This is a genomic window from Stieleria tagensis, from assembly GCF_024129865.1.
In the GTDB taxonomy this organism is placed as follows: domain Bacteria; phylum Planctomycetota; class Planctomycetia; order Pirellulales; family Pirellulaceae; genus Stieleria; species Stieleria tagensis.
Map to the genome: position 1 here is coordinate 1 of NZ_JAMYFE010000045.1, position 51,009 is coordinate 51,009.

At 56.4% G+C, this 51,009-nt stretch carries 40 protein-coding genes; 17 read left to right on the forward strand and 23 right to left on the reverse strand.

Annotated features, from left to right (window positions below; translation table 11 throughout):
• Positions 1 to 130: 130 nt before the first annotated feature.
• The 6 genes from NHH03_RS10795 to NHH03_RS10820 all read right to left on the reverse strand — a co-directional run bounded on the left by NHH03_RS10795 (position 131) and on the right by NHH03_RS10820 (position 7,440).
• Positions 131 to 1,786 carry a hypothetical protein gene (locus tag NHH03_RS10795; protein WP_253155974.1) on the reverse strand — a complete coding sequence of 552 codons (1,656 nt, stop codon included), beginning with the start codon at positions 1,784 to 1,786 and terminating at the stop codon, positions 131 to 133.
• Positions 1,787 to 2,554: a glycosyltransferase family 2 protein gene (locus NHH03_RS10800; protein WP_253155975.1), complete on the reverse strand. Its 768-nt coding sequence runs from the start codon at positions 2,552 to 2,554 to the stop codon at positions 1,787 to 1,789.
• 292 nt (positions 2,555 to 2,846) lie between these two features.
• On the reverse strand, positions 2,847 to 3,665 hold the full coding sequence (locus NHH03_RS10805) for a Nif3-like dinuclear metal center hexameric protein (RefSeq protein WP_253155976.1): 819 nt from the start codon (positions 3,663 to 3,665) through the stop codon (positions 2,847 to 2,849).
• A gap of 5 nt (positions 3,666 to 3,670) precedes the next feature.
• Positions 3,671 to 4,201: a translation initiation factor IF-3 gene (infC, locus tag NHH03_RS10810; RefSeq protein WP_253155977.1), complete on the reverse strand. Its 531-nt coding sequence runs from the start codon at positions 4,199 to 4,201 to the stop codon at positions 3,671 to 3,673.
• Positions 4,202 to 4,482: 281 nt separating this feature from the next.
• Entirely contained in the window at positions 4,483 to 4,773 is a 291-nt protein-coding gene (locus NHH03_RS10815; RefSeq protein ID WP_253155978.1) for an RNA-binding S4 domain-containing protein, read from the reverse strand.
• 75 nt (positions 4,774 to 4,848) lie between these two features.
• Entirely contained in the window at positions 4,849 to 7,440 is a 2,592-nt protein-coding gene (locus tag NHH03_RS10820; protein ID WP_253155979.1) for a hypothetical protein, read from the reverse strand.
• Positions 7,441 to 7,890: 450 nt separating this feature from the next.
• Between NHH03_RS10820 and NHH03_RS10825 the strand changes: the two genes are divergently transcribed.
• The 3 genes from NHH03_RS10825 to NHH03_RS10835 are packed head-to-tail and all read left to right on the forward strand — an operon-like array spanning position 7,891 to position 11,011.
• On the forward strand, positions 7,891 to 8,997 hold the full coding sequence (locus NHH03_RS10825) for a transporter (protein WP_253155980.1): 1,107 nt from the start codon (positions 7,891 to 7,893) through the stop codon (positions 8,995 to 8,997).
• Between the two features lie 36 nt (positions 8,998 to 9,033).
• Positions 9,034 to 10,104, forward strand: coding sequence for a tRNA dihydrouridine synthase DusB (gene dusB / locus NHH03_RS10830; RefSeq protein ID WP_253155981.1), 1,071 nt, complete (start codon positions 9,034 to 9,036; stop codon positions 10,102 to 10,104).
• A 10-nt stretch (positions 10,105 to 10,114) separates the two neighbouring features.
• Entirely contained in the window at positions 10,115 to 11,011 is an 897-nt protein-coding gene (locus tag NHH03_RS10835) for a DUF2092 domain-containing protein (protein ID WP_253155982.1), read from the forward strand.
• Positions 11,012 to 11,218: 207 nt separating this feature from the next.
• On the opposite strand, the gene NHH03_RS10840 is transcribed toward NHH03_RS10835, so the two are convergent.
• The 4 genes from NHH03_RS10840 to NHH03_RS10855 form a co-directional block, all read right to left on the reverse strand.
• Positions 11,219 to 13,912 (reverse strand): VWA domain-containing protein, encoded by a 2,694-nt coding sequence (locus NHH03_RS10840; protein WP_253155983.1) that lies wholly within the window; start codon positions 13,910 to 13,912, stop codon positions 11,219 to 11,221.
• Between the two features lie 35 nt (positions 13,913 to 13,947).
• Complete coding sequence (locus tag NHH03_RS10845; RefSeq protein WP_253155984.1) at positions 13,948 to 16,020, reverse strand: vWA domain-containing protein; 2,073 nt, start codon at positions 16,018 to 16,020, stop codon at positions 13,948 to 13,950.
• A gap of 3 nt (positions 16,021 to 16,023) precedes the next feature.
• Positions 16,024 to 16,929 carry a DUF58 domain-containing protein gene (locus NHH03_RS10850; RefSeq protein ID WP_253155985.1) on the reverse strand — a complete coding sequence of 302 codons (906 nt, stop codon included), beginning with the start codon at positions 16,927 to 16,929 and terminating at the stop codon, positions 16,024 to 16,026.
• Between the two features lie 62 nt (positions 16,930 to 16,991).
• Complete coding sequence (locus tag NHH03_RS10855) at positions 16,992 to 18,005, reverse strand: AAA family ATPase (protein WP_390895556.1); 1,014 nt, start codon at positions 18,003 to 18,005, stop codon at positions 16,992 to 16,994.
• Positions 18,006 to 18,226: 221 nt separating this feature from the next.
• On the opposite strand from NHH03_RS10855, the gene NHH03_RS10860 reads away from it, so the two are divergent.
• Together NHH03_RS10860 and NHH03_RS10865 are read left to right on the forward strand one after the other, a co-directional pair.
• Positions 18,227 to 19,183, forward strand: coding sequence for a threonine ammonia-lyase (locus NHH03_RS10860; protein ID WP_253155987.1), 957 nt, complete (start codon positions 18,227 to 18,229; stop codon positions 19,181 to 19,183).
• A gap of 12 nt (positions 19,184 to 19,195) precedes the next feature.
• Positions 19,196 to 19,657, forward strand: coding sequence for a DUF3859 domain-containing protein (locus NHH03_RS10865; RefSeq protein WP_253155988.1), 462 nt, complete (start codon positions 19,196 to 19,198; stop codon positions 19,655 to 19,657).
• An 11-nt stretch (positions 19,658 to 19,668) separates the two neighbouring features.
• On the opposite strand, the gene NHH03_RS10870 is transcribed toward NHH03_RS10865, so the two are convergent.
• From NHH03_RS10870 to NHH03_RS10890, 5 genes are all read right to left on the reverse strand, one after another.
• Positions 19,669 to 20,676 (reverse strand): ThuA domain-containing protein, encoded by a 1,008-nt coding sequence (locus NHH03_RS10870; RefSeq protein ID WP_253155989.1) that lies wholly within the window; start codon positions 20,674 to 20,676, stop codon positions 19,669 to 19,671.
• A 170-nt stretch (positions 20,677 to 20,846) separates the two neighbouring features.
• Positions 20,847 to 21,026, reverse strand: a complete 180-nt coding sequence (locus tag NHH03_RS10875) for a hypothetical protein (protein WP_253155990.1) — start codon at positions 21,024 to 21,026, stop codon at positions 20,847 to 20,849.
• 32 nt (positions 21,027 to 21,058) lie between these two features.
• The gene (locus NHH03_RS10880; RefSeq protein WP_253155991.1) at positions 21,059 to 22,303 is read right to left on the reverse strand and encodes a DUF1559 domain-containing protein; all 1,245 of its coding nucleotides are present in this window, start codon (positions 22,301 to 22,303) and stop codon (positions 21,059 to 21,061) included.
• A 187-nt stretch (positions 22,304 to 22,490) separates the two neighbouring features.
• Positions 22,491 to 23,267, reverse strand: coding sequence for a metallophosphoesterase family protein (locus NHH03_RS10885; protein WP_253155992.1), 777 nt, complete (start codon positions 23,265 to 23,267; stop codon positions 22,491 to 22,493).
• Positions 23,268 to 23,375: 108 nt separating this feature from the next.
• Positions 23,376 to 24,146: a metallophosphoesterase family protein gene (locus NHH03_RS10890; protein ID WP_253155993.1), complete on the reverse strand. Its 771-nt coding sequence runs from the start codon at positions 24,144 to 24,146 to the stop codon at positions 23,376 to 23,378.
• A gap of 155 nt (positions 24,147 to 24,301) precedes the next feature.
• Here NHH03_RS10890 and tsaB point away from each other — a divergent pair, with 155 nt between their 5' ends.
• A complete protein-coding gene (gene tsaB, locus NHH03_RS10895) occupies positions 24,302 to 25,024 on the forward strand; it encodes a tRNA (adenosine(37)-N6)-threonylcarbamoyltransferase complex dimerization subunit type 1 TsaB (RefSeq protein ID WP_253155994.1) in 723 nt (240 codons plus the stop codon).
• Between the two features lie 437 nt (positions 25,025 to 25,461).
• Here tsaB and NHH03_RS10900 read toward each other — a convergent pair whose 3' ends face one another.
• The 3 genes from NHH03_RS10900 to NHH03_RS10910 all read right to left on the reverse strand — a co-directional run bounded on the left by NHH03_RS10900 (position 25,462) and on the right by NHH03_RS10910 (position 28,010).
• Positions 25,462 to 26,139 (reverse strand): hypothetical protein, encoded by a 678-nt coding sequence (locus NHH03_RS10900; protein WP_315861446.1) that lies wholly within the window; start codon positions 26,137 to 26,139, stop codon positions 25,462 to 25,464.
• 56 nt (positions 26,140 to 26,195) lie between these two features.
• Entirely contained in the window at positions 26,196 to 27,440 is a 1,245-nt protein-coding gene (locus tag NHH03_RS10905) for a peptidylprolyl isomerase (RefSeq protein ID WP_253155995.1), read from the reverse strand.
• A 426-nt stretch (positions 27,441 to 27,866) separates the two neighbouring features.
• Positions 27,867 to 28,010: a hypothetical protein gene (locus tag NHH03_RS10910; protein WP_253155996.1), complete on the reverse strand. Its 144-nt coding sequence runs from the start codon at positions 28,008 to 28,010 to the stop codon at positions 27,867 to 27,869.
• A gap of 116 nt (positions 28,011 to 28,126) precedes the next feature.
• On the opposite strand from NHH03_RS10910, the gene NHH03_RS10915 reads away from it, so the two are divergent.
• Positions 28,127 to 30,358, forward strand: coding sequence for a dockerin type I domain-containing protein (locus NHH03_RS10915; RefSeq protein WP_253155997.1), 2,232 nt, complete (start codon positions 28,127 to 28,129; stop codon positions 30,356 to 30,358).
• Here the strand turns inward: NHH03_RS10915 and NHH03_RS10920 are convergent.
• Positions 30,355 to 32,247, reverse strand: coding sequence for an alkaline phosphatase D family protein (locus tag NHH03_RS10920; RefSeq protein ID WP_253155998.1), 1,893 nt, complete (start codon positions 32,245 to 32,247; stop codon positions 30,355 to 30,357). The two genes, NHH03_RS10915 and NHH03_RS10920, sit on opposite strands and share 4 nt — an antisense overlap.
• 47 nt (positions 32,248 to 32,294) lie before the next feature.
• Positions 32,295 to 32,993: a hypothetical protein gene (locus NHH03_RS10925; protein ID WP_253155999.1), complete on the reverse strand. Its 699-nt coding sequence runs from the start codon at positions 32,991 to 32,993 to the stop codon at positions 32,295 to 32,297.
• A 509-nt stretch (positions 32,994 to 33,502) separates the two neighbouring features.
• Here NHH03_RS10925 and NHH03_RS10930 point away from each other — a divergent pair.
• Positions 33,503 to 34,783, forward strand: coding sequence for a 6-phosphofructokinase (locus NHH03_RS10930; RefSeq protein WP_253156000.1), 1,281 nt, complete (start codon positions 33,503 to 33,505; stop codon positions 34,781 to 34,783).
• 1 nt (position 34,784) lies between these two features.
• Here the strand turns inward: NHH03_RS10930 and eboE are convergent, their stop codons facing one another.
• Entirely contained in the window at positions 34,785 to 35,969 is a 1,185-nt protein-coding gene (gene eboE, locus NHH03_RS10935) for a metabolite traffic protein EboE (protein WP_253156001.1), read from the reverse strand.
• Positions 35,970 to 36,245: 276 nt separating this feature from the next.
• Between eboE and NHH03_RS10940 the strand changes: the two genes are divergently transcribed.
• The 8 genes from NHH03_RS10940 to NHH03_RS10975 all read left to right on the forward strand — a co-directional run bounded on the left by NHH03_RS10940 (position 36,246) and on the right by NHH03_RS10975 (position 46,766).
• Positions 36,246 to 38,681, forward strand: a complete 2,436-nt coding sequence (locus tag NHH03_RS10940; protein ID WP_253156002.1) for a M1 family metallopeptidase — start codon at positions 36,246 to 36,248, stop codon at positions 38,679 to 38,681.
• A complete protein-coding gene (locus NHH03_RS10945; protein ID WP_253156003.1) occupies positions 38,678 to 39,214 on the forward strand; it encodes a DUF6702 family protein in 537 nt (178 codons plus the stop codon). The genes NHH03_RS10940 and NHH03_RS10945 overlap by 4 nt, the downstream gene beginning before the upstream one ends.
• 74 nt (positions 39,215 to 39,288) lie before the next feature.
• Positions 39,289 to 40,569, forward strand: a complete 1,281-nt coding sequence (locus NHH03_RS10950; protein WP_253156004.1) for a competence/damage-inducible protein A — start codon at positions 39,289 to 39,291, stop codon at positions 40,567 to 40,569.
• Positions 40,566 to 41,345, forward strand: a complete 780-nt coding sequence (locus NHH03_RS10955; RefSeq protein WP_253156005.1) for an RluA family pseudouridine synthase — start codon at positions 40,566 to 40,568, stop codon at positions 41,343 to 41,345. Before NHH03_RS10950 ends, NHH03_RS10955 begins: the two co-directional genes overlap by 4 nt.
• A gap of 33 nt (positions 41,346 to 41,378) precedes the next feature.
• Positions 41,379 to 41,873 carry a putative molybdenum carrier protein gene (locus NHH03_RS10960; RefSeq protein WP_253156006.1) on the forward strand — a complete coding sequence of 165 codons (495 nt, stop codon included), beginning with the start codon at positions 41,379 to 41,381 and terminating at the stop codon, positions 41,871 to 41,873.
• 119 nt (positions 41,874 to 41,992) lie between these two features.
• Complete coding sequence (locus tag NHH03_RS10965) at positions 41,993 to 44,170, forward strand: tetratricopeptide repeat protein (RefSeq protein ID WP_253156007.1); 2,178 nt, start codon at positions 41,993 to 41,995, stop codon at positions 44,168 to 44,170.
• Positions 44,171 to 44,195: 25 nt separating this feature from the next.
• Positions 44,196 to 45,359: a bifunctional diaminohydroxyphosphoribosylaminopyrimidine deaminase/5-amino-6-(5-phosphoribosylamino)uracil reductase RibD gene (ribD, locus tag NHH03_RS10970; RefSeq protein ID WP_253156008.1), complete on the forward strand. Its 1,164-nt coding sequence runs from the start codon at positions 44,196 to 44,198 to the stop codon at positions 45,357 to 45,359.
• A 450-nt stretch (positions 45,360 to 45,809) separates the two neighbouring features.
• On the forward strand, positions 45,810 to 46,766 hold the full coding sequence (locus tag NHH03_RS10975) for a hypothetical protein (RefSeq protein WP_253156009.1): 957 nt from the start codon (positions 45,810 to 45,812) through the stop codon (positions 46,764 to 46,766).
• A 201-nt stretch (positions 46,767 to 46,967) separates the two neighbouring features.
• On the opposite strand, the gene NHH03_RS10980 is transcribed toward NHH03_RS10975, so the two are convergent.
• Both NHH03_RS10980 and NHH03_RS10985 read right to left on the reverse strand, forming a co-directional pair.
• Positions 46,968 to 48,749, reverse strand: a complete 1,782-nt coding sequence (locus NHH03_RS10980) for an AAA family ATPase (protein WP_253156010.1) — start codon at positions 48,747 to 48,749, stop codon at positions 46,968 to 46,970.
• A gap of 127 nt (positions 48,750 to 48,876) precedes the next feature.
• Positions 48,877 to 49,521: an MOSC domain-containing protein gene (locus NHH03_RS10985; RefSeq protein ID WP_253156011.1), complete on the reverse strand. Its 645-nt coding sequence runs from the start codon at positions 49,519 to 49,521 to the stop codon at positions 48,877 to 48,879.
• A gap of 46 nt (positions 49,522 to 49,567) precedes the next feature.
• Here NHH03_RS10985 and NHH03_RS10990 point away from each other — a divergent pair, with 46 nt between their 5' ends.
• A complete protein-coding gene (locus tag NHH03_RS10990) occupies positions 49,568 to 50,758 on the forward strand; it encodes a DinB family protein (protein ID WP_253156012.1) in 1,191 nt (396 codons plus the stop codon).
• Positions 50,759 to 51,009 lie beyond the last annotated feature (251 nt).

Sequence of the window (51,009 nt, forward strand, 5' to 3'; positions counted from 1 at the left end):
GTTTAGCGCAACTTCAAAACTGACGCGTCGGGTTACCAAGAACCAATGCCCCATGCAAAATTGCAACGTCAAAGCGCAGGGGAGCATGAATTTCTAACCTGCATGACGTCCAATCTGACCGTGGCCTGATTCAATCGGACAGCATCTGACGATAGGCGTTCTGCAGATAGTCCAGCGGGTAAACGCAAAAAGAATGTTCACGACTGTTCCAAATCGCAGCGTCACGCAAGCGGCGATCCAAACGTGATCGATCCGCGTCAAGCTGCTGCTGAATCGGACTCAACTCGGCAGACAACTGCGCATTGAGCTGTGTGATTTCTTGGTGCCAGTCACTGCGCTGACCATGCGGCGGAATCGAGTCAAGCAACCGTTGTTTTTGAGAAAGCAACCGCTGTGACAGCAATCCTGAATCGGTGAACCGTTCGGGTTGGTATTGAAGATCCCGGAAGTTCCGCTGTAGATCTGCTTGCTGTTGCTTGATCTGTTCCATGGGCATGGTTTCGTGCCCGGGCAACAATACCGTCGCCGACATCACCATAAAATCCGGTGGATCCACTGCAAAGAAGGACCGGCTAATCAAATCACCCAACTGATCGTACTTGCCACCGCCGATGCCATGCAGAAACAGATCGCTCAACACCAACCGCGCATACATGGTGGTCACCAAAGCTCGGCTGCGGAGTTTGAATTCGGGGCTGGCCAGAGCGCCAAATGCATCGCCGGCCGACGGGGAATCAACCGCCGAGAGTTTACGATGCCGCTGACCGCGATCGGAGATTTCCATCACTGAACCGGCGTCTGAGATCCGCACCCAAACGCTTTGCCGCTGGGGCGACTGATTCCCATAAACCCAAAACGGCGCTTCGTACCAATCACCATCACGGGCCAAATTGGGCACCGGATGAGCGGTACTGCGGATGCCGTGGGCGCGACGAAACAGTTCGGCAGATCCGTTGTAGCATTCGTGAAAGCGAGGCAGATCACGCAAAATCATCATTGCGAACGACGCAAATGCTTCGCCACGACAGACAACACTCTGCGGAATTTCCAGCGTTTGCAGCCCCAGATCCGCCTCCAACCGGTGGCGGGCTTGGGCCAGTGCGCAGCCGGCATAGCCGCATCGCTGGATCGCTTCACGGGCGTGTTGCCACAATGGACCGACCATCGGATTGTCGATCAAACCAGCGATCTGGTTCCTCACTGAGCGATCGAAAGAGTCAAACAGTTCGCGATCGTGAATCAACGCCTGTTCGTACGGCACCCCGGCGCCGCGACTGTCGTAGGGTACGGCGCGAAACCCCAATTCACCATCAATTTGTTCAGCATCCATTTGCTCACCGTCGGATAACCGATGGGGAACCCGCACGCTGCTCGGCCCGGCGACGTCGCTATCGACGACCAAATTGATCGCAATGGAATTCGTGATGCTGCCGATTCGATCGAGTGCAAAATTTTTGAACCAGACCCCGGGATGGAATAGCGTGGGCTGATGACCGGCCATCACAATGGGCTGTCCAGTCGCCGGCGTAAAATCGACGTCGCGATAGGCCGACGTGTATCGTCTTGCGTCTCGCAGCAATTGCTGCCGAGCCGGCGCTCGCAGCGAAGCGATCTCGGCACCGTAGTTGGACGCGCGACCAACATTCTGCGCAATCAATTGCTCCGCAGCACCCAGCGCCGGTTCAATCAGACACTCGCCGTGAAGGCGCGGTGCCCGATAGTCCTGGAAGGCTGGCGGAGCGCCGACGCTCGGAGGAGAAGACTGATCACGGGTCATCGCTGTCATTCAACCGGCGTCGTGGGAACAGACTGAATCGCCGCTGGTGGCGTGAGTGACGTGCCGCCCCAGAGCGCACAATCGTGAGATCTCCGCGTCGATGACTTGGTTGTAGTGTTTCAGTCGTGTCTCGGCGTGATCGAGCGCGCCACCGAAGGAGCGTTCCAGATCTAGATAGATCAACGGCACCGCCATCTCAACCACCCGCAATCCCGACGCCGCCGCCTGGACCCACAGTTGCAACGGCATGGCATAGCCGGTGTCGGTGATCTCGAACTGCGCGAGTGCCTCGGCGCGGTACGCTTTAAACCCACAAAACGAATCTGTTAACTCCAAACCTAGACGGCGATTCAGATCGGCGGTGATCCGACGATTGATAAACATCCGCTCTTCTGGCGGTGCGTCGTCGCCTTCGAAGTGATGAAGGTAGCGACTGCCTGAAACGATGTCGGCCGAACGGGCCATGTCGATGAACGCGGGAATCCGTTTCGGTTGGTGCTGGCCATCGCAATCGAGCGTGACCACGCCCGCAAATCCATTTTGCCGCGTATAGTCGAACGCAGTTTGCAGCGCCGCTCCGTAGCCACGGTTCTTCGCATGCCGAATGACTTGCACATCGCTGCGGGCCGCCAATCGTTCAGCGGTCCCATCGGTGGATCCGTCGTCGACGACTAACACGTGGTCGGCATACTGGACCACTTTGTCCAGAATCTCGTCGACATAGTCCACTTCGTTGTAAACCGGTAGAGCGGCAAGCCATGTTTCGCGTTCTGACATCTCGTCTCCTAACACTTCATTCGATCTAAGGAAGCAGCACGGGGCCGTCGTGACCGCTTGTTGACAGAGTCTACCCGCCAAGCGATCGGGTCTTACAGCAATCTCTCGTTGGACGGCACCGTCGGGGCGGCCACACCGGCACCAAGCGTGAACGAATTGCGACAAAGCCATTCGTTTGCGGTTGGATCTGGTTGGGGCTTGGGACCAGATGCAAAAGCTGCGCCACAACGCCAAATTCCCGGTACATCGCCCCTCACAGGCTGCACTCTGACAGGATACCGAAGCATCAAGTCTATTCCGCAACCACTTGAATGGGGTCCGATTCGCAGCGACTCGGCCAGATTGACAGTCCGGGTAACGCACTGGCAATCTGATCCGCCAAAATCTCCATCGCGAAACGTTCGCTGTGATAGTGCCCCAGCAATCCTAGGACCATCCCCAACGATTCGGCTTCCAAACAGTTGTGAAAGGTTGCCTCGCCGGTGATCAGTAGTTCGCAACCATGGCGATCGGCGGCGGCGACAAACGATCCGCCACTGCCACAGGCGAATCCGATTTTGGTGACCAATTTGTGCAGCGGGCCGACGGCACGCAGCGGAACGCTGGAACCGACATGCCGGTGGCACTGGCGAATCACGTCTACCGCAGCAGTCGCGACCGGTAGCGATCCAAAACGGCCACTGCCCAGTCGGTTGCCGGAAAGCTCGGTGGCGGTGACATCAGGATCAAGCAACGGACGGATTGCCGTCAGTCCTAGTGATTCGGCCCACTGTTGATTGATTCCGCTAGCCGCCGAATCAAATGCGGTGTGGGCGCTATAGACAGCGATTCCGGCACCGGCCAACCGCCACAACATCCGCCCGGTAACACTGTCGCAGTTGATTCGAGCAAGCGGTCGGAACGGAAGCGGGTGATGGGCAACGATCAGGCCTGCGCGTTGCTCGATTGCTTCGTCGACGACCGCGGGCGTGATCGTCAGGCAGGTCATCACACGATCGACCAGCTGAGATCGATCGCCTAGCAGCAACCCGACATTGTCCCATGACTCTGCCAGCGCCAACGGTGCAAGCTGGGCGAGCGTTTGGCAGAGCGCATCAAGGGAAACGGTCATCGGCCTTAACGCGGAGCGATCATACAGATCATTCGTCGACCATGCTGTTGCGGAGCGGTTTCGACTTTGCCGACTTCGTCTAGCAATTCGATCACTTGCTGCATGACCTTTCGCCCCTCTTCGATGTGAGCCATTTCACGGCCACGAAACAGGACGCTGACCTGAACTTTATCCTTGTGTTCCAAGAACTTTTCGGCCCGACGGATCTTGGTGCGAATGTCTTCGTCACCCGTCTTGGGGCGCAACCGAATCTCTTTTGTCTTGGTGTGACTTTGATTTCGATTGGTTTTTTTGTTCTTGTCGTATTTGTATTTGCCGTAATCCATGATTCGGCAAACCGGTGGTCGCTCATTCGGGGCGACTTCGACCAAGTCTAACCCGACATCACGCGCCCGTTCCAAGGCGTCTTCTGTCGAGATGACTCCGAGCTGCTCGCCGGTTTCGCTAACAACGCGAATAGGCGAGATACGGATATTGGTGTTAATGCGAACAGTGTCGCGGTTTTCTGGTTGATGGTTTCTTCGTGCCAACGCCACTAAAAAATACTTCTCCTGCCGGTGGGCATTCCGGACATCGATTGAAAAAAGGTTCCGTGGGGGGAATTCGAAATCAAACACGATTCCGACACTCTGCCCGCGGGGCGCCCCATCTTGCTTGAACGGCCAAGCGATTTGGTGCGCATCGTCTAGTTCACCGAAGTGAAACTAACCCAGAATAGCGGAAAATTCGCCGCCGCTGTAATTCTCGGTTGGCGCAGTATCGAACGCTGGCTCGGCGAGCGTCAACACTGAATCGGGTCGAAACACCTAGATTTCGCCTAACAGTCAAAAAACGACTCGTCTAGCGTCACTTGCTGCCCCATCGTCTCCACACAATCGCCCAAAAAGAGCTGTTTTCGCCGCCGGGTTTCGACTTGGCCGTTGACCGATACCTGACCGTCCTGAATCCAGATCTTGGCTTGACCACCGGTTCCCACCAGTCCGGCGCGTTTGAGCACATCGTCCAGCCGCATCATCCGCGGTGCTTCGCCGCCAGTCTCGGCCGGTGAATCTGTCTCGGCGGGACGTTCAGGCGGCGTGGTCGGATTTTCTGGTTCAGCGGGTTCCAAGATCGATGCCTATTGCGAGTGCGGTTGTTACCGCCAAGCCTAGCCGATCGTCGGTCAATTGAAAGTCACACAGCATTAGGCGGCTTGGCGGTCATCGTCGCCTAAATCGAGAATCGCCGCGCGGTCGCGTCGCAATTGACGAATCGTTGCGGTCTGCTGATGGATCTCGTCCTGTAGTTCTCGGATCGTCGACTGGGCCCGTTCGTTGGCCTCCAAACTGGCTTCGTGCTCACTGCTGACACGTCGCAGGTGAGTGATCAAATCCGCGGTTTTGGACTCCAGCAACTCGTTGTCGGACCGCAATTGTGGCAATTCGATCAATTGCAATTCCACCTTTTCGCTCAGCGTCGCTAGGCGTGTTTCTAATTCCTGATTGGTTTCCGCCAGTGTGTCGCACATCTCGTTGGATTTAGACAACCGCTGTTGTGTGACGGCAAGTTGTTGGCTGGTGGCGTCCAGATCTGCAACCTGGTCGCGCACCCGCAGCAATTCCTCACGCTGTTCAGCAAAGGCGCGGGTTTGCAGGTCGCTTTGGACCTTTAATTCGCCGACGTCTCGGCTGCGCAGATGCAATTGTTTCTCCAGATCCGCAACCGAACCGAACCGCAATTTCAAATCTGCCATCTCGTCTTCGCGCTGCTGCAATTCGATGGCCAGACGATCGGCATGCTGCTGTGCCTGATCCAACAGCTCTTGTCGGGCGGCGTGATCACCGCTCAAGGCATCATAGCGGTTTCGCAGAGCGGCAAGTTCACGCTCGTCCTCTCGCAGCGATTCAATTTCACAATCTTGATCGTTCAAACTCGCTCGCAAACCGGCTTCGGTTCGCTGTCGCTCGGACAGCTGCTGGGCCAGTGATTCGTTTTCTTGTTGCAGCACCGTGACAGAGTCACTGATCAGGGTCAGCTCGGCGATCGTGGCGTCACGCCAGCTGATTTCCAATTCGATGGCATCGATCGTCGATCGGCTCGATTCCAATTCCTGGTTCAACGCGACCACTTGCGTTTCCGCGTCGGCCAGTGCTTCGCAGCGCTGGGTCAGCGCACTGATCTCTTCATCTCGATCACGCACCTGCGAGGTCAACTGTTCCAGGGCCTCGGCGTTGGCCTGCAAATCGTCGCTGAGGGATTGCTTTTCCGCTTCCAGCTGTTCGATGATCTCCAATCGCTGATTCAATTCATCGATGGTCTGGTCACTGTCGGTCAACTGAGCCGTCAATTGTTCGATCGTGTCCAAACTTTCCTCGACGCGTTGAATCAGCGCCGCCGTTTCGTCTTGCAGCGGGTCGATCACTTCGCAGCGTTGGGAAAGATCTGCGATTCGAGTTGTTTTCTCACTCAGTTTGGCTTCCAGATCCGAGCGAATTGTGCGTTCCAAATCGGCCTGTTCGTGGGCCGATTCCAAATCCAATTGTTGTTGCTGGAGTTCTTCTTGCAGTTGTTCGATCTGTTCCAGCTCGGTCGTTTGCAAGCCGATTTTTTCTCGCAGCGATTCGATCAGACGATCGCGGTCGATCAATTCCTCGCTCAACGAACGGATCTGTTTTTCCAGCGTGTCCAGTTCGTCGCGGACCGTCGCATCATCATGGGTTTGCCGCTCGAGCTCGGCGATGCGTATCTGTTTTTCTTCAATCAGATCCGCCAAGCGTTCATTTTGATCGGCCGTTCGCTCGGCTTGATCGAGTGCTCCAGCGAGTTGCTGTTGCATGGTTTCGACGCTGCACAGCACCGACGTGTATTTACGCTGTGCTTCATCGCGTTGATGTTGCACACCGTCAAGCATCTGCAACTCCTCTTCGAGTTCTTCGACACGGTTTTGACGTTGCTGAAACGAATCGTTCAGATCATCCAATTGTGTTTGTAGGGTTTCGATCGTGCCGCCACGGGCCTCGACCAACGCTTGCGCGGCGGTCAATTCCGTTTGCACGCCTTCCAATTCTTGCTGCAATTGATCCGAACTCGCTTGACGCGTCTCGAGTTCAGACTGCAGCTGTTCGATTTGCAATTGGTGTTTTTCATCGGCGGTCGAATCCGAGTCGACCGACTGGTCCGCGACCTGTTCGGTGAGTGTTTGGATCTGCTGCCCCAACGATTGAATCTCGGATGCTTGCGCCTCGTTGGTCGTGGTCAACGATTGAATGATGTCCGCCTGTCGAGCAAGCTCGGCCTCGGATTCATTGGCTGCGTCTTCCTTGCACTCAAGCTGCTCTTGGGCGGCGGTCTTTTCGGCCAGCAACTGTTCGACGCGCAGCGACGCGGCGTCCAATTCTTGCTGTAGCGACAGTCCCTGCTGGTGAGCCTGCTGCAATTCCTCTTGCAGGGCCGCAGTGTCCACTTGCTGCGCGGTGTCGTCTTGAGAAGCGTCATGTTGGACCGACTCGTCGAGCGCCGATTGCAATTGTTCTTGTTGTTCACGCAGCGAAGCCATTTCTTCGTAGGCACGCTGCAAATCACCGCCTTGTTCCTCAAGTGCCTGTGTCAACGATCGGACTTCGTCGTCTTGATCGGTCGATGCACCACCAGCGGCGGCAAGTTGGTCTTCGAGCTCTTTGATTCTGGCTTCATCGCCACTGGAATCGCGGTACCACAGCAGATTCCCAATCGCTAAACCGGCCGCAACGAACGCGAAAAACGAGATGACCGGTATTCCAAATACAATATTACTCATCAGTCGGATCCGTCCTGCGTCGATTGCCAACCGCCTGCCGGATCAACAATCGAGAAACACGATTGGGTGGCAGGCTGCTGGGATGATGCTGTGAAAGTGGTTTCCCGTCCATGGAAACCGGGTGCGGTGTAATGACACCATCATGGGGCTATATCACAGCAGAGCAGTGCGCGTCGAGCCGAATAATTTCGGGCCGCTTCGAATTTCGACGACCAATTGTTGGAGTTCAACCTTCAGATTGCCCAGCACGGACTGTCGCTGGTGGATTGGGGCGGACACGCTGAAGCGTGAACTCCAACGGTGGATGGCGCCGTCCGCCGCTGGGAGTTTGCCGGTCGTAGTGGTACGGCGTTCACATCTCGGTCTGCTTGTGCAGTCGACGGATTCGTCCGATTGAATCAGTGGATACCGTGATACCGTGACCACTGGCCCTGTTTTGATGCGATTTCTATGCCCACTGCAAATCAATCGATTCCAAACCGATGCCTTCGGACAGGGATTCGCTGCGCTGGCCCAGCGGCGGCATGGCTGATCGCTGGATTGCTCTGGGCCGTCACCCTGTCCTCACCGGCCTTGGCCGACCAGCCGGGACGCAAATCACTGGCCGATAAACATGGGCCGGCAGGAATCATGGGCGACCACTTGCACCACAAAGGCGAGTGGATGGTCGAGTACAAGTACATGAACATGTACATGGAAGACAATCGGGTAGGCGAAGACACGGTCAGTGACTCCCAGGCGATCGCCTACGGTGCGACCAGCAACCCGGTCACCAATCGCGGCGCCACCCCAACGCAGATGACCATGGAAATGCACATGGCGCACATCATGTACGGATTGAATGATGATGTGACGCTGTACACGATGCTGATGCTGCCTAGTTTGACGATGGACCACATTCGTGGGCCGATGAATCCCGCCGGCGCTGGGACGGAATTCACGACGCACAATAGCGGTTTCGGTGACACCACCCTGGGTGCGTTACTGCGGCTGTACAGCACCGAACGCTGCGACTGGATTTTGAACTTGGGTGGTTCCATTCCAACCGGGGACATTTTCCGCACCAGTGACGCGCCGACCGGCGGCATGGTGTCTCAACCCTTGCCCTACCCGATGCGTTTGGGAAGCGGCACCTTCAATGCTCGTCCGGGATTGACGGTCAAATACTTTGCCAACCACTGGAGCTGGGGTGGTCAGGTTCAGACCGACTTGCCGATGGGCAAGAATTATCGCGATTATCGACTCGGTGCCGAACTTCGCTTGAATTCCTGGACCCAGTACCTGATCAACGACTACGTGGCCCTGTCGTGGCGTGGCGAACACATCTGGCGTGACAACATCGACGGCGCCGACCCGCAAACGCCCGATGCAATGATCAGCACCAATGTCGAAAGTTTCCGCGGCGGATACTGGTACAACATGGGCTTCGGCACCCAGATTCTCTGGAAAAGCAACTATTTCAACGCCGAAATCGTGCCGACGCTGGGACAGGATTTGGACGGGATTCAGTTAGAGACGGACTACTCGATCATTGCCAGTTGGTCGCGGGCGTTTTAGAGTGACGGTGTTTCTACACTCACTTTTCGCTCAGCCATGTCGCGTTCCTTTCCTCCGCCCGGATTCTACATCGGTGATCTGCTGGTAGATCCACCGATCTTGCAAGCGCCCATGGCTGGGTTCACCAATGCGGCGTTCCGCCAAATGGTGCGTGAATACGGCGGCGTCGGCCTGATTGCGACGGAGATGGTCAACGCCCGTGGCTTCGTCTGGATGGACAAGAACGTCGCCGAACATCCCGAACGGTTGTGGGGCGTTGCCGAAGAGGCGCGTCCGCTGGCCGTCCAAATCTGGGACAATGACCCGACAACGATGGCGACTGTCGGCCGCCGGTTGGTCCAGGAATACCAGGTCAGCGTGGTCGACATCAATTTCGGCTGCCCCGTCCGCCGGGTGACCGAGAAAGCCCACAGCGGTAGCTACTTGCTGAACAACCCCGGCCGAATGTTCGAGATCATCTCGGGACTCGTCCAGGCCTGTGCCCCGACACCGGTCACCGCCAAGATTCGTCTAGGGTGCAACCCGGATTCGATCAATTGCAACGAAATCGCACGGGTCGTGGAGGAGGCCGGTGCAGCAGCATTGACGGTTCACGGCCGCACCGCCAAAGACATGTTTCGAGGCCGCGCCGATTGGGATCGTATCAGCGAGATCAAATCCCATTTGAAATCGATCCCTTTGATCGGCAATGGCGATTTAGACACTGCCGAAAAAGTCGTTCATGCCTTCCAAAACTACGACGTCGACGGGGTGATGATTGCTCGCGCCTGCTTGGGACGGCCGTGGTTGTTTGCCCAGTCCGCCGCAGCTCTCCGCGGCGAACCCATCCCCCCGGAACCGACACTCCCCGAACAACGTCAATGCATGATGCACCACTATGAATTGGTCAAGGAACGTTTCGGCGAAGAAAAAGGCACGATCCTGATGCGGAAGTTCGCCTGCTGTTATGCACAAGGCAAATACGGAGCAAGACATTTTCGCACGCACGTCGCATCCGTCTCCAGCGCTGCCGAATTTTACCGTGTCGTCGAGGAGTATTTCCCGATGAAAACCAAGGAAGAAATTCGAGCCGAAGCGGAAGCCGAAAGCGTCAATTCCACAAACTAGCCGTCTAGTCATGCCGTATTCCCACCATCCATCTCGACCGTTTATCGCGCTAATGATGTGTGTCTGCTGTTGCGGACACACAGCGATCGCTCAACAAGATAAACCTGCAGATCAAGATCCTGTTGCCGCTGCCGACGATGCTGCCGACGATGTTGCCGACGACGCGCCAGCCCCCGACCCGCTGACCGAGCAGGCGATCGAGGCACTTGCGCCGCTGCTGGATCAAATCGTCACCGCAAAATCGTCACGTTCCACAGTGGAACTGTCGGTCGACACGGTGGTCGATGGCGCCGTCATCAGCAGCCAAACGTCGATCTATCAAATCGCTTCGACCGCACCCGGTTCATTCACGATCTATCTGAAAGAGGATGCACGACGGACTCGGATTTACTGTGACGGCAAGACCGCCACGATCGCGCTTTCGACCACCGCCTACACGACCCTGGATGCTCCGATTCCGATGCAACGCGCGGTGTTCGAATTGCCGGTCCCGATGGGCGCCTATCCAGAACCCGTGCTTGCACTGACGCTGGCCGGTGTGGATCCCAAACTGACGTTGACCACTGGAATGAAATCCGTACGGTTGGTCGACCGTGAAAAATTTCGCGGGGAAACACCGGCGGTTCACTTCACCGCCGTGCAAGACGATGACGTCAAATGGGACCTGTGGATGACCCAAGACAAAGTCCCGCAACCGTTGCGACTCTTGGTTGACCTGTCGGACATGTTGCGTGCCAACGGCGGATTGGATTTGCCAGCCGGCTACCGATACTTGTTACGATTCGATTTTAAATCTTGGCGTATCAATCAAGAAAACGATCCATCGCTGTACCAATACAAACTTGTGGAAGGTGCCGAAAAATTCGATTCAATCGCCGACTTTCACAACGCCCAGCAACAGCCCTAACGGGGACTTCTCTTGAAGTTGCGCATTTGCGTGAGTCATTGTTGATTGGTAATTTGCGTGAGTCATTGTTTGTTGGTAACCCAACGCGCCAGCGAGGGATCCCGTTGGTGCGTGAAATCCTTCGCTCACGCATACTGGCGGCGGCATAGGTTGGCAGAATTCTGACCGCATGAATTCTGGCGGCCCAGCTACGAAACGGATCGTTCCCTACGCCGTCAATTCGATGCGTCGTAGCGCAACATCCACCACAAACAATGACATCGCCGCCATCAACAACCACGGCCACAACGGCATCGGCTGGCGAGCGGTCGTCGGATCAGGGTCGGCGATCGATTGTGGTGTGGGGTCGTAACGTCCGCCACTGACCGTTGCGATCCGCCGCAGTGTCGATTCAGAGGTCGGCAACAACCGCAATTCATCGGAGTAACCGACGGTGATGCCACGTGAGGAACGCTGGGTGGTGCCACTGGATCGCGTTTGTGCCAAATCCAAGTGATAGGCACCACGGCGGTCGGTTTTGATCTGAGCTTCGAATCGCCCGGGCGCCGTCTGTTGCATCTCAATTTTCTTGCGACCAAGCCCTGGATCGATCAGCGTCAATTCGGTTGTTGCATTTTCAATGAACGCACCATCTTGATCGACCGAATCCAATGAGACAGATGTGGTTTCGCCGTCGCGGCGGACGTCCACAAAGACCCCACGGTTGTCATCTTTCCGCATCGCATGACGAATGATCTGAGCCCAAAAGGGACCAAAGTCCGGCCAGGCCAGCCATTCGCCGGCCCAGCGATTTTTGGCATCACTCGTGAACGCCACCGACATCCCCAACCCATACCGCCACCATGCCAACAGTGGATCACCGGACTCGCTGGCCAAGATGAATTCAGCGGTGGGCTTGGGACGAGTGACGACATAGCCCAGCAACAATGGCGACAAATCTAAATCGATCCCATCCAGGACGGCCGTCGGCCGAACGGTCTGGGCGGTGAATGGCAACTCGTTGATCGCCGACTTACTGGCTTCCACCGTTTCCTTGGCAAACACCTGAGGCACGGCGTCGGGGGAGTCACAGAAATAATAGCGCCCGCCGCCGATCTGTGCCAATTCTTCCAACAAATCTTCGCTGGCACCTTGGCCGAGTGCAACGGTCGACAACGTGATGCGATTGGCCGACATGTCGGACGCGGCGCCTTGAAAATCACCCGGCGACGAGACACCGTCGGTCATCAGGATCACATGTTTTAGTTTTGCCGTCGCAGCGCGAAGCGCCTCCAACGCATCAGCCATGCCCGGATACATGTTGGTCCCCCCGGAAGCTTCGATCGTGCTGATCGCGTCGATGATCTGGCCTTTGTCCGCAGTCGACCGCAGTTCCGACACCGTGTAGGCAGCGCCATCAAACGCGATCACGCCGATCGAATCGCGAGGTCCCAGCAATTCAACGGCGGCGCGAGCAGCGTCTTTTGCCAATTCAATTTTTTGCCCTCCCATCGATCCGCTCTTGTCGATCACCAACATCATTGCCAACGATGGTTTCTCGCGTTCCTTTTCAAAGTTGCTGCGAACCGGCAAGATTTCTTCGACCTGGGTACGATAGTATCCGCCAAGCCCAAATGACTGGTCGCCGCCCAACATCACCAATCCGCCGCCCAGCTCTTTGACATAAATCCGAATCAAATCCATCTGCCGCATGGTCATCGCCGTTGCCGGAACATTTGACAGGATCAAACATTCATAGCCTTGGATTTCAGTCAGATCGTTGGGGATACCAGCTGGCGGTCGAACTTCGACATCGATCGATTGTTCGTCCAACGCCCAACGCAGCGAATCGGTTTGATCAATGTCTGGATCCACCAACAGCACCCTTGGCCGACCTTGCGCATAGACAACTGTTTCCGATTCGTTATTGTCCAGCAGCGTGTCCTCGAATCCACGCAGGCGGGCGGCGAATGATTCCTGGCGTTTGCCCAGGACCGTTTGCCGAAATCGAAAACTGTTTTCACCCTTTTTTATTTTGACCGGCTTGGGGTCGTCGTCACCAATTTGGATATCGCCGCGATACAGATCGATGTACCCCTCGGTGTCCCGATTGCTGCTGACGACAACTTCGACATAAAACGGTTGTCCCTGGCGGACTTGGGTGGGTGCATCGACACGGGTCAGTTGAACTTCCGGTTCACTGCGAGTCGGCAACGGAACGGTCCAGATTGGCACGCCGCCCTCGGATGCTGTGGCGATCGGATCACCACCGTCTGTCGCGTTGCCATCGCTTAACAAAACCACCCGACGAACTCTCGATGGTGGCATCGACGCAATCGCGGTCCGCACGGCCGCATCCAGATCCGTGCCGCGTCGCTCAGCCGCGTTGTCTGGATTCACCGTCGTTGTTTCTTGGGGCGACGGCTGGTCCGAATCGGCGAGTGCATCGGGATCTATTTCCCCGGTTTCTTCGGCAATAACGTTGTTCCCCTCGTTTGACTCGGAATCCTCTTCTGCTGGCTTCTGTGCCGCATCGTCGTTGGCGGGTTGATCCTGGTCGCCGGTCCACTGCTGAGTCAATTGTTGGGGGCGGCGATCAAATTCCAAGAATCGAACGTCCATCTCCGCCTGCTCGGCCGCCTTGATCGCTTGTCCCAAAAACGTGTTGGCCTGGTCACGTGCGGCGGCATCAATGCTCTCGCTGCGGTCGATCGCAAACACGACCATCTGTTTGTCGGTTTGACGCATCAGCACCGGTCCGGCCAACGCGGCGACCAACAGGGCCAACACCAATCCGCGAACGATCAAGGACAGTCGTTTTTGCCAGACCGGGAAATCGCTTAACGAGCGCATGTGGTACCAGATCAACAGCGGGATCGCTGGGATCAAGGCGTACAACCAAGGAAAATCTGACCACTGCACTGCAACCGTTCCCAAAAAGAAATGAATTCCTTGACTCAGGCCACCACACGTCGTTGAAACAAAGCCCACTCGGTGATCACCAATCCGGTCGCTGCCAAGATCAAATAGAACCATGGTGAACGTCCCGCCGGCGGCAACGCAGCCGTTTCACTGGTCTGCATTTGGGGCACCCGTAAATCGCTCTCGTTTGCATCGGACAGATTCACCGCGATCAGAGTTCCGGCGGCGTCATCCTCCTCGGCTGTGGCAACGGTGTCAGCACCCTGTGACGCATCGGGTTCGGTCTCCGCGGCATTCCCTTGCGTGGTTTGCGATCCCGTCTGATCCGTGGTCAGTCGATAGATCCCGACGGCGGCTAGCGGTCCCAATCGGGCTCGATTCTTGGCTACCGTGACGATCGACCGCTGGCCCGATGGTGCAACCAACCCAGCGGACGCCGAAGCCGCGGATGATTGTGCGGCAATGTCCCAGGGCACGTCAGAAGTTTGGCCGGTCGCCAACGCCGGTCGAATCTCGCCGGTTTCGCGAAAGAACCAGTTCATGGCGTTGGTCATCAACACCGGAAACGCGATCCGCAGCGGCAGGTCGCTAGAATCCAAATCCGACGCCAACAACAAGACGCGGCCTTCGTTTCGTTCCACAGAAACACAAACGCGCGCACCACTGGCGGTTTCCAACAACGTCGTCGGCGTACCCAACGCCTCGTTGACCTCCAGATCCCGTCCGCCAGCCAAGATCACGTTTTGCAACTGCACATGCCGTAACAGCGGAGATTGTTTTTCTTGTTTGGCGATGATCGGGTTTTCGATCGCTTCCCCTAATTGCCACGCCGGTTGTTTATCGTCGCCAATTGCCGGCCCCGCTTTCGGTACATCAACAAACAACACCGGACCGTCGGGAATCTGGTCCGGCACGTGGTTGGCGAACACCGTCAAACGCGTGGTCGGTTCGCTGATTTCATCGTCGCCGAGGATGCGAACCAACGGAATCGACTGCAACACCCGGCGCATGTAATAGGAATCGGACTGATCCCCCACGACCAGATGCACCGGAATCTCATTCCGCCGCGGCAAAATAGCCCGTGCGGTGTTGTCAACGATCAGCGCGTCGTCATGCTTGATTTCACCGCTTAACACACCGCCGGCTTGCGAGGTGCCATCGATCTGTTTGCGAAACGAAGCATCGGCCTCTATTTCCAGCGGGATCACATCCACCAATTCCTCATCCAATCGCAACGTCAATCGCGTCTCCACCGCGGCATCCGAAAAATTCCGGACTTCGACTAGCAACGAATATCCGATCGGATCAACCGTGGAACGCCGAACTTGAAACGTGGTGATGGCGACGTTGTCCTGTGATCGTCCGACTTGAATCCAACGGACATCCTTGCCCAGCAATTGCTGCCGCGATGTCGATGCAGCGTCCAGGTCAACATCCTCGGGAAGATCGTCCAGCAGTTCATCGCTGGAATCATCGCTGGCCGATGAAGCGACCGCTTCCAACGCATCACGATCTGGGACTCCGCCGTCGCTGAAAACCACAATTCGACGTTTTTTGTCATCGCTGGCCAGACGTCTCGCAGCGGCAATCCCATCCGCAATTCGGGTCGGACCGTCCGTCGGCGTGATCGTCCCCAGGGCCTCCTGAACCGTCGGGGCAAAATCCGACATGCCGACAACGACACGGACGCTGTTACCGGCGGTGACCAGTGCAATGTTGTCGCCGTTACGCAGAGTGCCCGCCAAATCGGTGGCTTGAACGATTGCCTGTTGCAGTCGTGATTGACCGGTTTGCGGATCAACCGCTTGCATGCTGGCGGAATTGTCGACGACCAGGATCAAATCTTGACCACTGTCCTGCTGGGAATTCCACAACGGATCAGCCAGTGCAAATCCGATCAACCCGACAAGAGCCAACTGCAGCAACAACGAAACCCAGTGCCGTAGATTCTGCCACAGCGAACGTTGCCGCTTTTGCTCGAACACTTGATCCCAAAACAGCAACGTCGAAACCGGTCGCCGTCGCAGTCGCGTTTTGAGGATATAGAACAGAATGATCGGCAGCGCTGCGAGCAACCAGATCAATTGGCTGGGTGATGCAAGTGACATGGTTTACCCCACCGCCGCGGCGCGCATCATTTTCAACAACACGGCATCAAAGGGAATGTCCGTGGTCGCACGCGTGTGCGCCAAACCGTGATTTCGACAATACGTTTCAATGTCTGCGATGAAAGTGGCAAACAGCTGTTTGTACTGCCGCAATTTGCGTTCGGTCACGGTGACTTTCTTCTCCGTCCCCGATTCGCAATCGACCAATTGCACATCGCCCAACAGGTCTGGATTCGCTTCGCTGCGGGTGTGAATTTGAATCACATGCGGTTCGAATTGGGCATATCGCAAGCGGTCAACGCCTTCGCGAAATCCATCTTGATCGAACAGATCGCTGATCACAATTGCCAATCCAGTTCGAGGCGCGCGGGCGACAAATTCACCGACACTGCGTTTCAGATCGGTTCGCTGGCCGCTGCATTGCAAGCCTTCCAAAAACCGCAGCACGCTCAAAATCTGGTCTTTGCCGCGGATCAATGGCATCGTTGACTGGATTCCGTCGGCGTAAGCACAAATCGAGACGCGATCCAAATCGGCCAGCGCAATGTAGGCCAGCGCCGCAGCGATTTGACGAGCCAGTGTGAATTTCGGTGGGTCCTGCGAGGCGTTTGCCGATGAAGTTCCCGCTGCCGCTTGAACATCCATACTCTGCGACGCATCCAGCAACAAATAGACGTGTAAATCCTCTTCTTCCTGAAAGCGTTTCAACAACAGATCGCCATGCCGGGCATAGACGTTCCAGTCTAAATAACGCAAATCATCGCCGTGCATGTATTCGCGGTGATCGGAAAACTCGATTCCACCACCGGTCTGCATCGTCCGCCGCTGAGCCAGCAATTGACCTTGAAACATCCGCTTGCTGAGCAGCGAAAGGTATTCAAGCTGTTTTAGAAAATCAGAATCGAACATGGATGATTGATCTGCGGGAATGGATCCGACAAGGGCGCACGGTGCGACAGGACGCGACTGGATTACCCTGCCATTGCGACTTCTTGGCCGATTTTCTCCAACAGATCATCAATGATCGCGTCCACGCTGACCCCTTCGGCTTGGCCTTCGAAGTTCAACATCACGCGGTGACGCAAGACGGCGTGTGCGACCGATCGCAGGTCGTCTTTGCAGACATGGAAACGCCCATCCAACACGGCACCAATTTTGGCACACAGGATCAATGCTTGGGCGCCGCGTGGGCTGCTGCCATAGCGTACGAATTGACGAACCATGTCCGTGGCGGCTTCGTGTTCGGGATGAGTCCCCATGACCAACAAGATTGCATAGCGACGGATCTCGTCGGCAATCGGAATGCGTCGTGACAAATCACGCAATTGCAATACGCGATCCGCCGAAACCACCTTGTCCGGCGGCTTCTGTTCGCCAGCCGTGGTGCGGTCCATGATCGTCTCCATTTCCTCGGTCGTCGGAAACGGCACCAGCAATTTCATCAAGAATCGGTCCAATTGGGCTTCCGGCAACGGATAGGTGCCTTCCATCTCCAAAGGGTTTTGCGTGGCCAACACAAAGAACACGCCTTCCAATTGATGTGAGGTCCCAGCCACTGTCACACTGTGTTCCTGCATCGCTTCGAGCAAAGCCGACTGAGTTTTGGGCGTCGCCCGGTTGATCTCGTCGGCCAGAACCACGTTGGCGAACAGCGGTCCGCGCTGAAACTCGAACGCTTTCTTGCCGTCATCACCTTCGACCAAAATGTTGGTCCCGATCAAATCGGCGGGCATCAAATCGGGTGTGAACTGAATGCGGCTAAACGGTGCCTCCAAAACTTCGCTAAGCGTTCGAACCAGCAACGTCTTGCCCAATCCGGGCACGCCTTCGAGCAACACGTGTCCGCCGGCGATCATTGAAATCAAGACCCCATCGACGATCGGTTGCTGGCCCACAATTCGTTTGCCGACCTCGGTTCGCAACAGTTGGAATTCGTCACGAAATTTCGACAGTTCGCTGCGAAACTCATCTTCGCTTAATTGCATCATCTAATGCCTGACGTGCGGTTGCTCGAATCCGGGACCGCCACCCGGCCATCCCCTGGCTACTAGTGATAACCGCTCCCGTCAGCCGATGCAAAGTATTTTGCGAAATTGATCAGACAGATCGTCTGATTCCTGCCAGATCGCACGTCGTCGACAGGGACGTTATCATTCCAGGAGAGAGCCACTCGCAATCGAACCCCTTCCCAATGAACTGTGCCTGAATGTCTGTCCCTGTGATTGAATTGGACGATGTCCGGTCGGCAGCGGACCGCATCCAACAGAGTGTGATTCGAACACCGGCAATTCGCTGCGAACGGTTGTCAAAACGGCTGGGATGCCAAATCGCATTGAAAGCGGAAAATCTGCAACACGTTGGCGCCTTCAAAGCTCGCGGCGCGGCGAATGCGGTGCTGTCGTTAAACGAGCACGATGCGTCACGCGGGGTGGTCACGCATTCATCCGGTAATCATGCCGCCGCGCTCGCCCGGGCAGCCGCACGACGCGGCATCCCCGCTCATGTCGTGATGCCCGACAACTCATCCGCCGTCAAAATCGCAGCGGTTCAGTCCTATGGTGTTCAACCGGTCTTCTGTCAGCCCAATGAAACCTCCCGCACAGAAACCGCCGAGGCACTGCGGCGCGAAACCGGGGCCACGTTTGTGCATCCCTACGAAACGCCAGCGGTGATCGCCGGCCAAGGCACGGTGGGTCTGGAATTGTTGCAGCAGATCGAATCGATCGATGCGATCCTGGTGCCGGTTGGCGGCGGCGGTTTGCTGGCCGGAATCCTGGTCGCCGTCAAATCGCTGCGTCCCGACGTGAAAGTTTTTGCGGTCGAACCAGCTTGGGCCGATGACACGGCACGCAGCCTGAGCATTGGATCACCGCAATCGCCAACACGTTATGACACGGTCGCTGATGGACTGAGAACTGGAATCGGACAAAATACGTTTCCAGTGATCCAGCGCTGGGTTGATGGTTTATTCTTGGTTAGCGAAAACGCGATCCTGTCAGCGATGCGACGGATAGCCGAAGACGCACACCTAGTCTGCGAACCGTCGGGCGCGGTCGCGCTGGCGGGGCTGATTGAAAACGCCGATGAATTTGCCGGGCAAACCGTCGGGGTCGTCATCAGTGGCGGCAATCTGGATTTCGCCGACTGCAAAATGGGACTTTAGCCGGACAACTTGATGCCAAAACAGAAACCAGACGTACGCATTCGCACGTATGGAATCTATTCGAAATGGGATTCTGACTCCAAAGAGCTGCCTTCGTTTCAACGACAAACCGACCGTATCTTGGCCAAGGTTGATGTCGAATTCGGGTTGATCATCAACGTCACCGGCGGCAAAAATTTGCCGCTCAGTTTTTGTATCGACCACCCCGGAATCCTGGACGACCAAGGCAAGCGACGCCCGCCGTTTGAAGACGTGGTTTATGTCAAATCCAATGACTGGGATTTCTTTTTAGGCGACACGATCTGGGAACCGATCGACGACAAACTGGGGCCTTGGCGGATGACGATGCAATTACAGGGCAAGACAGTCGTCGACCAGACCTTTGAACTGTATGCCGCCCCCAGGCGAGGCGACGCAACCGATCGGCTGCGCCATCGATATCGCCTGCTGCGAATTTCCCTCGCGGCGCGGTAGCCGCAAGGTGGCTACAGATCTCGCGCACTGCTTTCGGTCGATGTCGGAAAGTCATCGGGAATTTCCGTCAGTGTGACTTTGCCCGTCGCCGCCCATTCCGTTCCACGCAGCAATGTGGTGATGAAGCCGACGCAACTGAACGACACGGCATCATGCCCCATCGTCGTATGAAAGATTCGGCCTTTCCCGTAGTCGATCGTCATCAACATCGGTTCGTGCCGATCACTGCCTTTGTACTTTGGATCGGCATAGGCGGTTGCCAGAATCGTCATGTTCTCGGCCGGTCCACGCAACTGCTGATACAATTCGTCTTTGGTGTGCAACCAACCGCTAGGCAAACCTTTGACGATCGGATGGTCGGGAGTACGGGTGACCAGACGGTATTCATGCGCCGGTCCGTGTCCGCCGCCCTTGCCCGGTGACGTGTCCCGAACCACTTTGCCGTCGTCGTTCAGATAAACATAGGGCCCCGATTGTTCGTCGCGGCCGTCCCAACCACCGAGTCCGATCATGCGATTGAACTGGTCCCAGGAACCAAACGAATTGTCGGCAGCATGAATGACGACAAAACCACCGCCACCGCCAACGTATTCCTCAAGTGCCTGCTGTGTTTCTTCCGGCCAAGGTGCCGCTTTCCAACCGAAATTGCTGATCACGACGTCATAGTCGGAAAAGGTCGGTTTGAAATTGGGATCCGTTTTCGGCTCGTTCAATTCTTCGTAGGTTTGGCCATCATCAAGCGGGAATTGCTTCAACAGATCGCCGCCTTTCCATGTGTAGTGAGTCCGCGCGATATCAACTGTGAATCGACCGCTTTTTTCGAAAAACGATTTCATCATCGTCGTTGTTTGAGGCCAGGCACCGTGGTTGTTTTGCCCATCGATAATCAATGCTCGCAGCTTGCCATCACTGCTGGCATCTTGCGCAAGACTTGTGGAAACAGATGCGAGGGCGATCACGGCCAGACAGACGATTGCCCCGATTCGAGAAACAAGGGTATCACGGACAGATCGATTCATAGGAACGTTGCTTTGGGGAATAGAGGGGGCTGATTGGGAAACGACGATTGTATACCGATCGATGACGCGGTGGCGGTTTACAAAAAACAGCCGCTGTCCGAGTTCAATCGGGCAGCGGCCGCTGGCACATTTTCTGCGATGGAATCACCCGACCCGAGGCCGACATCCCGTTACGGTTTGGTTTTCTCCGAATCCATCGCGTTCTCGCCTTCAGCAATCATTCGCTCGTAATCGGCGAGGGCTTGCTGGTCGGTGTTCTCCATCACATTGGTCGGCTGTTTGGCACCACATCCGGCACTGACGGGCAACAGGCTGACCGCGCAACAGCAGATTGCAAACATTCGATTCATTACAAAGTCACTCTGGTTGGTGTTCTTTCAGGTTACTGATTGAGTTGTTCTTGAATGGTTTCACGACTGGCTTTGGTGCCCAGGGCACCCCACAAACCATAGGGGCTCTGGCTGCCGGGTGCCTGCGATCCGGTTCCATTTAACCATACCATCCCGGCACGACTGTTACCGGCCTCGACCGAATCAGTCATGAACACCACCGCTCCATCACCCATCAAAATATGAGCCCCGCCCTGGTGCCGACTCGACGGCGGAGCGAGGAAGGTACCGCCGGGGTTGCGCTGGGCACAAATGGCTTGGTTCGGTGGCAAGATGGTGTGGGCGCCCGTCATCTCGACACGGTGATCCGCCCAACGGAATCCACGGCCCTCCACCGCATTCATCATCTGTAAACCGGGCACCCAAAACTGTGGACGCTCGGGATCCAGGTAATTCTCATCGATGCACCAACTGGGATTGTCGCGAATCAAATCCAACGCCTGAGTCGGCTCGTGGTCGGCCAATGTTCTCGCATCACGGTCACCCAGGTCGGTCGCTATCTCGGCCATCGCAATCGTGTTGGACAGGCCGTCAAGGACATCGCGGAACTTGGCCCGTTTATGCTGGACGAACATGCCACGATCCGCCGCATTGGAGTTCTGCGACCAACCCGAATGTTCGGGATACCCGCCCGTTGAATCGAATTGGCGTCCGCCACGAATCGACCAGTAATAGGAATCACCCAACGAGACCGCGTAGTTGGTTCGCCCCAGCGCCGGCAATCCGACTCCGGGGTCACTCGGACAGCGCAGGGTCGGCACCTCAGTCGACCAAGCAATGTAACGCGCTTGTGTCGGCACCGGCCCCATCGGTGGCCAAGGCGGACTGTAAAGCACTGTCGGATCGGTCGCATCACGTGGATTAGGATTTGAAATCTGGTCCCAAATACCTTGCTGTTCCATGAACGGTGTCAGCCCCACCAGCGCGCTCAACCGCCAAGAATTGGAATGGGAGTGCGTCGTCCACCAATTTGATGTTGGTCCCGCATTGCCAAATGGCGGTGCCGCGCCGCCAGCGCTGTGGGTGCCGACACCCTGCATCGGCAACTCTTTGTAGGCCGCATGGTAATTGTGAACGGCAATCCCGATCTGGCGAAAGTTGTTGCTACAACTCATGCGGCGGGCCGCTTCACGGGCGGCTTGAACCGCCGGCAGCAACAAGCCGACCAAGATGCCGATGATCGCAATCACCACCAATAATTCCACCAACGTGAAACCACCGCGTCTCTCTCTGGACATGTCAGGCTCCGGAACGATGTGAAAGAATGTAAAAATGCTCTTTCAGCATAGGACCACTACCGGCCAGCACGCTAACGAAAAACACGTTTTAAAGTGAATTTCAGCCCCGATAGCTGGGGATCACCTGATTGGCCAACCGAGCGATCACAATCGCCGACCGATCCACACCAAACTTCAATTCAGATGCTCAGCGACCGTCACGCAACCGGTACCCCAGAAAGTTGTCCAATTCAGGTTCCGCTTCGATTTTGGCGACCGTTTTCTCGATGTCGTATTCGACTCGATGAAAGACCACTCGCTCGTCGTCCAACACGACGTAGCAACTGCGTGGATCCAAATCGCGAGGCTGTCCGACACTACCGACGTTGATCATCAACCGGGTGTCGCTGTCACGAATGTCGTATCCCTCGGCCAAATCGTCGGGTCGAATGAATTCCAATTCAGTCGTAAACACACCGGGGACGTGGGTGTGACCTTGGAAACACAAATGCGGCACCAGTGAAAACAGCTTCTCCATCTTTTTGCTGTTCTGGATGTCATCGGGCATTACGTACTCATTGGTCGGCCCGCGAGGAGACCCGTGGACGAACAGGGTGTTTTCTTCCCGAACGGTACGGGGTAACCCGCACAGAAAATCCATTCTTTGCCGCGCCGGACTGGGACCGTCCTTGCTACCATCGTGGTCAGAGTTTTTTTCGAGTTGGCTGCGCGTCCAAAAGATCGCTTGCTCGGCCGCCGCATTGAATCCTTCGGGATCAAACAGCGCGCTGCTGTCGTGGTTTCCCAACACACAAAAATCAAATCCCATCACCACATTCAAACATTCGCAGGGCTGCGGCCCATAACCGACCACATCCCCCAGACAAACGATGCGGTCGACGTTTTGTGTTTGGACATGTGCCATCACTGACTCGAGCGCCGTCAGGTTGCCGTGAATGTCGCTTAGAATCGCAGTTCGAGTCACAGAGCTAGGTGGAGTTTAGGAACGAATGGAAGCGAACGTTGACGAACCTTCACCGAGACGACCGGAGAACGCGGGGAAGGAAACCCGTCCGTCAATGGGAGACAACGGCTAGCGACCGTGTTTGATTCGGTCACCGAGCGCGTCGGACAAATCCGCCTGGGCGTAGATTTTGTTCGCAGTGGTTTCGATGTCATACACGACACGTCGAAAGTTGACCAAGGGGCCGCCGGGGGCATCTTTGTCGAGCACGACGTAGCAGGCGCGCGAATCTTCATCGCGTGGTTGGCCGACGCTACCGACATTGATCATCGCTTTTTCGCTACCCAACTGGTACTGGTAATCGCATTCATCGGGTTGGATGAATTCACAATTGGTGGTGAACACACCGGGCAGGTGGGTGTGTCCCATGAAGCAATATTGTTTGACCTTGCCAAACAAGATTTCCATCTTCCGCTGATCAAAAATGTATTCCGGAAAAACGTATTCGTTGGTCGGGTCTCGGGGTGATCCATGAACGAATTTGTAGCTGTCGTCGTCGTCGTGATAACGAGGCAGTTCACCTAAGAAATCCCAGCGACCGTTGACTTGAGTGGCCGAGCCCGGCCCATTGTCCAGCTGGTCGCGGGTCCAATAGATCGCTTGTAACGCCATCGGATTGAACCCGTCGGGATCGAACAGGGCCGCTTGGTCGTGGTTGCCCAAAATCGTGACTTTGGCGTTGGACATGACTTGGTCCAAGCACTCGCAGGGGTTCGGCCCATAGCCAATGATATCGCCCAGACAGTAAATTTCATCAACCGACTGGGAACGGATATCGTCCAGAACCGCGAGCAGCGCTTCAAGATTGCCGTGAATGTCGCTAATCAGGGCTCGCTTCACTTTGGTAGGTCCTGGAAGGTGAAAATGGCAGGCGGTTGAATTTGCATCGGAATCGCGGATTGTAAAGGTAACCAAATTTTCGCGGCAATCCCACGGTGTGGGGTGGATTCCATCAATCAGACACCACAAAACCTTCAAAGTCGTCACGTCCTACCATGTTACAGATCGCGCTCGAAACAATTGGAAAGTCTGGTTCGCTGGCCGTTTTGGACCAGGAAACCGTCGTTTGGCAGCGCAGTTTTGGCGATGATCGACGGACAGCCGCCGTGCTGGCGGTACACCTGGATGCTGCGGTGCGTTGGTGCGAGGACCAACAGCAAGCGATCCAGTGGGTGTCTGTCGCGGTCGGACCAGGATCCTTTACAGGGCTGCGAATCGGCATCACCACCGCCAAAACGCTTGCCTATGCGATGCATTTACCGACGGTTCCGGTCGGCTCGCTGGCTGCAATCGCCGCCGCAATCGAGCCCGCTCCCGAAATCGCCCGAATCCTGGTGGGTCTGAATGCCTACCGCGGCCAGGTATTCGCCGCCGAGTTTGACACCGCCACCTTGCGGGACATTGCGCCGCCTGCGACAGCGGCGTTTTCAGTCGAAGTGCTGTCCCGCGACCAATGGAATCAGCGGGTCAGCAGCACCGCTGGGAGCGTCGCCAGTGATGGCGGTGTGGCCCTGGCCGGCGATCTGTCGATCATTCCCAGCGAATGGACGGGGCTGTTCCAGGCGCCGCAGCCCAACACTGCGGTCGGTGTCGGACGAATCGCCAACCGCCTGGTCGAGCGTCAATCTCCATCCTGTAGCGCCCAGATCGATCCATTTTCGCTGTCGGCGCGGTACGTCAAACTGAGTGCGGCTGAGGAGCAGGCAGCGTCACGCTGATCGATTCTTGCGAACGCCGCACCCCATCGGTGCCGTAATAGATCGTCAATTTTTTGCGATCATCGTAAACCGCGGTCAGTTTCACGCTCCGCGGTCCATGCAGACAAAAGTACAACCCACAGGTTTCACCGCCACGCCTCACCGGGCGTCGGGTCAACGGAAATTGTCCTGGTTCAAGTTGACCGATCCGGCATAGATAGCCCTCGACGTGTTGACAGAATTGTTCCAAAGAAACGGTTTGCGGCGAAAACCCAATCATGCAGCCAGATCACTCGGGAGGAGAAGAAATGTCATTCGGGGAATCGCATTCCCCGCCAGCAGAATCGACCGCGGTCAGCCGACTTCGCTGGGTTGGCAGCGTTGGTATCGGCGGAGAAACCTCGGAAGATTAGTTTCCCAGAAAAGCTACAGATACGGGCGGTCGCTGAGCCGGCGGATTACTTTTTGTGAGCGTGCAAACCGCGACGACCGTCACGCTTGGTCACCCGCGCAAAGATGTCTCGCAAAATTCGCTGTTCCAGTGAAGTGTCGCGGCCCATCGAAATCCAGCCCAGCGTCTGCGGGGTATCTGCATTTTGATTTTGAGTCCGGACGATCGTGCCATCGTGCCGCCGCGTCGCAGTGGTCTCGGTCGCGTACTGCGTGCGATCACAGTCTTCCAAGTCCTTTTGAACAATGACTTCGATGGTGTAGGCCGCCCCGCGAGGACGTACGGTCACCGTGGCCTTGCGGCGAATCGACTGCAACGTGCTCTGCAGTGCTTCGAAACCCGCCGTGCTGTCCTTGCGCCAGGGTTCCAACACCGATGCCCCGATTTGATACGACGTTTCCACGCGTCCATCGAGCAACATGTTGTTGGAGTTTTGGACGGGTTGTTCGCGCGAGATGCGAAAGTAATCGTCCAGGGTGTCAATCACCTGAGACCAAACGAATTTGTCGTCGGCCGGTGGCAGTTCCAGCGGGTTGGGAATGAATTCCGGTGGCGGCCGACGATCCAGCCGATACGCCAGTTGCCCACACCCGACCACCGCCAACAGAATCAGAAATGATCCCAGCGCGGACATCACCGGCAGATTGCGGCGTCGGTCGGTGGTGTGCACCAGCGGCTGTTTCATGTTTGGTTCACTCTGATTCGGACAGGGCGACGATCGCCTGCAAGTCGAGAAGGACGTTAGCGGTTGAGTGGGACACGACCACCGCTGCGAGAAACCGGTTGCACCGTCTCACGCGTCACCTGCAACGGTTTTGCATCGGGAACGTCTTGGGGAAACAGCGTCCAGACCGGGACCCGTTTGGTCATCTGTTTGACCATTTCCGCTTGCGCGGCCGAAATCTTTTCTTGCTTCAGTTGTTCGCGAATTTGGTCCTGCAATTCGGCCAACGGTTGCACCCCAGGCGAACTGCGCTCGATGACTCGAATCAGATGCAGCCCCTGATCGTCCTCGATCACATCACTGATCTTGTCCAACGGGATTGAAAACAATTGTTCGTCCAGCGGTTTTGACGCCAGCGATCCTTGGGTGGTCCAATCGTGCTGGCCGCCGTCACTGGCAAACGGTTCTTCGCTTTTTTCCTTGGCCACCGCTTTCATGTTGCCGTAATAGGCTTCGTTCCCCATTGCCACGATCGCGGCGCGAGCGGCTTCGCGTGAGGGGTGATTTTCAAACAGGACCGACAATTGTTCCCAACGCGCTTTGGCACCGTGACGATAACGATTCAGGTCGCGGGCGTAGCGGCTGTTGATTTCAGCGATCGTCACCTTTGGATCCTGTTCCACTTTGCTGCGCATGTACATGTGCCCGAGCATCATGTCGGTGAACTCACGCTGGCGCGCCTGCAAGGACAAACCTTTTTCACTCAGGATGGCATTGAGTTCGGTTAGGTCTTCGGTCTTGTATTGTTCCTTGAGTTTTTCGACTTCGTTTTCAAAGAACATCTGTCTGGCGCGGCTATGCATCATTTCACTGACTTCGCTGCGTTTTTCCGCCGCCTGAGTCCCGACCTGCTCCAGTAGAAAACACTCGCTCATCATTTTGGTTTGGATCGCTTCTTTCAATGCCAAACGCGTCAGTTGGGCGCGGGCGATCGCCAGTTGATCCGGCGGCATCTCTTGTTTGGTTTGTTCAAGTGCCTGGCGGATCCTGCCGTCCACCTTGGGTTGGACGTCTCCCCACAGAATCGGCGATTGACCGACCACTGCGATGACGGCTGCGGGATCGTCCGGTAGCGCCGGAGGACCGCTCGCCCCCAGGTCATCAGCGGCGAGCTGCGCGCAACAATCCGTTGCCCCGGCGACGATCAGTCCGATCAACAGCACGACAATCACTGCGACGTCCGACGTGACAGACTTTCCAGCGACAGCGCAGCGGCGGAACCGACGCGGCGTATGATTCGTAGGATTTATTGTTGAAGGCATCTTCCGCCCGCTAGCGAGACGAGTTGATTTGTTTTTTTGGGAACAATCCAATCGGCTTGTAGCCCGCCATGAATCGGCACGACAAGAGCAGTCCGGTGCCGCGTGCACGGATTTGTCCAGTTCCCGGCCGCGGCGATTTCCAAAAAACGGTTGTGATGGGTTTGACAATCGCCATTGACACGCCCGAGTGCGGATCGCTATTTCGGCGATTAAAGAGTGTGAGAACACGTGCGTGAGTGCACGTCCGAGTAGCCATTGGAGCTGTCGGCGACAGCACTCGGTACAGACAACAAACCATCAATCCATTTGGCGGAATTTCAACGTAGGTAAACGTTTTGCGGGAAATGTTTCCTGGCCTCTTTACCGGGGTCGGAGCATTGATGCGACTGGCGACGGTTTCTGGGTCAACCGTCCTCTATCGCCGCTTCACGTCGAAATTCCGTTGGCATCGGGACGCTGCAAGTCAGCGTCCCGATGCTCGATACACCCGGCGACGACGGCCAAACGTTGTATAATTGCGGCCGACAGCGATAAAAAACCGCTGCCTGCCGAAAGATTCTGCAACTTCATCTAAAATGTTGCGTCAAACAGCCTGCGTCCGTGGTGGCGGTCCGATTTCCAACGGCACCGGAGAGTCACCCGCAACCGAGGGCTGAGTGAACTAACAACTTGAGACGGTGATTGTGATGGGGATTTGGCATGATTTAAGCAAGCGGTGTTGGCGTCAGGCCGCGTCTAGCCAGCGGACGTCGAAACGCCCCTCCAACCGCCAGCGACTGCGGCGTCCCCAACTGCAACCGCTGGAATCCCGTCGCGTCCTAGCCGCCACGGTCTCGATTGACATCGAATCCCCTGCGATCGTCGACGAAGACCCGCGAGAACGTTTGGTCTACACCCTCTCGCGTGACGAGACAGACGACGTGCTGGCGGTCCAATTCCAAATCAGCGGTTCGGCGACCTACCAAGTCGATTATTTGGTCGATGAAGCCGATCGCGACACGATCTGGTTGCCCGATGACCCGCCACTGATCGGCCCCGTCGTGGGGACAGCAACTTTCTTGCCCGGTGAAGCAACGGTGCAATTGATCGTCACGCCGCTGCGAGACCAGCTGACCGAACGCAACGAAGACATTCAGGTCACGGTGGTTGCCAGCGATACATTCGGACCGGTCAGTGGAGCCGCGTCGTTGATCGCCGCCCGTCAAGACACACAGTACTATGTCGTCGACGCACAAAGCCAACTGGCCCGGGTCAACGTCGAAACCGGTGTGGTCAACGTGATCGGCCAACTCGACGTTGACCAGCCGATCGCCGACATCGCCTTCACCGAAGACGGCGACTTGTTCGCGATTTCATCGGTCCGCTTGTATCAAGTTCACTTGGACGATCTCAGCGACGGCGTGATCGCAACGACGGACTTGGGCGAACACGATGTCATCGGCGCCAACTCGCTCATCGATGCACGCAATGCAGACTTCGGCAGTGGCGACGGAGATTTGTTTGCCGTCGGCAGCGGAGCCCTGAATTTGCAGTGGATCGATTTGGAAACCGACGACGATGACCAGATCTTTCTAAACAACGTCACCACCGTGTTCGATATCGAGGCGGGTTTACAGGCTGCGTTTTTCCAAAGCAACTACACGTCAAGCGGCGATCTGGACTATTTAAGTGGAGATCACTTGGTACTGTCCGCGTCTCGCGCCCAGGACAATTTTGATTCGTTGATCGAGATCCAAACGCCGGGCAACGGCGGCATCATCCGCCGCGCTCCCAAACCGGCCGAAGATCCCGATGAATTCTTTCAAGACATCTATGGCTTTGCTTTTGATGGCAACGATAGCTACGCATTTGCCGACCACACGCTGTTAGAGGTCAATTTCTTTAACCGTGATGTCTCGCGAGTGTTGGATCTGACCGGGCGCGCCTACGACGTCGGTTTATTTCACACTGCAACGGGAACGATCCAAGGCGATCCCGCACCTCAACCGGTTGTCTTTCTCAATACTGCAGCAGTCGATCCGGCAGACCTGCCACAGGGTCCGCAACCGACCTCCTGGTTGCTTCAACGCAGCCAATTGAGTGAGATTGTGATCCAACTGGGCGCGTCGATCACAGACGTCTCCACCGGCGACCTTCAATTGATCAACCTGGGGATGAGCACGGGCCAAACACCGACCGAAATCCTGCTCCGCGAAGACCAATTGACGTTGGGCGCCGGAGGCATCCAACTGACGATTTCTCCCGATCCCGGTCAGTTGCCAAACGGTCGTTACCAATTGGAACTTTCAACCGCGATCACCAATGGTCCTGCATTCACCTACAGTGGCGATCACGTGAACCGATTCTTTGTGCTGGCTGGCGATTGGGACGGAACCGGCACCGTGGACTTGCGAGATCTGGAAACGTTGGCCTATTGGTACGGCAGGTCGACGACACGCGCCCCTGGCTACTTGGATCTGGATGACGTGTCGGCGATCAGTGAAGGCGACTTGGCAGTGTTTGAAAACAATTTTGCCCAGTTGGTGCAGCTGCCAGGACAATCAACCTCGATCCACCCGGACTTCATCGACACAGCCGAACTCGCCCGGGCACGGCAAACCATTCTGAACCGGTTGGACGTCAACGGCAGCGGCAGTGTCACCCCGCTCGATGCACTGCAGGTCATCAATCGTCTGGCGTCCGGATTTGAAAGTCTGACCGACTGGCGATTTGATCCCAACCGTGACGACACGATCTCGCCACGCGATGCGTTGTTTGTGATCAACGCGCTTGCACTCGAATCGGTTAACGCAGCGTCAGAGTCCACCGACGCCGAACTGCGAACGTCAGCCGTCGATGCAGCGATCTCTGACTTTCTCTCACTTAAACGGCAACGGGACTACGGTTCACCCGAGGAATACGCTGAGATGGAATATTAGTGTTCTGTCGAGATCGATTCGGCATAGGCGAGTTCGCCTGTGCGACCATCAAAGTATTGAAAGATCACTTGCGGGTGCGGGTAGGCCACCAATCGTTTGCCACCTAGTTTGACCGGCATGTTGAACACGTTGTTGATCTGCACCACACAATAGTGCGGGTACAGTCGTTCCAGTCGTGGCAAATCCGGCAAGATGTAGCTGCTCCAGCGGATGTCACATTCGCGAGGCCCGAACTTGAATTTGCCGGTCGCCGGACGATCACTTTCGTCATTGACGGGGACGTGATTGACGCTGTTGTGTGGCCCGCAACAAAATTCCCAAACGTTGTCGGTGATTTTGATGGCGAAACTGTTGTGCAGGTCACCGGTCATCACAAAGACGCGCTTACCAATTTTCTCCCATTCTTTGATCAAGATCTCTCGCTCGTCAAAAAAGCCTGTCCAAGCCTCTTCCTTGTTGGCCGCGTCGGCTTCGAATCCACCGGCGCCGCTATGCGGAATCATGAACGGAACGGTGGACATGACGAAGCGGAATTCCGCGTCACTCTCACGCATGCTACGCAGCAACCATTCCCGCTGAGGTTTGCCCAACATCGACACGCCCGGCTTGTCACGCTCGGTCACGTCGTGCATCTGGCGGTCGCCGCGGGTATCGATGAAATAGAATTCACAGTTGCCGACACGCGTTTTGCCGTAACTGCGACGGCCGATCGAGTAACTGACGTCGGTGTCATCGATCTTTGCCGGCATGTGCAACCGCAGCGTGTGATTGTCGACGACTTCGACGATGTCATAGACATAGGAGTTTTGATGTCCCGAATCGTCGTCATACTTCATGTCGTTCACACCGGCCTCGGGTGTGCCCCAGTGCACGTGCAGGTTGCCCATTTCGTCCAATGGCAGGCTCTTGAAATCGACGTTCTCGTCATACAGCAAGTCGCTTCCGCGGCGCATGGTTGCCTTGCCGAAATGAATCGGGTGTTGATATTCGGTCGGGTTGGCCCAACCCAGGTAGTCGTACCAGGCTTGCGTCCCGATATCACGAAAGACCGTTCGGCGGTGTCGCTTTCCCGATTCAGCAGACCCCCAAATGTCGTTGATCAATTCATGATCATCAAAGGTAAAGTAACTGGGGACATGCCGATGCCACTGCGACAATGACTCGCCACGATCCAAATACAGCTTGTAGTTCTCCCACACGCCAACGATCGTCGGTGCGACCTGGGCAACATGCGGCAATTCGCTGGCACCCTGAACCAACCGCCAGGCTTCGGGGGAATAGCGACGGTTTTCTTCGTACAACCAGTCACCGTTCATGATGTGAAAGTGAACTTTGTCGGCCCAGTCGCGGTTGAGGTATTCATAGGTGGTGGCGCGATGACCACCGCCGTGCAACGGGTTTTGGTTGGCACAGGAACCGATTTGAAAGCGGAAGTTGAACAGCCCCTGCGGGTTGTACTTTTCGTTGCGAGAATCGGCGGCACTGGGCAAAGTATGGAAACTGCCCGGCAATCCGTGCGGTCGACCGTTGACCCACAGTTGATAGTGGTAGCGCGTATCGGGCTGCAAATCATCCAGATCAACGACGCCGGTGTTGTCGTGGCCGATGGTGGTTTCGCCAGGACCGCTGACTTGATCCAGTTGGTCGGCGGCGATTCCATAGTGAACTTCAAACTCACCCGGATCGGATGTCCGTGCCCAAACACGCATCGAATGGTCCGACGGTTGGCCGAGCATCGGACCGTGCGTCAACCGAATCGGATCGCGTTCGGTGCTGATTTTGATCGATGCATCGGCCGGATCGGCGATGTGATGTTTGGTCGACGATGGATTTTGGGCCACTACAACCGTGGTCATGCAAAACAGCCAGACGGCGAAAAGAGATCGCATAGACTTTTTCGTTGATCGAAAGGGGCGGGGATGAATCGGCCAAGATCCTAGCGTGGCTTGGCCCGGGTGAGTTCTTCCAGCGATTGGAACAGCGCATCGACCTGATGGTCCGTCGGGTCCGGCGCGATCGCGGTGTAATAGCCCGGCGTGATACCGAGTGCCGCACGCATCGCAGCGGCGCGTTCCGGGGGCGCATCGACCATTTCATTCACCAGATCAAAATCACGATCCCAAAGCACGCGGTCGGCTAATAATTCGATCAGCCAACGCCATTGATCGACGTCCATACAATTGGCATCAATATCAAATGCAGAAACCTGATCGGTGGACTCGGCCAGGGCTTCCTGACGAACCACGTCGTCCTCTTCGTTTTCCAAATACGCGTCCAATGCTGCCTGTCGCCAACGACATTGAAACTGAGCGGGAGAGACCGGGTGCAGTTCGATTTCCAGTTCGATCTGTTGGGCGATGTTTTGGTAGACCGCCGCGACAGCCGCCTCGTTGATTCCACTTAGCTCGACGGTTGAACCGGTTTCCTGCAGCAAGTAAGTGGCCAGCATGTCCAACACGGCGAGCTGCTGTTGCCACGTCAGATCGTCAAACAAGGTGACACCATACTCCCATGGGTCTTCTTCCGTTTCGCGACAACTCGCCAACTCTTGCACCATCGTTGCCAACGAATCGCGAACCAGCTCTGCTTCTTCGCCAACCAGATGCCGGTCGCCAGAAGGAGTGTGCCAAGTCATCGTGTGATACCGATACGTGCCAGCCGCGTGGAATAGAAAAGAACGCAGTGCCGACGTCAGAATGCTACGGATTCAAACTGCCGGGATGCGATTGCTGCCGGAGATCTTGATTCATCGCGCGGCCGACTGCAAGCTTTTGAGCAACTGCAGTTGGATCATCGTTGCATTTCGTTCGTTTCACCGATCAGGAATTCGATACAAAAAGGGTTGACCGCTGCAGAACTCTCAGATTTCAGCCCCCCACCAGACGGTGAAAAAATTTTTGTGAGGAAGCGGTCAACTTGCGTTAACGGGAGAATCCGCGGGGAATCAAGGTAAACTGGGCGACTTTTGCCTCCCACAGCGGGTTGATTGTCGCCAGCAACGCCGTTGAAAGGACACAACCGCTTGGCGGTCGTCGCTGCATCTCTAAAATCTGGGCTCGAATGCATTGAAAACCATGCAGCCGAATCCTCCACCGGACCGGCTGATTTTCTAATCTGTCTCCCCAACGAAGAACAAGAACCATCATGCCAGACCACCACTCATTGGATATTAAACGCGTCGCGATTCTGTTTGCCGGCGGCCCCGCGCCTGCCGCCAACGCGGTGATCTCGACCGCCGCTTTTTCCTTTTTGGAAGAAGGCGCCCAGGTGTTTGGCATCAAACACGGCTACAGTCGCTTGGCCGACTACACCGCAGCCGGTCCGTTGCAAGAAGGCGCCGACTACATCCGGTTCACTCACGATTCATTGACCAACGCCCGCAGCAGTCGCGGCATCATGATCGGCACCGCTCGAACCAACCCGGGCAAACACGTCAGCAGTCCCGAACACCTCAAAGACCCCGAACTGGTCGCCCCACTGCGCCGCGTTTACGAAGGCCTGTGCTCGTTAGAAGTCGACGCGCTGATCTCGATCGGCGGTGACGACACGCTGAAGACGGCCAACAAGTTGAAAATGTTCCAAGACAACTTGCCCGGCGACGCGCGACGATTCCCCGTCATCCACCTGCCCAAGACGATCGACAACGATTACTGCGGCATCGATTTCACATTCGGCTTTTTCACCGCCGTGGAAACCCTGGCCGAAGAAATTCGCAACCTGAACTTCGACGCCGCCGCCGGAAAGTCTTACTTTTTATGTGAAGCGATGGGCCGCAGCGCCGGATGGTTGGCCTATGGTGCCGCCATTTCCGGTGAAGCCAGTTTGGTGATGAGCGTTGAAGATGTCGCCGGCGATTTGGCCGACGAAGAAGAGGATCCGGAAACCGGCAAGATTCGCAAGATCATGGTCTTGGACAAAGTGATCGACAAAATGGTCGACATGATGGTTGCCCGCGATCGCGAAGGCCGTGAGTGTGGAACGATCGTCGTCGCGGAAGGCTTGGCTGAATTCCTGCCGATGAAATACTTGCAAGGTGTGACGCGTGATGATCATGGACACATCAACATTTCCGCGATCAATTTGGCAGCTCTGTTGAGCAGCCTATTGAAAGACGCCTACAAGAAACGCACCGGCAAAGAACGCAAGGTCAACGGACTGCAACTCGGTTACGAAGCGCGCTGCGCACCGCCACACGCCTACGACGTGATGCTGGGTTCACAGCTAGGTGTCGGTGCCTATCGAGCCCTGGTCGAAGAAAAACTAAACGGCGTGATGGTCTCCGTTTCCGGTCAGTTTGACCTGCACTATGTGCCGTTCGACAAATTGGTCGACCCGAAAACGCTGGTGACCAAAGTACGGTTCATCCAACCGGGTAGCGATTTCCATCGCTTGGCAAGGTTCCTGGAAACCTGCACCGACAGCTGATTTAATCCAACTGATTGATCAGCCATTGCAGTTCGCTGGCGATGTCATCCGCCAGTCCACGCCGCCGCATCTCGGCCGGCAGGACGGTCCAGGCATAGGTTTCAACCTCCAAGTGACCGGTGAAATCAACACCGGTCACGCCGCCATCGAGTGCTTGCAAGCACTCGAGAACGGCATCACGGGTCGTGGTTAGCAATCCAAATCGTTCCAGGAAAATGGGAACGTGAAAATGGATCACCCAACGTTCGACGCCTGCCAAATCCGCAGGGCTGGTCTGCTGGATCAACTGCGGAAGGTCGGTGGCCAATCGGAATGATCCGTCGGTTCCGACCTGGCCCGTTTGGTGCAAATAGCGATCCTCGGCAAACTCACTGAGTTGTTTCAGTGCCGCAGCGTGCTGTGTGGCCGGAATCGCATTCCAATCAGCGACGATCGCGCTGCTGACCTGCACCTTGCCGACCGTAATGTCGGCATCGCCATAGCGCTGGATCACCGCTCGTTGCGATTCGTTCATCACCGCGCTGTGACAGATGTCGTGACAGACGGTGATGAAACGTCGATGCGTCAGTTCGGGCAACTGGTCGTCAAAAAATTCCACCATGTCGTCGACAGTGTCCAGCAAACAACCCGGTTCGGGTTCAATCGCAACCACGATGCGTTTGCCGGTATTGTGCTCCAACTGTTTTAAAAACTCTGCCAGCTGACGCAGCTGGTCCCCCGCCGTCGCCAGATCTTGTTTGGCATCCGAGTCGGCGGCAAACGGATTGTTAGGCCAGCCGATCGGCAGGGTGCTAATCGAACCGAGTGGCTGATCATCTGGTAAAAGCGCGGCCAGAATTGTCGCCAATCGCTGGGTGTATTCCAATCGCTCGGCATCGGCCCAGGTCGGCAAATACACGCGCTGTTTGACACTGTCGCCGTGAAAATTGGCGAATGGAAACCCGTTGATCGTGTAGGGGCGCAGTCTGCCGTCACTCAAAAAGCGGCGAAAGTCGCCCAGCTGACCCTCGATCAATTCCGTGGAGGCTTTGTCGGGGATCCACAGCCCAACGCCCAATTGATCGATTCCATTGGATTGCTGCAGCTGCTGGCGGACCGCCATCGCATACTCGGTCAGATTGCGGCGGATCGATGCCATCTCGATACCGGCATGAACATTCGTGCAATAACCGATTTGCTGATTCATCTGGTGGTGGATTCAATGAGCGGGCGGGAGGGAGAAACTCAGAAGCAGATCACCGATGATACCGTCCTGAACAACCGCCCCCAACCGTTGACTGCGGCAGATCAGTTCGCTCTACGGGGTTCCGATCGAAAAAGACCGCACCAATAGGGACTCCGCAGCGTGCCAAGGCTGTTGATCGTTCGCCGGGGAACTAGAATCTGTTGCCGATGTCCGTTGCCCTGCTCCATTGCATCTGCGTTCACGCCCCAGCTAGTTCCAACTGCGAGTCAACCCACTGTGATTTTGGCACCCCTCCAGCGTTTCGTCTTGACCGTCTTTGTTTTCAGCGTCTGGGCTGTCCTCTCAAATTCGGCGTGGGCCCAGTCACCGGAGGCGGCCAACCGAAAACATGTCGATCCGTCAGATCCCTTCGCCCAACTGGACGCCTGGTGGCCGACGCCTGGTGACACACGGATTGCGTCGGGCGCCCCCGGCCCCGCCTATTGGCAGCAGCGAGCCGATTATGAGATCGATGTCACGCTCGACGACGACAATCAAAAAATCCGCGGAAAGGTACAAATTCGCTACCACAACGAGTCTCCACACACGTTGCCCTATCTGTGGATTCAGTTGGATCAAAACCGATTTCGCAAGGATGCCGAGGATGCGTTGACCACCGTCGCTCCTTCATTGAACTCACGGATTTCACTGGGCGCGATGAAATCGATTCTGGCGCGTCGCAGTTTTGATGGCGGCTACCGAATCAAATCGGTCACCGACGGATCCGGCAATTCACTCGACCACACCCCGGTCGGCACCATGATGCGGATCGACCTGCCGACGCCTCTCGCACCCGGCGAGCAGACCCAAGTCGCGATCGAATACTCGTACAAAATCGTTGACGCGAAAACCATTCGTGCGCGTGGTGGATCGGAGTTCTTCGAAGACGACAAGAATTACATCTATGAAATCGCCCAGTGGTATCCGCGCATTGCCGCATACACCGACTTTGGTGCTTGGCAACACAAAGCATTTTTGGGACGCGGTGAATTCACATTGGAATTGGGAAACTATCGCGTTCGCATCACCGTCCCCTCAGAAATGGTTGTCGCATCGACGGGAACCTTGCAAAACCCCGATGAAGTGTTGAAGGCCCCCTGGAAACAGCGACTTGAACAAGCCAAGTCGGCTGAAAAACCCATCTTCATCATCACGCCAGAGGAAGCCAAAGAAAACGAAAGCGTCCGCACGGAACTGACCAAGACCTGGGAATTCAAAGCCAATAACGTTCGCGACTTTGCTTTTGCGGCCAGTCGCAAATTCATTTGGGATGCACTGGGTGTCGACCTGGGGACAAATGACGTGATGACCATGTCGTACTACCCCAACGAAGCCGAACCGTTGTGGAGCAAGTACTCGACCGAAGCGATCGCGCATACATTGGAAGTCTACGGGCGTTACTCGTTCGAATATCCCTATGAAGTCGCGATCAGTGTGAACGGACCGGTCTACGGGATGGAGTACCCGATGATCTGCTTCAACGGCCCCCGCCCCGAGGAAGACGGGACGTATAGCAAAGCGACCAAGTACGGTTTGATCTCGGTGGTGATCCATGAAGTCGGACACAATTTCTATCCGATGATCATCAACAGCGATGAACGCCAATGGACTTGGATGGACGAAGGCCTGAACACATTCTTGCAATACTTGACCGAACAGGAATGGGAGGAAAACTACCCATCGCGGCGTGGGGAACCCGACAAGATTGTTGGTTACATGAAAGGCGGCAACCAACGCGCGATCATGACCGGCAGTGAAGAAATCCTGCAATTCGGTGACAATGCCTATGGGAAGCCAGCTACCGCATTGAACATTTTGCGTGAAACCATTCTGGGACGAGAACTGTTTGATTTCGCGTTTCGTGAATACGCCCGTCGCTGGAAATTCAAACGCCCCACACCCAGCGATTTCTTTCGCACGATGGAGGATGCATCCGGCGTCGATTTGGATTGGTTCTGGCGGGGCTGGTTCTATGGCACCAACCATGTCGACATTGCCATCGACAACGTGCAACTGTATCAAATCGATTCAGGCGACCCCGATGAAAAAGCCGAGCGGGAACGTCAGGAAAAGGATCGCAAAGAGCCAACGGTGACCGAGCAGCGCAACGAAGGCATGCGGCGGCGGATTGACTGGCAACCGGGATTAAAGGATTTTTACAACAGCCCTGAATATGACGAACTGAAAGTCGAAGAGGACGACCGCAAATCGTTCCAAAAATTCCTGGACGGTTTGACCAGCGAGGAACGCGCCATCCTGCGACGCACCACCAACTTTTATGTGGTTGACTTCAGCAACTTGGGCGGGCTGGTGATGCCGATCATATTACGAGTCCATTACGCTGATAACACCAGCGAAACGATGCGTTTCCCCGCCCAAATCTGGCGCCGCAATAGCAAGCGAATCAGCAAACTGATCGTCACCGACAATGAAATCGTGCGGATGGAACTTGACCCCCAGCGAGAGACCGCCGACATCGAAGAAGACAACAATCATTGGCCAAAGCGAATGATCCCCAGTCGGTTTCGGTTGTTCAAAGACGAGAAGAAAAAGAACCCGATGCAGAAGGCCGCCAAGTCGGATGACAAGTCGGCCGATGAAGACGACAAGAAAAACGATGGCCAGAAGTCTGACTCCGAAAAGCCAGCTCCCAAATCTGAGCAAAAGAAATGATCTTTAGCTGTCATTGGATTGCGTTGATTTTCAGTTCGCTATTGTTGCACCCGGTGCATGAAACCTTTTGCGAACTCGAATGGAATCGCCGGACGCAGCGCGTCGAGGCCGCGTTGCGATTGGACTCGCTCGATGAACAATGGATTGCCAAACGCTACGCCAATCAAACGCCGCCCGATGATGCAGCGTCACAGCCAAACGGCACCCCCACAGCCCCCTCGGCTTGGCAGCAGGCATTTCTGGAACGACAGCTGATGTTTGATGCGACGGGAAAGGGTGCCGAGCGTCGCAGCGGACATTCAATCAAATGGGTTGGTCGCAAAGAAGACGGCGCCCATGTGTGGTGGTTTTTCGAGGTCCTGTGTGAGCAAGGCGTCCCGCCAAAGACACTGGAAACGCGACTCTTGTTCGATCGAGAGAAAGGCTATCATCATCGCGTCAATTTGCTCAACACGACCCAATCCGGTCGCACAACGACCCCCGTCGTGCTGTCCGAACAAACCCCCAAAGCCACCTTGCCACTGTCCCAGTAGGCCAGGTGCAACCTGGCGCTCCATCCACTGCCCCCCAGTAGGCCAGGTGCAACCTGGCGCTCCATCATTCCCCCATGCCAACAACGTCCCTGACCGCCGAAGTCGTTTCGATCGGCGACGAAATGACCAGCGGCGCTCGTTTGGACACCAATGCCCAATGGCTCAGTCGTCGACTGGGCGAACAAGGTGTCGAGGTGATTTTCCACAGCACCGTCGCCGACACCTTGCAGCACAACATCGATGTGTTCCGAATCGCTGCATCGCGCGCCGACATCGTGGTTTGCAGTGGTGGACTAGGGCCGACGCGCGATGACCTGACCCGCCAGGCGCTGGCGGCGGTTGTCGGCCAACCCCTGGAACTGCGGCAATCGGCGATGGATCACCTGACTGCAATGTTTGCCAAACGCGATCGGGAAATGCCGGAACGAAACAAGGTCCAGGCGATGTTTCCGGTCGGCAGTCGCGAGATTTTCAATCCCCAGGGAACCGCACCCGGCGTAGACGTCGACGTGCCGCGAGGCGATCGTTCGCCCAGCCGGATCTTTGCCCTGCCGGGTGTGCCGGCGGAAATGAAACGCATGTTCGATGAAACAGTGGCGCCGCGAATCCTAGCGATCGGACACGGCCGCAGTCATCTTGAACAGTTGGTGATGAAGTTTTTTGGTATCGGCGAAAGCGATATGGAACAACGACTCGGCGAGATGATTGCACGAGATCGCGTTCCACGTGTCGGCATCACCGTCAGCGCAGCGACGATTTCGTTGCGAATCAATGCGATCGCTGCAACACCGGACGAATGCCATCAGCAAATCGAATCGACGCGGAAAGAGATTCTGGAGCGGGTCGGTGAGTTGCACTTCGGCGACGGCGATGATTTTGAACAGTACCATGCGGTCGAAAACCAATTGCGGCAGGCCGGCCAATGCTTGGCCACCGTTGAATTCGGCCGGTCTGCGATGCTGGCCACTTGGTTCGCCTCGTTGGGCGAATCGCCAGCGTATCGAGGCGGATTTTGTTTCGCCAACCTGCCGGAACTGTCCGCCGTGTTTGCGGTCGATCCTGCGGCGGCGCTGGAGACATTGCGGCGGCGCACCGGTGATGGTTGGTTGTTAGTGGTCGACGAGTACCCGTCGCTGGAAACCGACGGAGATCACCCGCTACCGGCGGCTGAGGTTCGCCTGGTCGTGATCGACCCGACAGGAACCGTCTTTGCCACCACGAGTCGGCTGGGCGGACACCCCTCAATCATCCATCCGCGAATCGGCAAAGCCGCGTTGGCATGGTTCCGCAAAGTCTATTCCGAGCACGCGCCGTCGCACCGACAGCAGGCCGATGGCGATGCGGTGCCAAAATGAATGTGATTTTTGAAGACAACCATTTGCTGGTTGTCGATAAACCGGCGGGGATGGCCACCATGGGGACAGCAGCGGGCACGCCCAGTGTCCATCGCTGGGCCTGTGATTATCTGAAACGACGCTATCAAAAACCCGGCAACGTCTTTGTCGGCGTGGTCAGCCGCCTCGACCGGGTCACGACCGGCGTACTGGTGTTGGCACGGACCAGCAAAGCCGCCGCGAGACTTTCGATCCAGTTTGGCGGCCCTGGAAAAAGCAAGAAAGTGTCCCAGCAGGCACAGAAGCTGTACCTGGCAATGGTCGACGGCGATCTACTCTGCGACGGCAAATTCTCGGCGTCGGGCGAACTGTCCGATGCCGTTTGGAAGGACGATGGGGCGCATCGAATGCGGGTTGATCGCACAGGCCGGTCGGATTCCCAGCCCGCGCGGCTACAGTACTGTGTTATCGACAACCGCCCCACGCGGACGCTGCTTGCGGTACGATTATTGACCGGGCGAAAGCACCAGATTCGGCTGCAATTTGCTGACCGTGGGCATCCTATTATGGGCGACCAAAAGTACGGCAGTGAAACTGATTTTTTTGACTCGATTGCGTTACACAGTTGGCAGCTTTCCATCGGGCATCCGACCCAGATGACAGCGTTGAATTTCAAAGCCCCCATCCCAGCAAATTGGAATCGGGTTTCAGCGCCGATCCCTGACCAGGCAATCATTGAAACTCGACTGGCGCAAACCTACGATTGGCATGGCCCCGATACCGCGCTGGATCGTTAAACACAAACGTTAAACTCGAACGCGTCTGTCGACTTGAAACCGAAACCCGCCCCGTCGTTTCTGCCACGCCGCATCGTTTCTGGCGGCCAGACCGGTGTGGACCGGGCGGGACTGGAGGCCGCGATCGCACATCAAATCGAACATGGTGGCTGGTGCCCCAAAGGCCGACGATCCGAAGACGGGTCGATCCCCAGCCGCTATGAACTCGTGGAAATGCAATCGCCTGATTACCCGGCGCGGACCGAACAAAATGTGATCGACAGCGACGCGACGTTGATTCTGTACCAGCGCAGTCTCAAGGGGGGATCGCTACTGACGCGGCGCTACGCTGTGCGTTGGAAACGCCCTTATTTATGCGTCAAGATCGAGGGCGCCGACCCGGCCGAGGTTCGTCAGTGGCTGAATCTTCACCAGCCGAATGTACTGAATGTGGCCGGCCCACGGGAAACCAGTTCCCCGGGCATCCAGCAGCGTGCGTTGACATTCCTGTTGGAAGCATTTGCGATTCCGGTCGATAGCCAGGAGTGAATCCGCCCTGATCGCTGCGGCGACGGGGGAAGATCGACGACAGCGGGGCTTGGGTCAGATGGCTGGATCGTGGTAACATTCCCGGTCTTACGCTCCCAAACCCCGAATCGGCTTGTTTTATGTCTGTCGATCTGTATGCCGTCTGTCCTTGTGGAAACGGCAAGAAAATCAAATTTTGCAAATGCAAAGAATCCGTCGACCAGATGGACAAAGTCCTGACGATGATCGAGGGCGGCCAGATGGTCCCTGGACTGGACCGGTTGAAGTCCATCCTCGATGAACATCCCGACGCGGCGTGGGCGCTGGCGATTCGCGGCCGATTGCTATTGGATTTGCGTGAATACGAATCGCTCAGCGAAAATGCCGATCGTTTCATTCGCTTGCAACCGTCCAACCCGCTGGCATTGACGCAGCGTGCCGCCGCACTGGTATTCAACCAAGATGTGCAAGGTGCCACCGATGCATTGCTGGAAGCGTTGAACGAAAGCGGCCAAGAAGTCGACGCATTCTTGATGGATGTGGCGTTGATCGTGGCGATGGGTTTGGCACAGGCCGGCGTGATCCTGTCGGCCCGCGTGTATGCCCTGCTGGCGATCAGTTCGCAGGGTTACGAAGCCGAACAGGCCAACGCGTTTTTGTCGCAAATGGACACTTCACCGGGTGTCAATCATTTGCTGAAAAGCATTCCCCAATTGATCGAACGACCGGCCGATGTCCCCTGGGGCGAACGCTGCGACGAAGCCGTCGGACTACTGCGCAGCAATCGCGTCTTGCTGGCTCAAGACAAATTCGAATCGCTGCGTCGTTCGGCACCAGGCCAGCCGGCGATCCTGTCCGGACTGTTGCACTGTGCGGTTTGGCGTGGCAATCTGGAACGACAAACGGAGATGGCCAACCAGTTGTCAGAGGTCGAGTCACTCGATGCAATCGAGCGTCAACGCTATCGCGCCATCGCCGGATTGCTGTCGCCGATCGGAACTCTATCGATCAATTCGCAAACCGTTCGGGTTGAATTTGAAGACATCGATCAAGCCGAAATGGCATTGATCGCCAGCGATCGCACCGAACAACTCTCGGCCGACCGCCTCTCGCAGATCCAGGTTCCCGAAGGCGAAGTCCGCCCGCGCAGCGCCTTTTTCATCTCCGATCAAGCGATCGATTCCGATGCAACCGACGTCGCCCCTGCGGATTGCCCTGCGTCACTGTCGCTGTTGACCGTCTACGGACGGCAAACCGATCGCAGCGCCCAAGCGGTCGCATACGATGTCACCGAAGATCGTGTGGCAGAAATCCGCGACGTCTTGATGGCCGCCATTCCAACCGGCAATGCGGTGTTGGAAGATCCGCAGCCGATTCCGATGACATTTGCGTTGGACGATCGACCGATCCGCCATAGCCAACCCAATTCGATGGCGGAGCTGGCCAAATTCAATCGCGATTTTGCAGCCACACACGACGGCAAACGTGTTTGCCAATTGCCGCTACCAATCTTGGACGGCAAATCGCTTGCCACCGCTGCAGATGATGATTCCCTGTCATTCCAGCGAGCCGTTGTGGTCCGTGTTCTCGAAGGCCACGAGCGAATCATCAGTTTGGAACAAGCGTTGGCCGACGTTTACGAGATCTCCAAAGTCGATCCACTGCCGATGCTGGAACCGACCGACGAAACCGTGTCTGACCTGTTGTGTGCGGATTTCTTCCGAGTCAATCCGGACAAACTCTCGCCGATGCAACTGTATGTGTTGGCCAGCAATGCCAGGTCGACCGGCGGCATGACCGCGTGCAACCGATTCGCCAAAAAATTGGTCGAAGTCGCGACGGCGGAGGATGCCCCAGAAGGTGATCCGCGGATCGCGATGGAAGGATACGTGCTGTCGATGCTTTCCACCGCAGAACCAAGCGAGTCGATCGAAATCGGTGACAAAGCCATCGCCTACGCCAAAAAGAATGGCTTGAACCATGCGACGATCCTGCTGTCGCGGTTGGAACTGTGCTTGTCGATGGCCGATCAAGACGGCTTCCGTCAAACGATCATGGACATCGAAAAAGACTATGGCAACGATCCAACCGTGATGGCCCGTGTACAACAATTGTTGGTGCAACTGGGCATCATCCGGCCCGATGGATCGCTGCGACAACAAGGCGGCGCACCGGCCGGCGGACCCGCCACGGAATTCACCCCTGCAGCTCCGCCGGAACAACGCGGCGGCGGTGTCTGGACGCCCGACCAGCCGAACCCGCCGGGCCCCTCCGGTGACGAAGGCGGTAGCAAGCTGTGGGTTCCCGGCATGGATTGATCCAGTCGAACCAATGCCCCAGCCGATGCCGATTGAATCTGACACCGCCGATCAACGCTGGATGCGACTGGCACTTGAGCTAGCCGCCAACGGTCAGGGCTGTGTCGAACCCAACCCGATGGTCGGCTGTGTGCTGGTGAAAGACGGGACGTGCATCGGCCAGGGATTTCACCGTCGTTTTGGCGGTCCGCACGCCGAGATTGAAGCACTGCGATCGCTGCCGTCACCCTCGGACGCCCGCGGTGCGACCGCCTATGTGACACTCGAACCGTGTTGTCACCATGGCAAAACCCCACCCTGTTCGACAGCCTTGATCCAGGCTCGAGTCGGACGCGTCGTCTGTGCGATGCGAGACCCGTTTCCCAAAGTCGACGGAGGCGGAATCGGTCAACTGCGGGAATCCGGAATCGACGTGACGCTCGGCGTATTGGAAACCGCTGCCCAATCGCTCAATGCTCCCTATCTGAAACGGTTGCAAACGGGCACCCCCTGGACGATCGCCAAGTGGGCAATGACCGCCGACGGACGGATTGCCACCCACACCGGCCAAAGCAAATGGATCAGTGGTGCCGGGTCCAGACGCCATGTGCATCAATTGCGCAGCCGAGTCGACGCGATCATCGTCGGGATGGGAACGGTGCTGGCCGATGATCCGATGCTGAATGCCCGACTCGAGGATCGCAATTTGCCACTGCAGCCCGCGCCACGGTCTCAGTCGCGGATTGCCAAGCGGGTCATTGTCTGTCGGCAACGCTTGCCGCCGCTGGAATCCAAATTGGTGCGAACAGCAAACACGCTACCGACCTGGGTGTTTTCATCTCCCGGCGTCAATCAATCGGAGTTGCAAAGACTAGTTGAATGTGGTGTGCGAAACGTTGCGATCGACACGGATGATCCCCATCAAATGATCCGGCAAATGCTGGAACAACTCGGTCGCATGGAAATGACCAACGTGATGCTCGAGGGTGGCGCGCAATTGCTGGGCAGCTTCCTTGATCCCGATTCGACGCAGTGCCTGATCGACGAGTGTCACGTTTATATCGGTGGCAAACTGTTCGGCGGACAGCAGGCCCCCGGGCCCATCGCCGGTCCGGGCATCGCCGCAATCGTCGACGCGGCACAATTGCGAGTGCAATCGGTTGACCAATTCGATGATGATGTCCGGATCGTGTACCGCCGTCGCGATTGAAACCCTTTCGCCCTGCTGATTGAATCTTCGACATTGAATCAGCGTGAGAATAGTAACCGCGACGCGTGAGTTTTGAAGCCAGCGCTTTCGCGTCAGGCATTGTTTTTTGGTAACCCGATGCGTCAGCGAGGGATCCCGTCAACCGGCTAAATCCCTCGCTGACGCGTCGGGTTACTAAACCGACAGCCCGCTTGGCGACATGTGGATCGTCGATGTCGCATTGACTGAAACCGCGTGACCTGCAAGGGATTTCTATCTGCCGAACGAGTCGAACGGGGGAAGAAAGTTGCCAGATTCAAGTTGCTGTTTCGATAATTCTTCAACTGACCTAGCGTTGCCAACCGATTTTTAGCTATTGGGCAGAGGGCAACGGCCGAAAGCCTTTCGTTTCGGCTGCCGTGTGTAAAGGTTTTTCAGGCGACATGTCGTCTGAAAAGGATCGGTGCAGCGATGAGGTATTCCTACCTGATTGCATTGGCCACATTGATGGCAATGCCGACCGTGTCGACTTTCTCTCAAGAGCCGACCGCCGATCAACGTCTCCGAGCGAGACCCTCATCGGCAATCTTCTCAGAAACCGGACTCATTCGCTTTCGGTTGATGTCTGGGCGATTGGAAGTCGACCCGATGCGATACCGCAAAGGCACCCAGGAATACAGCGATGGTCAATTCAGTGAAACGATGACGGTCGCTTCGGCCGCCGGAATTCCATCGGTTCATTACACGTTTCGAGATGACTACCAGCAGATTCAATTGATTGCGGAACATGGCAAAGGATTGCGAATCGAATCGCGGATCCATGCGACCGGCGAGCGGGCGGTGTTGGAACAGGTCGAAGATGGATTGGTGCATTGGAGCACTCAACGTGATCCCGCGGTGACATCGGAATTGGACACTCATCTAAGTGGCCCGACGCTATTGCATGTGATCGGTCAAGACCAATCGGGGTTCCAAATCCATGTGGAAGAACTCTCCACTCGGATGCTGCGTGGGCGCAGTCTGATCGCATTAACCGGGCGCACCGAAACCTATTTGCGAACGCACGTCAAACGACTGGCAGTGGTCTCGGCCGATGACGTCAACCAACTGATTGATCAACTGAAATCGCCAAAGATCGCTCGGCGGCGTGCGGCGGTCATCAAACTTTGCTCTTTAGGCTCGGTCGCTCTGCCACACTTGAGCGCAGCCCTGGTTCATGGCGATTTGGATCCTGAACAAACCACCCGGATCAAATCCATCCTGTCGCGCTGTCCTCGGATGGATGAAGACACTGTCACTTCGTTGGCCTATTTATTATCAACCGATCGCCAGCATTGGCAGATCCTTTCGCAGCGAATGGATCAATCAGAGTGGATTGCCGCCAACGCCCACATCCGCAAATGTGGGCTTGATGACTTGACCCGCTAGTACAGCGTCGATTGAGTTGGCCGGTCGCAAGTTGGTGTGGAGGATTTATCCGACCGGCTTTATTCTTCGCAGAAAACCCTCACCCGAGTCGGATAAATCCTCCACACCAGCGCCGTTGAAGTTGCGCTTTCGCATCAGGCTGCTAAAAGCGCAGCTTCAAAACACAGAACCCCGATTTGCTGGTCTGATCGGAATGCGGTCTTACGCCTGTTCATGGTCTTGCGAATCCGTCTCATCGCTACTGGGCAATTCGATCACGGGTTCTCCCCAATCGGCGAAAAACATGTCGCCACAGGATTCGCATTTGACTTCGGTACCAAGTAAATGATCGTCGATGATCTGCGCGAATCCCTTGCACTCGACACGAACTTTCCCAGGCTCCGCCGCCATCGCTTTTAAATGAGCTTGGTCAACGCCGGCAACTTCGATGTCATCTGCTTCGAGGGTGGTCAACAATTCTCGCGTCACGTCCTGGACCGATGCCACGCGATTGGCCAACCGTCGCACACTGCGTTCGAAACTGTTGCGCGATGTCCGACCATTGCCAAAATGTCGGTCTCGCTTGGCATACAGGTAAGTGAATCCACGCAATAGTCGACGACGCGACTCGGTGGGCAGCGTGTATTTGGATTGCTTGGCGATCAATTCAAAGATCCGGCAGAGCGCTTCCGGCGGATAGTCGGCAAACTGCATCGTCGTTCCGACACGGCTGCTGAGCCCCGGATTGCTACGAATCATCTGGCGCATTTCGTTGGGATAGCCCGCCAAGATCACAACCAACCGGTCACGCTGATCCTCCATCCGCTTCAACAGGGTTTGCACCGCCTCGCGTCCATATTGATCTTGCCCACTTTCGTCAATCAATGTGTAGGCTTCATCAATGAACAGCACCCCGTCGATTGCCTCGTCAATCTTGGCGTTCGTCTTGGGACCGGTCTGGCCGGCGTATTCTGCCACCAAACCGCTGCGGTCGGTTTCCACCAGATGGCCGTTTTTGAGAATCCCCAGCGCCCCATAGATTTCAGCGACGATTCGCGCGACGGTGGTTTTTCCCGTCCCGGGATTTCCCACGAACGCCATGTGTAATCCGGGACGCGACGTTGGCAGATCCAATGCAGCTCGCTTCCGCTCCATCTGCAAGAAATTGGTGAGCGTCGCGATCTGGTCTTTGATGTTATCCAGACCGATCAAACGATCCAGTTTGGCATTGGCGTCGGCCAGTCGCTGCTCCGGAGTCCGCGTGTCCTCGGGCGACGCGGTCGTCGCCGACGACGCATCTTTGCCGGGGGGCTGGCGGTTGGCGGAACCACCGGGACCGGCAATCGGCGTCGGTTTTTCGGCTGCCGATGGTCCGACGCCTTCACGCAATCGCTTGGCTTCCTCACGTAACCAATTCAACGCCTCGCGAGCATTCGTCGTATCGGCATCACTGACCAGCGTCTCGGGCGCCTTGCCATGTGCGATGTCGAACTGCTGCTGCATGACTTGAATGTTGGCGTTGTCGGCAACGCTGACGTTCCCATCGACTGCGGTCAACAGATTCGCCATCCGCATCGCCAGCGTTTCCAACTGCCCCCAGCGGTCACGAATCTCCGGCAGTTCGACGAACGGTCGCACGAGATCCGCCCACTCAAAATCGTCGGCCGCACTGATCAACCAATCGACCGCTTCGTGCAACTGGCTGCCGAGCACCGATTTGCCCCAAATGTGTTCCAGCAAGACACGACCGAGTTGTCGCTGTTCCATATTTTTGGCGCTGGCATCGGTCACCACCGAAGCGAACACCTTCATCAAGAAACCTTGATGCAGATCGTCCATCTGTTCAGAAATGGAGGCTGCATCAGGGTCGTCACCGCCACCCAGCCAACCATAGGATCCACGCACCAACTTTCCACTTTCGACATACAGTTGCTGTGTCTCGACCAATGCCTCGCGGTATTGGCGGATCGTTTCAATGATTCGGTCGTCCGACATCGATGACATGGTGCTGCGTTCCCCTCAAGTGGAATTTGACGACGGTGTAAGGACGCTTTACGGCGCTCGCATGTGGGGCATTGTCACGTATCAGATTCCGGTTGTCGATCAGAGCCAACAGATCGCATCGCCAAATTTAGCTCAATGCTTCTTTCCATTGCTGCGAAAGTGCGGGCAAGTTCATCAGTTCATGCACCGCCATTCGATCGACTTCGCGACCAAACAACACATCATTGGCTCGGGCCACTGTCCAATCGGGATGAGGCCGCTCAAGCAGTGTCAATTCATCTGCCGCGGCGATCACGCCCGCCTGCAGCACCCGCACATACCATCCGGTGCGTCCAGTCTGCGTGACCTCCTTGGTCATTGTTTTGGTTTTCCAACGACGCGAGATCTTCCAGCAGGGCTGCCGCGGTTGACTGATTTCCAGAATACAACTGCCATTGCTCCACTGGTCGCCAACACAAGCTTCTGCCTCGGTGAGATGGTTCAGCGTCAGGTTCTCGCCAAACCCGCCACCACCAAATTCCAGTTCCGGATGCTCGCGTTGCCAGTCGTCATAGTGCGCCCCGGCATAACACAGCACCGCTTTTTCGGGACCACCATGATTCTTTGAATCAGCAACTTGGTCACCCTCGATTCCCAGCGGTCCGATCTGAACCGGTCCTTCGATCGGGCATTTTCGAAATGCACTGGTCCACTGACGTTTGTTCAGGTCCGATGCGTCTGGTGCACCTTCGGTGACCACTTTCCCAACCTGCACGGATTTGATCGTTATCATTTAAGCGATGGAATCAATAAAACTTCAATTGAAAGGCGAATGATACATGCCCACTGCACAGCACATGCTGCACTTTGCCCTGATCGCATCCACTTTTTGCGTCACCGGGCGATCCGCACAGGCAAACAATGGCGATCCACTGGCAATCCTACGACATGCGGACGGGTCGGCCAGTGTGCAAACCCTGTGGGGACTGGAAGTGCAGGTTTGGCCACAGACCATCCCCGCAAACCTGGAACCCAACTCAGCTCGCAAACCACTGACCATAGCGGCCGACATCGACCATGTCCTTGCGCGAGCCGTCAACCAAGCCGACGTCACATGGCAACCGACCGACGGTCACGAAACGGACCCGAATGCAATCCACGTCCAATCGGTCGCGACCGCTACCGACCAACCGCTCGGTTTAGTTGTCCGCGCCGATGGCGTCAGCCTTTTGTTTTTGGGGAACAGCCCGACCACTGGAGCAGCGCCGGTGAAATCAAACTCACTGACTGCGGTCGACGCGGTCGTCTGGATCGGGGATTCCGATCCGACGCTTAGTGACGCGATGGCCGCCTGGATCGAATCTCTGTCGCCACGATTTGTATTGCTGAGTTCAAAAACGAAGGCCGCAATGCAACAAACGCTAGCCGAACAACTCGATGGCACCGTCGACACGAGCCCACTGGACCACAACACATTTGCGATTGCCCAGTCATCCAAGTCACCGAGCCAGACAACGATTGTTGCGACAGGCGACAAACCGTGGCAGGCCCCCAACGAATTGCAATCACTGCTCAACGGCATGCAGGCCTCGTGCCGCCGTTCTCAAGAGGTGTTCGCCAAACTGTCGGTGGAACAAATGAATTTCAAGCCGGCCAATGGCACCCACACTCCGCGTTGGAATTGTGAACACATGATGGGGCGCCAATTGCTGTTTTTCTCGCAGATCTATCACGCCGTGGACCCGACGATTCCTGTCATGGATTTGAATCCTAAACAGATGCCGCCAGACTACCGTGCCGCGCACGCCGACTGGGACGGGCAAGAGGAAGCCCGACAGATGGAACGCGTCAACGAGTTCACGCTGCGATTTGCCTACCTATTGGACGGGCTTGAATTGGACAGCAAAGCGCCGGAGAGTCGCTGGACGCTGCGTGGACTGCTCGTACAAATGGAGCGGCACTACGACGAACACACCGCCAACACGGTGAAAAAATCCGAACTCCCCGGCTGGCCGAAAACCAAGCCCTAAGGATCTTTAGAACGGTGTCGATCGTAGCTGGACCGGCCACGGTTCAGACCGTCCCGCACACCCGACCAACTGAACCCTGGCGGGATCCGCTACGTTCCATCCCACCGTAGCTGGACCGGCCACGGTTCAGGCCGTCCCGCATACCAGACCAACTGAACCCTGGCGGGATCAGCGACGTTCCATCCCACCGTAGCTGGACCGGCCACGGTTCAGACTGCCCCGCACCCGCCACCAACTGAACCCTGGCGGGA

What these genes read in the sequence shown, in the direction of transcription:
- NHH03_RS10965 (WP_253156007.1), top strand. Translation starts at nt 41,993, where the DNA reads ATGTCTGTCGATCTGTATGCCGTCTGTCCTTGTGGAAACGGCAAGAAA.
- NHH03_RS10880 (WP_253155991.1), bottom strand. Translation starts at nt 22,303, where the DNA reads ATGTCCAGAGAGAGACGCGGTGGTTTCACGTTGGTGGAATTATTGGTG.
- NHH03_RS10950 (WP_253156004.1), top strand. Translation starts at nt 39,289, where the DNA reads ATGCCAACAACGTCCCTGACCGCCGAAGTCGTTTCGATCGGCGACGAA.
- NHH03_RS10910 (WP_253155996.1), bottom strand. Translation starts at nt 28,010, where the DNA reads ATGAAGTTGCAGAATCTTTCGGCAGGCAGCGGTTTTTTATCGCTGTCG.
- NHH03_RS10870 (WP_253155989.1), bottom strand. Translation starts at nt 20,676, where the DNA reads ATGAATCGATCTGTCCGTGATACCCTTGTTTCTCGAATCGGGGCAATC.
- ribD (WP_253156008.1), top strand. Translation starts at nt 44,196, where the DNA reads ATGCCGATTGAATCTGACACCGCCGATCAACGCTGGATGCGACTGGCA.
- NHH03_RS10805 (WP_253155976.1), bottom strand. Translation starts at nt 3,665, where the DNA reads ATGACCGTTTCCCTTGATGCGCTCTGCCAAACGCTCGCCCAGCTTGCA.
- tsaB (WP_253155994.1), top strand. Translation starts at nt 24,302, where the DNA reads ATGTTACAGATCGCGCTCGAAACAATTGGAAAGTCTGGTTCGCTGGCC.
- NHH03_RS10865 (WP_253155988.1), top strand. Translation starts at nt 19,196, where the DNA reads ATGCCAAAACAGAAACCAGACGTACGCATTCGCACGTATGGAATCTAT.
- NHH03_RS10835 (WP_253155982.1), top strand. Translation starts at nt 10,115, where the DNA reads ATGCCGTATTCCCACCATCCATCTCGACCGTTTATCGCGCTAATGATG.
- NHH03_RS10825 (WP_253155980.1), top strand. Translation starts at nt 7,891, where the DNA reads ATGCCCACTGCAAATCAATCGATTCCAAACCGATGCCTTCGGACAGGG.
- NHH03_RS10800 (WP_253155975.1), bottom strand. Translation starts at nt 2,554, where the DNA reads ATGTCAGAACGCGAAACATGGCTTGCCGCTCTACCGGTTTACAACGAA.
- NHH03_RS10905 (WP_253155995.1), bottom strand. Translation starts at nt 27,440, where the DNA reads ATGCCTTCAACAATAAATCCTACGAATCATACGCCGCGTCGGTTCCGC.
- dusB (WP_253155981.1), top strand. Translation starts at nt 9,034, where the DNA reads ATGTCGCGTTCCTTTCCTCCGCCCGGATTCTACATCGGTGATCTGCTG.
- NHH03_RS10945 (WP_253156003.1), top strand. Translation starts at nt 38,678, where the DNA reads ATGATCTTTAGCTGTCATTGGATTGCGTTGATTTTCAGTTCGCTATTG.
- NHH03_RS10990 (WP_253156012.1), top strand. Translation starts at nt 49,568, where the DNA reads ATGCCCACTGCACAGCACATGCTGCACTTTGCCCTGATCGCATCCACT.
- NHH03_RS10920 (WP_253155998.1), bottom strand. Translation starts at nt 32,247, where the DNA reads ATGCGATCTCTTTTCGCCGTCTGGCTGTTTTGCATGACCACGGTTGTA.
- NHH03_RS10925 (WP_253155999.1), bottom strand. Translation starts at nt 32,993, where the DNA reads ATGACTTGGCACACTCCTTCTGGCGACCGGCATCTGGTTGGCGAAGAA.
- NHH03_RS10930 (WP_253156000.1), top strand. Translation starts at nt 33,503, where the DNA reads ATGCCAGACCACCACTCATTGGATATTAAACGCGTCGCGATTCTGTTT.
- NHH03_RS10860 (WP_253155987.1), top strand. Translation starts at nt 18,227, where the DNA reads ATGTCTGTCCCTGTGATTGAATTGGACGATGTCCGGTCGGCAGCGGAC.
- NHH03_RS10955 (WP_253156005.1), top strand. Translation starts at nt 40,566, where the DNA reads ATGAATGTGATTTTTGAAGACAACCATTTGCTGGTTGTCGATAAACCG.
- NHH03_RS10845 (WP_253155984.1), bottom strand. Translation starts at nt 16,020, where the DNA reads ATGTCACTTGCATCACCCAGCCAATTGATCTGGTTGCTCGCAGCGCTG.
- NHH03_RS10985 (WP_253156011.1), bottom strand. Translation starts at nt 49,521, where the DNA reads ATGATAACGATCAAATCCGTGCAGGTTGGGAAAGTGGTCACCGAAGGT.
- NHH03_RS10915 (WP_253155997.1), top strand. Translation starts at nt 28,127, where the DNA reads ATGGGGATTTGGCATGATTTAAGCAAGCGGTGTTGGCGTCAGGCCGCG.
- NHH03_RS10820 (WP_253155979.1), bottom strand. Translation starts at nt 7,440, where the DNA reads ATGAGTAATATTGTATTTGGAATACCGGTCATCTCGTTTTTCGCGTTC.
- eboE (WP_253156001.1), bottom strand. Translation starts at nt 35,969, where the DNA reads ATGAATCAGCAAATCGGTTATTGCACGAATGTTCATGCCGGTATCGAG.
- NHH03_RS10850 (WP_253155985.1), bottom strand. Translation starts at nt 16,929, where the DNA reads ATGTTCGATTCTGATTTTCTAAAACAGCTTGAATACCTTTCGCTGCTC.
- NHH03_RS10795 (WP_253155974.1), bottom strand. Translation starts at nt 1,786, where the DNA reads ATGACAGCGATGACCCGTGATCAGTCTTCTCCTCCGAGCGTCGGCGCT.
- NHH03_RS10875 (WP_253155990.1), bottom strand. Translation starts at nt 21,026, where the DNA reads ATGAATCGAATGTTTGCAATCTGCTGTTGCGCGGTCAGCCTGTTGCCC.
- NHH03_RS10855 (WP_390895556.1), bottom strand. Translation starts at nt 18,005, where the DNA reads ATGCAATTAAGCGAAGATGAGTTTCGCAGCGAACTGTCGAAATTTCGT.
- NHH03_RS10900 (WP_315861446.1), bottom strand. Translation starts at nt 26,139, where the DNA reads ATGAAACAGCCGCTGGTGCACACCACCGACCGACGCCGCAATCTGCCG.
- NHH03_RS10975 (WP_253156009.1), top strand. Translation starts at nt 45,810, where the DNA reads ATGAGGTATTCCTACCTGATTGCATTGGCCACATTGATGGCAATGCCG.
- NHH03_RS10980 (WP_253156010.1), bottom strand. Translation starts at nt 48,749, where the DNA reads ATGTCATCGATGTCGGACGACCGAATCATTGAAACGATCCGCCAATAC.